The organism is Pseudomonas sp. PMCC200344 (assembly GCF_030053095.1).
In the GTDB taxonomy this organism is placed as follows: Bacteria; Pseudomonadota; Gammaproteobacteria; order Pseudomonadales; family Pseudomonadaceae; genus Aquipseudomonas; species Aquipseudomonas svalbardensis.
Genome location: NZ_CP125618.1, coordinates 6,411,363 through 6,468,289 on the forward strand (window position 1 = coordinate 6,411,363; position 56,927 = coordinate 6,468,289).

The 56,927-nt window shown below is 56.6% G+C and carries 55 protein-coding genes and 3 pseudogenes (2 of these 58 cut by a window edge); 16 read left to right on the plus strand and 42 right to left on the minus strand.

Going from position 1 to position 56,927, the window contains the following annotated elements; genetic code table 11:
- The 4 genes in view from QFW87_RS29480 to QFW87_RS29495 are tightly spaced (each overlapping or abutting the next) and all read right to left on the minus strand, a layout consistent with a single transcriptional unit that may run on beyond the window.
- On the minus strand, window positions 1–731 hold the 5' portion of the coding sequence (locus tag QFW87_RS29480; RefSeq protein ID WP_283189494.1) for a cation-translocating P-type ATPase. The gene continues 1,180 nt to the left of window position 1, outside the view; 731 of the gene's 1,911 nt are visible here — the first part of the coding sequence; it begins with the start codon at window positions 729–731; the stop codon falls past the left edge of the window.
- Window positions 728–1,786 (minus strand): protease modulator HflK, encoded by a 1,059-nt coding sequence (locus tag QFW87_RS29485; RefSeq protein WP_283182293.1) that lies wholly within the window; start codon window positions 1,784–1,786, stop codon window positions 728–730. Before QFW87_RS29485 ends, QFW87_RS29480 begins: the two co-directional genes overlap by 4 nt.
- On the minus strand, window positions 1,783–2,817 hold the full coding sequence (locus QFW87_RS29490; RefSeq protein WP_283182294.1) for a protease modulator HflC: 1,035 nt from the start codon (window positions 2,815–2,817) through the stop codon (window positions 1,783–1,785). The genes QFW87_RS29485 and QFW87_RS29490 overlap by 4 nt, the downstream gene beginning before the upstream one ends.
- The gene (locus QFW87_RS29495) at window positions 2,814–4,772 is read right to left on the minus strand and encodes a protease modulator HflK (protein WP_283190964.1); all 1,959 of its coding nucleotides are present in this window, start codon (window positions 4,770–4,772) and stop codon (window positions 2,814–2,816) included. Before QFW87_RS29495 ends, QFW87_RS29490 begins: the two co-directional genes overlap by 4 nt.
- A 217-nt stretch (window positions 4,773–4,989) precedes the next feature.
- Here QFW87_RS29495 and lpdA point away from each other — a divergent pair, with 217 nt between their 5' ends.
- The gene (gene lpdA, locus QFW87_RS29500; protein WP_283189495.1) at window positions 4,990–6,390 is read left to right on the plus strand and encodes a dihydrolipoyl dehydrogenase; all 1,401 of its coding nucleotides are present in this window, start codon (window positions 4,990–4,992) and stop codon (window positions 6,388–6,390) included.
- Window positions 6,391–6,503: 113 nt separating this feature from the next.
- On the opposite strand, the gene QFW87_RS29505 is transcribed toward lpdA, so the two are convergent.
- On the minus strand, window positions 6,504–6,977 hold the full coding sequence (locus tag QFW87_RS29505) for an Lrp/AsnC family transcriptional regulator (RefSeq protein WP_046044944.1): 474 nt from the start codon (window positions 6,975–6,977) through the stop codon (window positions 6,504–6,506).
- A 145-nt stretch (window positions 6,978–7,122) separates the two neighbouring features.
- On the opposite strand from QFW87_RS29505, the gene QFW87_RS29510 reads away from it, so the two are divergent.
- Entirely contained in the window at window positions 7,123–7,752 is a 630-nt protein-coding gene (locus tag QFW87_RS29510) for a LysE family translocator (protein ID WP_283189496.1), read from the plus strand.
- Here the strand turns inward: QFW87_RS29510 and QFW87_RS29515 are convergent, their stop codons facing one another.
- The 15 genes from QFW87_RS29515 to QFW87_RS29585 form a co-directional block, all read right to left on the minus strand.
- On the minus strand, window positions 7,753–9,873 hold the full coding sequence (locus QFW87_RS29515) for a hypothetical protein (RefSeq protein ID WP_283189497.1): 2,121 nt from the start codon (window positions 9,871–9,873) through the stop codon (window positions 7,753–7,755).
- Window positions 9,860–11,053 (minus strand): DUF3142 domain-containing protein, encoded by a 1,194-nt coding sequence (locus tag QFW87_RS29520; RefSeq protein ID WP_283189498.1) that lies wholly within the window; start codon window positions 11,051–11,053, stop codon window positions 9,860–9,862. The genes QFW87_RS29515 and QFW87_RS29520 overlap by 14 nt, the downstream gene beginning before the upstream one ends.
- Before the next feature lie 51 nt (window positions 11,054–11,104).
- The gene (locus tag QFW87_RS29525) at window positions 11,105–13,126 is read right to left on the minus strand and encodes a pyridoxamine 5'-phosphate oxidase family protein (protein ID WP_283189499.1); all 2,022 of its coding nucleotides are present in this window, start codon (window positions 13,124–13,126) and stop codon (window positions 11,105–11,107) included.
- A gap of 63 nt (window positions 13,127–13,189) precedes the next feature.
- Entirely contained in the window at window positions 13,190–13,816 is a 627-nt protein-coding gene (locus QFW87_RS29530; protein ID WP_283189500.1) for a glutathione S-transferase, read from the minus strand.
- Between the two features lie 130 nt (window positions 13,817–13,946).
- The gene (locus QFW87_RS29535; protein WP_283182301.1) at window positions 13,947–14,849 is read right to left on the minus strand and encodes a LysR family transcriptional regulator; all 903 of its coding nucleotides are present in this window, start codon (window positions 14,847–14,849) and stop codon (window positions 13,947–13,949) included.
- Window positions 14,850–15,221: 372 nt separating this feature from the next.
- A complete protein-coding gene (locus QFW87_RS29540) occupies window positions 15,222–15,575 on the minus strand; it encodes an antitoxin Xre/MbcA/ParS toxin-binding domain-containing protein (RefSeq protein WP_283189501.1) in 354 nt (117 codons plus the stop codon).
- Window positions 15,576–15,765: 190 nt separating this feature from the next.
- Window positions 15,766–16,116 carry a copper-binding protein gene (locus tag QFW87_RS29545; protein ID WP_283189502.1) on the minus strand — a complete coding sequence of 117 codons (351 nt, stop codon included), beginning with the start codon at window positions 16,114–16,116 and terminating at the stop codon, window positions 15,766–15,768.
- Window positions 16,113–19,271, minus strand: a complete 3,159-nt coding sequence (locus QFW87_RS29550) for an efflux RND transporter permease subunit (RefSeq protein WP_283182304.1) — start codon at window positions 19,269–19,271, stop codon at window positions 16,113–16,115. The genes QFW87_RS29545 and QFW87_RS29550 overlap by 4 nt, the downstream gene beginning before the upstream one ends.
- Window positions 19,268–20,752 (minus strand): efflux RND transporter periplasmic adaptor subunit, encoded by a 1,485-nt coding sequence (locus QFW87_RS29555; protein WP_283189503.1) that lies wholly within the window; start codon window positions 20,750–20,752, stop codon window positions 19,268–19,270. Before QFW87_RS29555 ends, QFW87_RS29550 begins: the two co-directional genes overlap by 4 nt.
- Window positions 20,749–22,005: a TolC family protein gene (locus tag QFW87_RS29560; RefSeq protein ID WP_283182306.1), complete on the minus strand. Its 1,257-nt coding sequence runs from the start codon at window positions 22,003–22,005 to the stop codon at window positions 20,749–20,751. Before QFW87_RS29560 ends, QFW87_RS29555 begins: the two co-directional genes overlap by 4 nt.
- A gap of 99 nt (window positions 22,006–22,104) precedes the next feature.
- A complete protein-coding gene (locus tag QFW87_RS29565; RefSeq protein ID WP_283182307.1) occupies window positions 22,105–22,446 on the minus strand; it encodes a hypothetical protein in 342 nt (113 codons plus the stop codon).
- Window positions 22,447–22,520: 74 nt separating this feature from the next.
- Window positions 22,521–23,459, minus strand: coding sequence for a copper homeostasis membrane protein CopD (gene copD / locus QFW87_RS29570; RefSeq protein ID WP_283189504.1), 939 nt, complete (start codon window positions 23,457–23,459; stop codon window positions 22,521–22,523).
- 3 nt (window positions 23,460–23,462) lie between these two features.
- Window positions 23,463–23,846: a copper homeostasis periplasmic binding protein CopC gene (gene copC, locus QFW87_RS29575; RefSeq protein WP_019821291.1), complete on the minus strand. Its 384-nt coding sequence runs from the start codon at window positions 23,844–23,846 to the stop codon at window positions 23,463–23,465.
- A 370-nt stretch (window positions 23,847–24,216) separates the two neighbouring features.
- A complete protein-coding gene (locus QFW87_RS29580) occupies window positions 24,217–25,605 on the minus strand; it encodes a heavy metal sensor histidine kinase (RefSeq protein ID WP_283182309.1) in 1,389 nt (462 codons plus the stop codon).
- Window positions 25,602–26,291, minus strand: a complete 690-nt coding sequence (locus tag QFW87_RS29585; protein ID WP_024078225.1) for a heavy metal response regulator transcription factor — start codon at window positions 26,289–26,291, stop codon at window positions 25,602–25,604. Before QFW87_RS29585 ends, QFW87_RS29580 begins: the two co-directional genes overlap by 4 nt.
- 205 nt (window positions 26,292–26,496) lie before the next feature.
- Here QFW87_RS29585 and QFW87_RS29590 point away from each other — a divergent pair, with 205 nt between their 5' ends.
- The 5 genes from QFW87_RS29590 (at window position 26,497) to QFW87_RS29610 (ending at window position 30,566) form a co-directional block, all read left to right on the plus strand.
- The gene (locus QFW87_RS29590; protein WP_048377465.1) at window positions 26,497–26,850 is read left to right on the plus strand and encodes a co-regulatory protein PtrA N-terminal domain-containing protein; all 354 of its coding nucleotides are present in this window, start codon (window positions 26,497–26,499) and stop codon (window positions 26,848–26,850) included.
- A gap of 162 nt (window positions 26,851–27,012) precedes the next feature.
- Window positions 27,013–27,549 (plus strand): plastocyanin/azurin family copper-binding protein, encoded by a 537-nt coding sequence (locus QFW87_RS29595; RefSeq protein ID WP_283189505.1) that lies wholly within the window; start codon window positions 27,013–27,015, stop codon window positions 27,547–27,549.
- A gap of 93 nt (window positions 27,550–27,642) precedes the next feature.
- Window positions 27,643–27,894 carry a DUF2933 domain-containing protein gene (locus QFW87_RS29600; RefSeq protein ID WP_102595275.1) on the plus strand — a complete coding sequence of 84 codons (252 nt, stop codon included), beginning with the start codon at window positions 27,643–27,645 and terminating at the stop codon, window positions 27,892–27,894.
- Between the two features lie 2 nt (window positions 27,895–27,896).
- Window positions 27,897–30,254, plus strand: coding sequence for a heavy metal translocating P-type ATPase (locus QFW87_RS29605; protein WP_283189506.1), 2,358 nt, complete (start codon window positions 27,897–27,899; stop codon window positions 30,252–30,254).
- A gap of 111 nt (window positions 30,255–30,365) precedes the next feature.
- On the plus strand, window positions 30,366–30,566 hold the full coding sequence (locus tag QFW87_RS29610; RefSeq protein ID WP_283182313.1) for a heavy metal-associated domain-containing protein: 201 nt from the start codon (window positions 30,366–30,368) through the stop codon (window positions 30,564–30,566).
- Between the two features lie 55 nt (window positions 30,567–30,621).
- Here QFW87_RS29610 and QFW87_RS29615 read toward each other — a convergent pair.
- The 8 genes and pseudogenes from QFW87_RS29615 to QFW87_RS29650 all read right to left on the minus strand — a co-directional run.
- Window positions 30,622–30,828: pseudogene (locus QFW87_RS29615) on the minus strand (metal/formaldehyde-sensitive transcriptional repressor); the annotation flags it as partial.
- Between the two features lie 15 nt (window positions 30,829–30,843).
- The gene (locus QFW87_RS29620; RefSeq protein WP_283182314.1) at window positions 30,844–31,233 is read right to left on the minus strand and encodes a DUF305 domain-containing protein; all 390 of its coding nucleotides are present in this window, start codon (window positions 31,231–31,233) and stop codon (window positions 30,844–30,846) included.
- A 239-nt stretch (window positions 31,234–31,472) separates the two neighbouring features.
- A pseudogene (locus QFW87_RS29625) lies at window positions 31,473–31,841 on the minus strand (hypothetical protein).
- Window positions 31,822–33,348 (minus strand): IS66 family transposase, encoded by a 1,527-nt coding sequence (locus QFW87_RS29630; RefSeq protein WP_010465918.1) that lies wholly within the window; start codon window positions 33,346–33,348, stop codon window positions 31,822–31,824. The pseudogene QFW87_RS29625 and the gene QFW87_RS29630 overlap by 20 nt, the downstream one beginning before the upstream one ends.
- Window positions 33,349–33,410: 62 nt before the next feature.
- Window positions 33,411–33,746, minus strand: coding sequence for an IS66 family insertion sequence element accessory protein TnpB (gene tnpB / locus QFW87_RS29635; protein WP_010465920.1), 336 nt, complete (start codon window positions 33,744–33,746; stop codon window positions 33,411–33,413).
- Window positions 33,743–34,060: a transposase gene (locus QFW87_RS29640; RefSeq protein ID WP_010465922.1), complete on the minus strand. Its 318-nt coding sequence runs from the start codon at window positions 34,058–34,060 to the stop codon at window positions 33,743–33,745. Before QFW87_RS29640 ends, tnpB begins: the two co-directional genes overlap by 4 nt.
- A gap of 206 nt (window positions 34,061–34,266) precedes the next feature.
- Entirely contained in the window at window positions 34,267–35,223 is a 957-nt protein-coding gene (gene dmeF, locus QFW87_RS29645; protein ID WP_283189507.1) for a CDF family Co(II)/Ni(II) efflux transporter DmeF, read from the minus strand.
- 10 nt (window positions 35,224–35,233) lie between these two features.
- The gene (locus QFW87_RS29650; RefSeq protein WP_283182316.1) at window positions 35,234–35,509 is read right to left on the minus strand and encodes a metal/formaldehyde-sensitive transcriptional repressor; all 276 of its coding nucleotides are present in this window, start codon (window positions 35,507–35,509) and stop codon (window positions 35,234–35,236) included.
- 359 nt (window positions 35,510–35,868) lie between these two features.
- On the opposite strand from QFW87_RS29650, the gene QFW87_RS29655 reads away from it, so the two are divergent.
- Window positions 35,869–37,179 carry an MFS transporter gene (locus tag QFW87_RS29655; RefSeq protein ID WP_283189508.1) on the plus strand — a complete coding sequence of 437 codons (1,311 nt, stop codon included), beginning with the start codon at window positions 35,869–35,871 and terminating at the stop codon, window positions 37,177–37,179.
- A 41-nt stretch (window positions 37,180–37,220) separates the two neighbouring features.
- Here QFW87_RS29655 and QFW87_RS29660 read toward each other — a convergent pair whose 3' ends face one another.
- Together QFW87_RS29660 and QFW87_RS29665 are read right to left on the minus strand one after the other, a co-directional pair.
- Window positions 37,221–37,964 (minus strand): TraX family protein, encoded by a 744-nt coding sequence (locus tag QFW87_RS29660; protein WP_283189509.1) that lies wholly within the window; start codon window positions 37,962–37,964, stop codon window positions 37,221–37,223.
- 58 nt (window positions 37,965–38,022) lie between these two features.
- Entirely contained in the window at window positions 38,023–38,322 is a 300-nt protein-coding gene (locus tag QFW87_RS29665; RefSeq protein ID WP_057387496.1) for a metal-sensing transcriptional repressor, read from the minus strand.
- Between the two features lie 511 nt (window positions 38,323–38,833).
- On the opposite strand from QFW87_RS29665, the gene QFW87_RS29670 reads away from it, so the two are divergent.
- Together QFW87_RS29670 and QFW87_RS29675 are read left to right on the plus strand one after the other, a co-directional pair.
- Window positions 38,834–39,571 carry a HupE/UreJ family protein gene (locus tag QFW87_RS29670; protein ID WP_283182319.1) on the plus strand — a complete coding sequence of 246 codons (738 nt, stop codon included), beginning with the start codon at window positions 38,834–38,836 and terminating at the stop codon, window positions 39,569–39,571.
- A 12-nt stretch (window positions 39,572–39,583) separates the two neighbouring features.
- Complete coding sequence (locus tag QFW87_RS29675; protein WP_283189510.1) at window positions 39,584–40,234, plus strand: transmembrane anchor protein; 651 nt, start codon at window positions 39,584–39,586, stop codon at window positions 40,232–40,234.
- Between the two features lie 325 nt (window positions 40,235–40,559).
- On the opposite strand, the pseudogene QFW87_RS29680 reads toward QFW87_RS29675, so the two are convergent.
- A pseudogene (locus QFW87_RS29680) lies at window positions 40,560–40,675 on the minus strand (flagellar basal body protein); the annotation flags it as partial.
- A gap of 388 nt (window positions 40,676–41,063) precedes the next feature.
- On the opposite strand from QFW87_RS29680, the gene QFW87_RS29685 reads away from it, so the two are divergent.
- The 6 genes from QFW87_RS29685 to QFW87_RS29710 all read left to right on the plus strand — a co-directional run bounded on the left by QFW87_RS29685 (window position 41,064) and on the right by QFW87_RS29710 (window position 45,839).
- Complete coding sequence (locus QFW87_RS29685; protein ID WP_283182321.1) at window positions 41,064–41,270, plus strand: co-regulatory protein PtrA N-terminal domain-containing protein; 207 nt, start codon at window positions 41,064–41,066, stop codon at window positions 41,268–41,270.
- A gap of 178 nt (window positions 41,271–41,448) precedes the next feature.
- Window positions 41,449–43,350, plus strand: a complete 1,902-nt coding sequence (locus QFW87_RS29690) for a copper resistance system multicopper oxidase (protein WP_283182322.1) — start codon at window positions 41,449–41,451, stop codon at window positions 43,348–43,350.
- 12 nt (window positions 43,351–43,362) lie between these two features.
- A complete protein-coding gene (locus QFW87_RS29695) occupies window positions 43,363–43,611 on the plus strand; it encodes a hypothetical protein (RefSeq protein ID WP_283182323.1) in 249 nt (82 codons plus the stop codon).
- A complete protein-coding gene (locus QFW87_RS29700; RefSeq protein WP_283184659.1) occupies window positions 43,583–44,557 on the plus strand; it encodes a copper resistance protein B in 975 nt (324 codons plus the stop codon). Before QFW87_RS29695 ends, QFW87_RS29700 begins: the two co-directional genes overlap by 29 nt.
- A 9-nt stretch (window positions 44,558–44,566) precedes the next feature.
- Window positions 44,567–45,382 (plus strand): cytochrome c, encoded by an 816-nt coding sequence (locus QFW87_RS29705; RefSeq protein WP_283189511.1) that lies wholly within the window; start codon window positions 44,567–44,569, stop codon window positions 45,380–45,382.
- A complete protein-coding gene (locus tag QFW87_RS29710; protein ID WP_283189512.1) occupies window positions 45,372–45,839 on the plus strand; it encodes a DUF411 domain-containing protein in 468 nt (155 codons plus the stop codon). Before QFW87_RS29705 ends, QFW87_RS29710 begins: the two co-directional genes overlap by 11 nt.
- 209 nt (window positions 45,840–46,048) lie before the next feature.
- On the opposite strand, the gene glmS is transcribed toward QFW87_RS29710, so the two are convergent.
- The 11 genes from glmS to atpB form a co-directional block, all read right to left on the minus strand.
- Complete coding sequence (glmS, locus tag QFW87_RS29715) at window positions 46,049–47,881, minus strand: glutamine--fructose-6-phosphate transaminase (isomerizing) (RefSeq protein ID WP_283182326.1); 1,833 nt, start codon at window positions 47,879–47,881, stop codon at window positions 46,049–46,051.
- A 1-nt stretch (window position 47,882) separates the two neighbouring features.
- The gene (locus QFW87_RS29720) at window positions 47,883–48,659 is read right to left on the minus strand and encodes a DeoR family transcriptional regulator (protein WP_056738517.1); all 777 of its coding nucleotides are present in this window, start codon (window positions 48,657–48,659) and stop codon (window positions 47,883–47,885) included.
- 219 nt (window positions 48,660–48,878) lie between these two features.
- Window positions 48,879–50,246: a bifunctional UDP-N-acetylglucosamine diphosphorylase/glucosamine-1-phosphate N-acetyltransferase GlmU gene (glmU, locus tag QFW87_RS29725; protein WP_283182327.1), complete on the minus strand. Its 1,368-nt coding sequence runs from the start codon at window positions 50,244–50,246 to the stop codon at window positions 48,879–48,881.
- A gap of 116 nt (window positions 50,247–50,362) precedes the next feature.
- Window positions 50,363–50,788, minus strand: a complete 426-nt coding sequence (locus tag QFW87_RS29730) for a F0F1 ATP synthase subunit epsilon (RefSeq protein ID WP_008155716.1) — start codon at window positions 50,786–50,788, stop codon at window positions 50,363–50,365.
- Window positions 50,789–50,833: 45 nt separating this feature from the next.
- Window positions 50,834–52,213: a F0F1 ATP synthase subunit beta gene (atpD, locus tag QFW87_RS29735; protein WP_283182328.1), complete on the minus strand. Its 1,380-nt coding sequence runs from the start codon at window positions 52,211–52,213 to the stop codon at window positions 50,834–50,836.
- Window positions 52,214–52,240: 27 nt separating this feature from the next.
- Window positions 52,241–53,101: a F0F1 ATP synthase subunit gamma gene (gene atpG / locus QFW87_RS29740; protein WP_283182329.1), complete on the minus strand. Its 861-nt coding sequence runs from the start codon at window positions 53,099–53,101 to the stop codon at window positions 52,241–52,243.
- 50 nt (window positions 53,102–53,151) lie between these two features.
- A complete protein-coding gene (atpA, locus tag QFW87_RS29745; protein ID WP_033059681.1) occupies window positions 53,152–54,696 on the minus strand; it encodes a F0F1 ATP synthase subunit alpha in 1,545 nt (514 codons plus the stop codon).
- A gap of 21 nt (window positions 54,697–54,717) precedes the next feature.
- The gene (locus QFW87_RS29750) at window positions 54,718–55,254 is read right to left on the minus strand and encodes a F0F1 ATP synthase subunit delta (RefSeq protein WP_008155712.1); all 537 of its coding nucleotides are present in this window, start codon (window positions 55,252–55,254) and stop codon (window positions 54,718–54,720) included.
- Window positions 55,255–55,266: 12 nt separating this feature from the next.
- A complete protein-coding gene (locus QFW87_RS29755) occupies window positions 55,267–55,737 on the minus strand; it encodes a F0F1 ATP synthase subunit B (RefSeq protein WP_008027535.1) in 471 nt (156 codons plus the stop codon).
- Between the two features lie 56 nt (window positions 55,738–55,793).
- On the minus strand, window positions 55,794–56,051 hold the full coding sequence (gene atpE, locus QFW87_RS29760; protein WP_002555987.1) for a F0F1 ATP synthase subunit C: 258 nt from the start codon (window positions 56,049–56,051) through the stop codon (window positions 55,794–55,796).
- A gap of 133 nt (window positions 56,052–56,184) precedes the next feature.
- Window positions 56,185–56,927 carry the 3' portion of a F0F1 ATP synthase subunit A gene (gene atpB / locus QFW87_RS29765; RefSeq protein ID WP_283182330.1) on the minus strand. It continues 127 nt past the right edge of the window, so 743 of the gene's 870 nt are visible here — the last part of the coding sequence; its start codon lies beyond the right edge, outside the window; it ends in the stop codon at window positions 56,185–56,187.

Sequence of the window (56,927 nt, forward strand, 5' to 3'; positions counted from 1 at the left end):
ATCGGTGGTTTGGAACGTTCGGCACTTTGCATCAGCGCAATGACTTTGCCGAGGGTCGACTCATTGCCGGTGCGAGTCACTTCAATACGCAGCAGACCGTCGAGGTTGATCGCGCCGCCAAAGACTTGCATGCCGACGCCCGCCTCCATCGGCACCGATTCGCCAGTAATCGAAGCGGTGTCCAGGCTCGCCTGTCCAGACAACACCCGACCATCCGCTGGCACCCGATCACCCGCGCGTACCTCGACGAGGTCGCCGGCCTTGAGTGTGCCGTTATCGACTTCGACGATGGAGCCGTCGGCCTGAACTTTACGCGCATGGCTGCGAGTCAGTTTGCCGAGGGCGCGAATCGCCTCCTGCGAGCCGATCACGCTGCGCTCTTCCAGTACGTGGCCGAAGATCATGATGATCGGCAGCAACGCCGCGGTCAGCAGATCTCCCGTGGCCCACGCCCCCAGCATGGCCAGGGCGATCAATTGATCAGTGATCCCGTGCAGGCTCGGATAACGCAGGCTGTACCAGGCGGAACGCATCACGGGCACGGCCACCAGTAACGAAGCAAAGCCCAGCAGCAATTGACTGACGCCCGTCTGCTCCGGCGACAACCAGCGCCAGGTCAGGCCGAGTGCGAGCAAGCCCAAAGCGAGCATGGCCAGGGTCAATTGCCGGGCGGCGCTACGTTGTTCAGCCGAGGACAACATGCTCGGTGCGGCGGCGGTTTGGGTGGTCATTGTGCAGCTCCCTGAATGATCAGGCGGGAATCGTCTTTCGGGTTGACCGTGGTCACCGAACCGGCTTGACCGAGAATTTTCGGCATCCGCTCGCGGTAGATGCGCAGCAACATTTGCGAGTCGGTCCCGTGTTGTTGCGCCTTGGCCAGGCTCAATACCGTGGCCGTGTCAGCCGAGGCTTTGGCCAAACGCTCGCTCGCTTGGGCGTGAGCGACTTGCAGCGTGCGATCGGCTTGTTCGTTGGCAGTCTGAGTCAGTTTCTCGGCTTCAGTGCGCGCATTGGCCACAGCTTTGTCGGCTTGTTGACTGGCGGTCAGAACGGCGTTGAAGGCGTTGACCGCTGGCCCGGGCAGACTCGATTGCACGTCGACCCGCGCCACTTCTATTCCTAATCCCTGCCCGGTTGCGGTCAGGTCAGCCAGCCGCTGATTGATGCCTTGCACCAGATCACCGCGTAGACGTTCGCGTCTTTCGGCAGCCTGTTTATCGGCGCCGATGAGTTCCGGTCGCGCCACTAGAATGGTGTCCAGATCTCGCGCTGCCGTGAGCGCCACCGCGCTGCGAGTCACCAATCGATCCAATGCTGGCAACACATGTTCGCCTTGAAGAACGAACGCATACGGCTCGGTGACTTTGTAGAAAACACGCACATCCAGTTGCACCACGCCCGCGTCACCGGTGAGCAAATAACCGGAGCCGGCGAGTGCATCGCTGATCGGTGTAGCGAAACTCGCGACTCGGTCTGCCTGCAACGCGGCATCGGTGCGCAGCAGGTTTTCCACCCGACGTTCAATCACCCGATCCGCCGCGGGCAACAAAATAACCTGCTCAAACGGACGGGGCCAAGCCAATAGCAGGCCAGCATTCTGGATGCGATCCAGCGCGCCGAAGTGCAAAACCACCGCGCGATTTTGCGGATCGATCTGCCGTACATTGGAAAATGCCCACACCAAAGCGGCCAGTACCGTCACGGCGTAAAGAGCCAAAAAAGCCAATCGCCCAGCCTGAATCCAGGGACTGCTTAACTCATTTGTTCCACGTGGAACTAATTTCATGGCTGCGACCCGGGCTTGCTATCAAGGCTCGGCGGACCGTCAACCAACACCCGGAAAGGCGCGGCGTCGGTGCGCAGAATCAGTTTGGTGCCGGGTGTGACGATTGTGCCTAGCGTGTCGAGCGAGCGCAGCAGGTTGTAGAGCTGTGGCGACCCGGCGTAAGCGCGGCCATAAATTTGCGCGGCTTCGACACGCGATTGTGCTTCGATGTCCGCTGCTTTTACCGTGGCGTCGGCCTGCACGATGCGCGCGTCACGCTCGGCAGCGGAACGGATTTGCGCCGCTTCGCGCTTACCGATGGCCGTGCGTTCGGTGGCAATTGTTTCACGCTCGGCACGCATGCGATCGACCGTAGCGGTGAGGGTTACCGACGGCAAGGTCAGACGCTCGATACCGACTTGCAGCACCCGCACGCCATAAGTGGTGAGCAGCTGCTGATCGATTTGCTGACGCAGTTGCGCTTCAAAATCAGCGATGTGTACTTTGTTGGCGTCGGTGTTAACCAGGTTAGCCAGATCAAAACTGCTGGCCGTGGTTTCCAGAGCAGAGCCAACAAACGTGCGAATCTGCCGCGCTGCTTCGTCCGGTTGATTTTGTACGGCACGCATGAAGCGTTGCACGTTGTCCGGATCGCCCTGAACCTGCCAGGCCACATAAGCCTGAACGATGATGCGCAAACCGTCCCGCGTCCCCACATCCTGCAAACCACTCGAGGTGGTACGCAGTCGCAGATCGACAGGAATCGCCGCTTCAAAAGGAGCAGGCCAACGCCAGCCAAGACCTGGTTCCAGCAACACCCGCGACGGATTACCGAAACGCGTGATCACCGTCGCCTCCCCCGAACGCACTTGCACCAGGCTGGCTGCCGCAATGGCGAACGCCACCAGCAACGCTGCCCAGCCCATTCGCCGCCAGGGGAAAGGGCCAGCTTCTTGGGGATCACCATGATGGTGATGTCCGTGATGATGTCCGCCATGACCGTGATCGTGGCCAGTGTGGTCATCGTGATCGTGAGTGTGCGACTGGCTCAATTGGCAGCTCCTGGCTGAGCGGTTTTACGCGCCGGCGCAGGGTCAGCCGGCAGCGTGAATGTACGGAGGTCGATGGTCGGCGCGTTACTGCTGCCGCCCAAGCGATGATCGAGCACCAGCAACTTGGCATTGGCCAGGCCTTGGGACAGTTGGCTGAAGTACTGCTCCAGCACGAAGGCTTGGCCGGCGCTGGCATAGGCCTTTTGTTCGGCGCTGAACCGCAGATCCGCTGCTTGGGCGGTGGCGTTGATTTCACGAGCGCTGGCCGTCGCTTGATCGCGTGCGATGCTGGCCTGCAATTGCGCCTGGTTGGTGGCCGCCGCCGCCGCCCCACGCTCGCGGGAAATCAATGCCTGGGCGCCAATCTGCGCAGCCTGGACGCCGTGATAGGCATTGGCGGCACCGGCCGGCGGATGAATCGCCTCGACCACGGTGGCGAGAATTTCCACGCCGCTGTCAAGTTTCTGCAGGTCAGCCTGCACCGCCCGACCAATCTCTTCGGCAAGCCCTACCCTGTCTTCACCGAGCAAACCGTCAAGGGTTCGCGAGGCGAAATCGTGGACCAGAATTCGGCTGGCGGTGCTGCGGATCAGCGTCGGGACATCAGCGCTGTTGTAGGTTGCGGCCAACGCCGCTTGATCACTCAGGCCGATGCGGTAGACGAAACGCACGTCCATGTTGACGATCTGGAAGCTCTGCTTGTCGGCTCGGCTGCTGGCAATGACTTGGGATTTGTCGTTCACATGGCTGGCGTCCCACAAGCGATTGGCAATCGCGGGCGCCGGACCTTCGGCGGGTTCGGCCACGACCGGCGCCGGTGTGTCGCCAACACTGGTGGCCAACTCGTGGACCACGCCGTTTTCGACGCTCAACACTCGGCCCAGAGGCCAGGGCAAACCTGCGTGCAAACCAGGACCGAATACCTCCACCGGTTTGCCGAATCGCTCGTAGATGCCTCGCCCTTGCAGCGGTATTTCGTGAATGCCGGTCAGTGACCAACCCACTATCGAGACCACGGCCAGCACCGGCAAAAATGCCCGACGCATGTAGGTGAAGGCCCAGATCTGTCGCAGGTCGATGCCGAAGCGGTTGTGCAATTCGTGCTGCAACGCCAACAAAGGTTGCGGCGGCCAGCGCAGCATGTCGGCGACGAAGCTGCGTGCCAGCAAGGCAGGTTCGAGTTGTTCGCGCTGCGGACTGAACAACGACAGCAGGGCGCGCAACAGCAGCTCGGCGGCGACCAACCCTGGCAGCAAGCCAATCAGTACCGCCAAACGCACCGGCCATACCGAGGTTTCGCTACCCAACAACAGGCACAAAGCGCTAAGCACCAGGCCAATGATCGCCACCCGTGTCAGCTGCGCCAACGACGCTGCTTCGGGCCATTGCGCGACGTTTTCCTGCGCCAGTTGACGCTCCAGCGCCAGCAAACCGAAGGCCAGCAACAACGACAGCGCCGCACCGACACTGGCCGACAATCCCAGTGCGGCCGGCGGCAGTGCAAGGTTCCAGACTTGTTCGATGCTCAACAACGTCAACAGCGACCAACCCGCGAGCCACAGTGTCGGGGCGCCGATCTGCACCAGCATTCGCAGCCATCGCTGGCTGAGCCGATCCAGCAGCCGTTCGTACCAGCCCACCGGGGCAACGACTTCGTCAGCAACGACGACCTGCACGACCGGGTTCAACGCCCGCACGCGCCACTGCGTCACCCACCAGGCCGATTGCAAACCGGCGACCAGCACCAGCAAACCGGCGCTCTGATTGACCAGCAATGCTGGCCAGAGCGACTGCGGCGCAAACAGCCCGACGAAAAACGCCAGCAACCAACCTGTCGCCGCAAGAGCGCCCAGACCGATTGCGAACTGACGCAATCGTCGCCCTTGAAAAACCGCCTGCTGGAAACGCGGCAGCCCGGCTACTTGCGTCCCATCGACATCGAGATCGACTTGCATACCACCCCAGTGTTTATCGTTGCTCATATCGCAGTTCGTTACGATATAACGAAAGCCGTGAAATTTCCGTTCTTAAATGCTGTATCTAAAGGCGCTCAACCTGTCGCTTGGCTGAAGCCTTGACCGAAATGCTGCGGAACGCACATATTACGTTCGTAATTTTACTCAAGAACTACGTTTACCCATTCCGACCCCCGTTCACTCCAGGAGTACAACCATGAGCATCTATGACGTCGTGATTCTGGGCGGAGGCCCCGGTGGTTATAACGCAGCGATCCGCGCCGGTCAGTTGGGCCTCAGAGCGGTTTGCGTAGAAGGACGCGCCACGCTCGGCGGTACCTGCCTGAACGTCGGTTGCATGCCGTCAAAAGCGCTGCTGCACGCCTCCGAACTCTACGACGCCGCCATGGGCGCGGAATTCGCCAACCTGGGGATTGAAGTCAAACCCACACTCAACCTCGCGCAAATGATGAAGCAAAAGGATGAAAGCGTTGCCGGGTTGACCAAGGGCATCGAGTTTCTGTTTCGCAAAAACAAAGTCCATTGGGTCAAGGGCTGGGGCCACATCGACGGGCCCGGCAAAGTGACGGTGACCGACAGCCAGGGCGGCAAGACCGAACTGAGCGCCAAGGACATCATCATCGCCACCGGTTCCGAGCCCACTCCCCTGCCCGGTGTGGACATCGACAACAAACGCATCCTCGATTCAACGGGCGCGCTGTCGCTGACTGAAGTGCCCAAGCATCTGGTGGTGATCGGCGCCGGGGTGATCGGTCTGGAGTTGGGTTCGGTGTGGCGGCGTTTGGGCGCGCAGGTGACGGTGATCGAGTTTCTCGACCGGATTTGCCCTGGTGTGGATGGTGAAGCCGGTAAAACCCTGCAACGTTCGTTGAGTAAACAGGGCATCAACTTCAAATTGAGCTCCAAAGTCACCAGCGCCACAACCTCGGCGACCGGCGTTCAGCTCAGCGTCGAGCCCGCGGCTGGTGGCACCGCCGAACTGCTTGAAGCGGATTACGTGCTGGTATCCATCGGACGCCGGCCTTACACCCAAGGCCTGGGGCTGGAAAACGTCGGTCTCGCCACGGACAAACGCGGCATGCTCGCCAACAAGGGTCATCGCACCGAAGCCGCTGGCATTTGGGTGATCGGCGACGTCACGTCCGGGCCGATGCTCGCCCACAAGGCCGAAGACGAGGCCATGGTCTGCATCGAGCAGATTGTCGGCAAGGCGGCCGAGGTCAACTACGACCTGATCCCCAACGTGATCTACACCAAGCCCGAACTGGCCAGCGTCGGCAAGACCGAAGAACAACTGAAGGCCGAAGGTCGTGCCTACAAGGTCGGCAAGTTTCCCTTCACCGCCAACAGCCGGGCAAAGATCAATCACGAAACCGAAGGCTTCGCCAAAGTGCTGGCCGATGAGCGCACCGACGAGATTCTCGGCGTGCACCTGGTGGGACCAAGCGTCAGTGAAATGATTGGCGAATATTGCGTGGCCATGGAGTTCAGCGCCTCTGCCGAAGACATTGCCCTGACCTGCCATCCACACCCGACCCGCTCCGAGGCTTTGCGTCAGGCGGCGATGAATGTGGAGGGGATGGCGACGCAGATGTAAGGCTGGAGATTGGCGGCGGCTGGTCTACCGCTATCGCGAGCAGGCTCGCTCCCACATTGGTTTTGTGAACGCCACAGATCAAGTGTGGGAGCGAGCTTGCTCGCGATTGGGTCTCAGACCGGTAAATGTTCCAACGGCAACGCCCCCGGCGTCTTCACCGTATGAATCGCAAAGTTGCTGCGAATGTCACTTACGCCCGGCAATTTCAGCAAACGCCCCGTGAGAAAACGGTCATAGGCGCGCAGGTCCGGCACCACTACTTGCAGCAAAAAATCCGATTCCCCTGACACCAGAAAGGCCGAAATCACTTCGGGCAACGCGGTCACGGCCAGGCGAAAGGATTCGGCCTGCTCATCGTTGTGCCGTTCGACCTTGACCCCGACAAACACCGTCAGCCCAAGCCCTACTTCGTCGCGATCCAGATTGGCCTGGTAACCGCGTATCACCCCGGCTTCTTCGAGCATCCGTACCCGGCGCAAACAAGGCGAGGCGGACAGGCCGATCTCGTCAGCCAGTTGCACATTGCTCAGGCGACCGTCCCGTTGCAGGGCTGCGAGAATCTTGCGGTCGTAGGCGTCCAGTTTCATGGTTTGGCAGATCCTGATGGTTTACATGCAATTGAGTGGCAGGTTATGCCAACCAGAAGTGTTTTAGAAGCGAACTACGCAACCACCTGCCCTGCCCTTCAGTCCTAGACTGACCGGACCGAATCGACAACGAATGGGGTGCAACGTGGCAGGACTCTGGGTGTTTTTCATGGCGCTGGCGGTGGTCTATCTGTTGCCGGGCCCGGACATGATCCTGTTGTTGCAGACCGGTGCTCGTCAGGGGAAAGGTGCGGCGCTGGCCACTGCGGTGGGTTTGGGTTTTGCCCGGGGTTGCCATGTAGCGTTGGCAGCGTTGGGGTTGGCGGCGCTGTTCAAGGCTGCGCCCTGGACGTTCGACGTGGTACGCCTGGCCGGGGCCGCGTATCTGCTATGGATCGGCATTCAATGCCTGCGAACCACAATGCTGCCGAACTTGAACGGAACAGACGCCACCACCGAGAAACCTCGCTGGCGCGCAGCGATCCAGCGCGGATTGCTGACCAACCTGCTCAACCCCAAGGCATTGCTGTTCTGCTCGGTGCTGCTGCCGCAGTTCATCGATCCACACGCCGGGCCAGTGCTCCCACAATTTGCGACCCTGGGCGTGGTATTGGTTGGCATTGGGTTGTTATTCGACAGTGCTTACGCACTGACCGGCGCAGCGCTTGGTCGTTGGCTGCAACGCAGTCCTTCGGCCCAGCGCCTGCAGCAATGGCTGTTTGGCAGCCTGTTGATCGGCTTCGCCGTGCGGCTGACCTTTGTGCAACAGGCATGATTACGTCAGCGCCTTGCGCTTGCGGCGATTGATCAGCACCAGCGCTATCGCTGTAAACACCACGACGCCGCCCACTTGCAGCCATTTTTTGTAAGGTCGCAAGGCCGAGCGAACAGGGTCCAATGCCTGGGTTACGTAACGTTTGTCCGCGTTCGGGAAATCCGGGTAAGGACATTGGCGACCGAAGTTCACCGCCCAATCCACGTACGGTCCATCTTTGACATAGCGTTGGTAGAAGGCGCTTTCTTCTTCCAGGCTGGTGTTCCAACCCGCCGCCGAACACAGCACTGCCGCAAAGGCCGCACTGGTATGCGGCAAATTGTCCGCTGCGCGACTGGCTAATGCGGTGGCGACAAAACGGTAGTGGTAGCGCTGATCGGGTTGGGCTGCGCTTGCTTGTTGACGTTTGACTTCACCTTCAGCCACCAATGAACCGACCTTGAGTTCGCTGCTTTCGAAGCTGTAGTTGCCACCGAAGGTCGCGTAATCCGGGGACATCTCGTAACCCAACAGCTCCATTCCATCGAAACGGGCCAGTGTCGCGGCATGGTAATAAGCAAATGCTCGTTTGGTCGGCCACCATTTTGATTCAGCGTCGTGGCGCAACTGCCCATACCACTTGGCCTTGGCCTGCAAGTCGGCGTTATCGAAATAGGCTGGCGCTTCGTCGTACCGCTCTTCGCGCAGCAAGCGCCGCCCGAGCACATTGCGCAGTTTCGCCGCCACCGGTAACTGCACGTAGTTATCCAGATCCTGCTGAGTCAAAGGTGGCGGTGCCGGTACTTGAGTGTCGACGTATTGCTTGAGTTCATCGACGGTCAACACCCGCTCGGCGACCGTGGCGGCGTCGAACCAGTAGATATCTTTACTGCGATAAAGCTGATCGAACGCTTGCAGATAATCCCCGCGTTGCAATGCCAGGATCGCGCTTTCACCCTCGACCCGGCATTTGGGCTGAAGCGTTTCGAAGTCCCAGTCCGGCGTGCGCCGCTCGCCCCACGACTCGTTCTGCGGGAATGCCTGGGCAGCCTTGGCATACGCTGCAGCAGCCGCGTTTTTATCACCATCGCGCACGGCCAGTTTGGCCCGCAGCCACCACGCCAGTCCGCCATCACCGGCGTGTTCGAGGAACGCCTTGGCGCTGGCGTAATCACCCTGTTGATAATTCACCGCCGCCAGCCGATCAGCGTTATCGAGGCTACCGCGGGTGCTGTTTTGCAGCAGTTTGATCAGTTTCAATTCGTTCGGCGGTTGATCGCCGAATGACCAGCCCAGTCGGCTGATCAACGAGGCCGTCACCAGTTGCTGTACCGGTTTGCCGTTGAGCAATACGGCCAGTTGATCGTCAGGCATCGCCGCGAGGTCGGCCACCAACAGTTTCAGCGAGGTGTAACCCACCGCCGAACCCTGAAGATTTTGCGTGGCGTAGAGTTCGATGGCGCGGTTCCAGTCGCCGGCAGTGCGGGCGACGCGGGCCTCTTCGCCAAGACTGGCGACACCCAGTTCCAGTGGATCGCTAAAACCGTCGATGCTCAGCTGACGGGTCTGCTCGAAAGCCTTTCGAGATTGAGCCAGCAGGTCAGGACCAGCGTCCGCTTCCGCGCTCATGGCAAACAGCGCCCGACCTAACGAGTAAGCCGCCCAAGTGCTGCGCAACGCCCGTTGATCCGTCGGCAATGCCAGCACCTTCTGGAAGTACTCGGCTGCCAGTCCATGATCACCGGCATTGAATGCCACAGCGCCGGCCAGATAAAGCTCGAGTTCAGCCGGCAGGCTCGCGCCCTGAATCTCGACCTCATGCGCATCAGTCAGGCTGCGTAACTGTTTCACCAGCCCCTGCTGCTCAGACGTCAAACCGGATTGCTCAGCCTTATCCCGCTGTTCTGCGTAGTCGGGCGCATCCATGCTATAGGCGGTTTCGGTGACGTTCTTCAGCCCGGCGACCGCATGCCCGAGGCGACTGATTTCAAATCTGAAGTTACCTTCCGGCAGTTCCGCTAGCGACTGGCCGCGGTTGTCGAGCAGACGCATCGGGAAATCCGGCCCACAGGCCAGCGCCGAACCCAGCGGCAGGCTGAGGCTCAGGCAAAGCAGATGGCGGGGCCAGTTACGGGTCAACATTCGAACCTCCTTGATCAATATGTGCGCAACGAGCCCAACCAATGGCGCGCTGCTCACCGGCCGGTATTCGACCGTCGCGCAGGCGGGTGAAAGTAAGCAGATCCGGACGCTGTTGCAACGCATAACCGGCCAGCGCATCGGCACCGTCACAGCCCTGCACCGCAAGTGTCAGGCGTTCGGGCCAGGCGCTGTCGAGGTTGCCCTGATTGCTGAGGCTGATGTCATAGAGGTCGTTCTGCACTGAGAGTTTCAGCGCCAGTCGACTATCGAGTGCATCGCCACGCGCCACGGCGATCAGGGTCGTCAGACTCCAGGCTCGGCGGTCGCTGGCCAGCGGCAAACGGAACCAGATCAGGCCCGCCAGATGCGCCGGTGGATCGTTGCGCAACTCGGTCCCAAGCCGGCTCAGTTGCTGCGGATCGGCGAGCAATTCTCGGCGTTTGCCGCCCCGTTCGATCGGCACTTCGCTTTCCACTACCGGCGCACCGCCGCCCGGCAACAACGCCACACCATAGGCCGGCAGCGCCAGATAGAAAGGTTTCGAAGTAATGCGGCTCCAGGCCTTGGTCCATTGTCGGGCCTGATCCGGGTCGAACAAACCAAGACGCGGATCGCTCACCGCGTGCACCTGCAACACGCTGCTATCGACTGTGGATAACAACGCCGGTAATTCGGGACTGTCGAGCCAGGCCGGCAATGCGGTGATGCTCAGCGCAATAGTGGCCGGCAGAACTGCGCGCAGTTGCGTAAGAAATTCGCGGTAGGCCGGTAGCCGAGCATTACCGGCGTCGTGGTCGATTTCCACACCGGAGAGCTTCAGGCCCTGCCCTTGCCAATCGCCGAGCACCTGCTGGATCTGCGCGGTGACTGCGTCCCGATCCAGCGACTTGAGCTGGCCATCGAGACGAATCACCGCGATCAGCGGCCGACCATCACGCTTGAGCAGCGCCGGATCAATCCGCGCCCGGCTCCAACCCGCCTCCGGGAATGCCTGCAAGGCCAGCACCCGCAGGGTGGAAAAGTCAGCGCGGCTGTCCCTCAGCGCCGCTTCGTGGGCTGGTGTCCATTGCCGTTGCCAGACGTAGAGTTGCTGATCGAGCGCTGGCGCGTCCTGTCGTTCACAACCGTTGAGTAATGCCACGGCAACAATCAACGCCGACAGACGAGCGAAAAAATACATAACCGAATCAGATCCTTTGTCGCAGCGGCCAGAAGCTGCGTTCGGCAGATGCTACAGGTCAAGAACCAAAGGCTGCGACCCCTGCGCCGGAATCGCACAACAAATCAGCACTTGTCCGTCATCCGGCACCTCGGCTGGTGGCTGTGGATAACTCACCTGGCCACTGATCAGGCGAGTCTTGCAGGTCCCGCAGGAACCGCCGCGACAACTGAATTCCGGGCGCAACCCTCGGCTTTCCGCCAACTCCAGCAAACTGCCGCCGTCCGGTTGCCAGCGAGCCTCCTTAGCCGAGCGCTGAAACACCACCGGCACCGAGGTCGTAGCCGCGGGCGGTTGCTCGATGACCACCGCGTCGGGGTCCGGCACCCGGCGCAAGGTCGAGGGGCCGAAGGTTTCGGCGTGAATCCTTGCATCACGGATGTCCAGTTCCCGCAGGCCGTCGTACAGTCCCTGGGTAAAACTGCCCGGACCGCAGAGGACAAAATCGAGCTGATCGTAGTCCTCCACTTCAAGGAGGGTCTTGAGCAGCGCGGTATCGATTCGTCCTGTCAGGTCGAAATCCTCACCCTCCAAGGCCCCGGCTTCCGGTTGACTCACCAGACGTAGCACCCTTACCGCGTCACCCGCACCGTCGAGCAAGCGATCCAGCTCAGGACGAAACACTTGATCGGCCAACGTGCGCGAACTCTGGAAAAACCAGGTCGGCCGGATGCGGCGGGTACGCAGGCCTTGATAAACCACTTCGCGCAGCATCGACAGCAGCGGCGTGATGCCGACACCGGCAGCCAGAAGCACCAACGGCCGACGTTCATTAGGTGCCACCGTGAAATGCCCTTGAGGCGCACGGGCCTCCAACAGATCACCGACGCGCACCTGTTCATGCAGGTGCGAAGACACCAAGCCTTCACGCTTCACGCTGATGCGGAAAAAATCATCGGACGGCGCACTCGACAGGCTGTAAGTGCGGATATGCACCTCGCCGGCAATATTGAAGCGCAGCGGCAAATGCTGCCCGGCCTGAAACACTGGCAACCCCGCGCCATCGGCAGGCTCCAGATAGATCGAGCGGATGTTGTGGCTTTCCTCTTTGATGCGCGCCACCCGCAGCGGCCGCCAACGATCGCCCAAAGCCTGGGCTTGCAGACGGGCGTTGGCCTGCTCCCAAGTGCCGGTCAGCAAACTGGTGGGTGACACGCCGTCGAAACGCCACCGCAGAGCAAGCGCGGCGGGCCGCCGCACCACGCTTTCCACCCCGACTGTCCACAAGCGCTCGGCTCCTTGAAACGCCTCGACCTGTGGGCCTTCAAGAATGACTTCGGTGCGGCCACTGAGGTGCAGCAGGTCTCCCGAATTGAAATCAATAAACAGCAAACCGGCCCGGGGATTGAGCAGTAGGTTGCCCAAGGTGTTGAAAAACAGGTTGCCGGCGAAATCCGGAATGGTCAGGCGATTGCCTTCTACTTGTACGAAACCAGCCTGGCCGCCGCGGTGAGAAACGTCCACCGAACGTTGGCCATCGACGTCCACGTAACTGGCGACAAAGAACGTATCGGCTCCCGCGATCAGGGTTTTGGCCGCTTCATCCAGCCCGTTGAGGTGTTGCGCGATGCGCGTCGACGGATCCGCCAACCGAAACTGCCGCAATTGAATGTATTGCGGGCAATTGCCGAAGGACTGCTCAACCGTCACATCGAAGCCGCTTGCCGTCATCGCGCCGACTCGGCCGTTGAGGCGGTTGCGGCGGCGGGTGTGCAGTTCGATCCCCAGCAGGCCGATCGCTGCGCCCTCCGTCAATTGCGCCGGATCATCAGCGCCCGGCAGGCTGCTAAATTGCAGCGCACCCGGCTCGGGCGAGTGAGCGAAACCCGGTGGCCCTTCAAGAATACTGGCCCAGGGATTACCGTCGGCATCCACCGCGCCGTACAGCATGAACGGCAGTTGCTCATAGAACGTGCGGTGCTGATCCGGCATTTCGCTGCGAATCACCTTACGACCGAGCACCTCCATTCGTTCCGCAATGCCCACATGAGCCTGCAATTTTTTCTCGCCGGCGTGCCAGGGTGAACGGTCCACAACGACTTCTCCCCTGCGCCATCGGCGCAGTGTGAACGACCCGGCAGTGTCGGGCCGCAAGCATCAGGCAGTTTTTTGCAGGCCGACGACGGTGCGCGGCATGCCGACAAACCCTGGCAAGGCTTCGACCCGCGCCAGCCAGGCCCGGATGTTGGCGTAGTCCTCCAGGGACACGTTGCCTTCCGGCGCATGGGCGATGTAGCTGTAGGCCGAAACGTCAGCAATGGTTGGCTCGGCGCCAGCCAGATACGGCGTTGCGGCCAGTTCCTGATCGATCACTTTGAGAACGGTGTGGGAGTAAGCGATCACCTCTTCAGCGTTGTAAGCCGCACCAAACACCGTGATCAACCTCGCTCTGGCGGGGCCAAAGGCAATCGGCCCCGCGGCAATCGACAGCCAGCGCTGAACCTTCGCCGCGCCGACCGGATCGGTTGGCAGCCAGCGGCCATTGCCATATTTCTGTGCCAGGTAGACCAGGATCGCATTGGAGTCAGACAACACCACACCTTGATCATCAAGGACCGGAACCTGACCAAACGCATTGAGCGCGAGGAAATCCGGCTGTTTGTGCGCGCCCTTGACAAGATCGACAAAGATCAGCTCGGTCGGTAGTTGCAGCAGAGACAGCATCAGCTCTACACGGTGAGCGTGGCCGGAACGAGGGAAGTTGTAGAGTTTGATGGCTTGCATGGTCGACTCCGCTGGGTGGTGGCGCTGTTGGACAGTGTTCAGCACCGATGGGGAGCTATCTTCCACCCGCAACCAAAACAACAGAATAACCAGCCAACGCAATCCATTATTTCACCCAGCGAAATAACCCTCACGCCTGCAAGGACGGGTGATCACGTAGCGCGCTCGCCGCAAAATCCACAAAACTGCGGATCCGCGCAGGGGCCTTGCGCCCCCCCTGATAGACCACATGGATAGGCAAGGGCGGCAGTTCGAAGTCAGCCAGAACGATTTCCAGCTCACCGGAGGCGACTTTGCTCGCGACCTGATAAGACAGAACCCGGGTCAGTCCCAAACCCAGGCATGCCGCCGTAATGGCCGCCTGATTGGCCGTCACCACCAGGCGCGGCGCTGGTCGAACACTCAGCGGCTCGCCCCCTTCGAGGAACGGCCAGGTTCTCGACTGACCGATAGAGGACGTCGCAATAACCGGCGCCTGAGCCAGATCCTGAGGATGTCGAGGTCGACCATGGGCCGTCAGGAATTCCGGCGAGCCGCATACCACACGCCGAACCTCACCCACGCGAATCGCGTGCTGATTACTGTCGGGCAACTCACCGATCCGCACGGCGACATCGATGCCCTCCTCGACCATGCTGACCACTCGATCGACCAGCAACCCATTGATGCTGACTTCTGGAAATTGCGTCAGATAATTCACCATCACTGGCGTGACAAACAGCTCACCAAACAACACCGGCGCAGTAATCGTCAATTGCCCACGCGGTTGGGTGTGGCTGCCCGCCGCCGAGTCCTCGGCTTCCTGCACCTCGGCGAGAATCCTCCGACAGTCTTCCAGGTAACGCTGACCCGCCTCGCTCAAATGCACACTGCGGGTAGTGCGCGTCAGCAGCAACGTACCGATGCGTTTCTCCAGCGCCGCCACTGCGCGGGTGACGCTGGCGGCCGACAGGCCCAAACGCCGCGCCGCCGCCGAGAAGCCTTGGTCTTGGGCGACGGCAGCGAAGACCTGCATTTCCTGGAATCGGTCCATGGGCGTGTCCTCAATTCAGATAAAAAAAATCGCAACCGTTGGCTGCGATTTTTAATGTTGGTGCCCAACAACATAGCTTGACACACGAACATCAATAAAATCAGTCATTTATAGGGCCTTCAGCGCTCCCCAGATGACACATAACTTGACACAACCCATGGTGATATTCGAATGACGGGATGAGTTTATAACAACATAGATTGACACTACCCGCAGGAGCCAATTTAAAGTCGAGACTGGTGCCGAACATAATATTTTGACACCAGCGGCTCATTGAATTCAGGGGGTAAGCGGCTTAACGGAGCACGCTAGCTGAATGAATAGTTGCGGTCGCGTACCCGCTTGTGATGGTTCTACTTAGCTGCAGTTGGATCAAAATGACATGCCCTCAGCTACCTGAATCAGCATTTCTTCGACCCGATGTGTGCCGTGGGTTGAAGTCAGCATTGCAGTTGGACTTTTGCCCGAAAAACGGGATTTGGGTTTGGAAAGCCATTGTTTGGCCTTCCCTGCTTCCCCGAAGATCACCTCGGCCATGGCGGTAATGTGTGCAAAGCGGAACAGTCGATCGCTCTCATCCCCCGTTAAGAGCTGATTGCTGACCAGTTTTATTTTGAGCGTTTTGAGTGGAATGATTCTGTCGCGTTCTTCCGGACTTATGGTTCCATCGCCGCAAAGCGACATGATCATGCTGGCCGAGAGTAACGCGAGTTGGTGACTTTCCATTGGATGGAATCACCATCCAACCTAGTCCGAACCTCGACTGCTAGCGACTCAAAACCGCTGTAGACGAAAGGCCGTAGTCGGCTAAGCAGCCAGTCAAGTACATCACAGGTGTACCGTTTTTTCTGACCTGCGGATTTAGTGATAATGGCCGGCACGACAAAGCGTGCCGGCCAACTTCACTACTGCTGTTTCACTTTTTAATAGACACAATAGTGGCTTTGCCGCCCTCTAGCCGAAAGGAAAACGATACGCGGTCTCCGATCGACAGCCCTGTCAGTTGATCTTCCGTAACGGAAAAAGCCATGGTCATTGGCGGCCATTGCACAGCTGGAACAGCGCCGTGAGCGATGGTCACCGTATGCTTCGTAGTATCGATAGACTTGATCGTTCCGTCGGCGTTGGCGACTGGAGCCTGCTTTGTTTCCTGCTTCATCTGCATGCCCTCCATACCGTCCATTTTCATGCCCGGCATGTCCTCTGCCAGGACAGAAAGAGACAGCGCAAATACGGTGCTTGCAACTGCAATCAGGGTCAGTTTCATACAACTTTTCCTTGAGGATTGGTGGATACAACCTGGAGGTGCCGGCGACGCATCAGGCGATAGGCTGCCGGAATGACAAACAGAGAAAGTAAGGGTGCCGTGACCATGCCGCCGACCATGGGCGCAGCGATGCGGCTCATTACTTCGCTGCCGGTACCACTACCCAACAGGATAGGTAACAGGCCAGCAATGATGACCGCCACGGTCATCGCCTTGGGTCGCACGCGCTGCACCGCGCCTTCACGAATCGCCGCCACCAGCCCATGCTCGGTGTTGTCGCCGAGGTCTTCACGTTCGGTCCAGGCGTTCTTCAGGTAAAGCAGCATGATCACGCCGAACTCGGCAGAAACCCCGGCCAGTGCGATAAAGCCGACACCGGTGGCGACCGACAGGTTGAACCCCAACAGGTAGAGGAACCATGCCCCGCCAGTCAGCGCGAATGGCAGAGTGGCCATGATCAGCAGGGCCTCATCGAAGCGGGCGAAAGTCAGATAGAGCAACACGAAGATGATCAACAGAGTGGCAGGTACCACCAGTTTGAGTCGTGCGTTGGCCCTTTCGAGAAATTCGAACTGTCCTGAGTAGCTCAGACTCATGCCGGGCTGCAATTTGACCTGCTCGTTGACTACCCGGCGTAGATCGGCGACCACGGAAGCAATGTCCCGACCACGCACATCGATGTACACCCAGCCAGAGGGCCGTGCGTTCTCGCTCTTGAGCATCGGCGGACCGTCACTGACCTTGACCTTCGCCACAGTGCCGAGGGTGATCTGGCTCCCTAGCGGGGTGTAGATCGGCAATTGCTCCAGGGCGCCGAGCGAGTCACGCCACTCCCGAGGGTAACGTACGTTGATCGGGAAACGTGCGAGCCCTTCAATGGTCTCCCCGACGTTCTCACCGCCGATAGCACCGGCCACGATGGATTGCACATCGGCGATATTCAGTCCATATCGGGCGGCGGCTTTGCGGTCGATATCCACGTCGATATAGCGGCCACCGGTCAGTCGCTCGGCCAGAGCCGAACTGACACCGGGTACGCCCTTGGCCACTCGCTCGACCGCCTGAGTCGCGGCATCAATCTCCGTCAGGTTGGTGCCAGCAACTTTCACCCCAATAGGACTCTTGATCCCCGTAGCCAGCATGTCGATTCGGTTGCGAATCGGTGGTATCCAGATATTGGTCAGCCCAGGAACTCGCACCACTCGATCCAGCTCTTCCACCAGTTTTTCCTGAGTCATGCCTGGGCGCCATTGCTCCTGTGGCTTGAACTGGATCGTGGTTTCGAACATCTCCAACGGCGCCGGGTCGGTGGCAGTTTCAGCACGACCGGCTTTACCAAAGACATGTTCGACCTCCGGCACGGTCTTGATCAGGCGGTCGGTCTGTTGCAGCAGTTGCGCCGCTTTCTGCGCCGACAATCCCGGCAGAGCCGAGGGCATATAGAGCAGGTCGCCCTCGTCCAAAGGCGGAAGAAACTCGCCACCCAAGCGCGACATTGGCCATAGTGCGCTGATAAAAACCAGCAACGCGACCAGCAGCGTGATCTTCGGTCGTCGCAAGACTGCATCCAGAGCCGGCTGGTAGATCCGGATCAGCCAGCGGTTCAACGGGTTCTGTTGTTCACTGGGAATTCGTCCCCGAATCCAGTAGCCCATCAACACCGGCACCAAGGTCACTGACAATCCCGCCGCTGCGGCCATGGCGTAGGTCTTGGTGAAAGCCAGCGGGCCGAATAGCCGGCCCTCTTGCGCTTGCAGGGTGAACACCGGAATGAACGATAGGGTAATGATCAACAAACAGAAGAACAGTGCTGGTCCTACCTCCGCTGCCGCTTCAGTCATCACGTGCCAATGACGTTCACCTTTCAGTTCCTCCCCAGGATTGGCCACGTGCCAGGCCTCAACCTTCTTGTGCGCGTTTTCAATCATCACCACGGCAGCGTCGACCATGGCACCGATGGCGATGGCAATTCCGCCCAGGGACATGATGTTGGCGTTGATCCCTTGATAGCGCATCACGATGAAGGCGATCAGCACCCCCACCGGCAGGGAGATGATTGCCACCAGAGATGAACGCAGGTGCCAGAGGAAGATGCCGCACACCAACGCGACGACGATGAACTCTTCGAGCAGTTTGTGGCTGAGATTTTCCACCGCGCGGTCGATTAGTTTGCTGCGGTCGTAGGTGGTGACGATTTCCACCCCCGCCGGCAAGCTGCTTTTCAACTCGTCGAGTTTGGTCTTGACCGCCGCAATGGTTTCGCGAGCGTTCTTGCCGCTGCGCAGAATTACCACGCCGCCAACAGTCTCGCCTTCGCCGTCGAGTTCGGTGATGCCACGCCGCATTTCCGGACCCAACTGGATCGCGGCAACATCGCCAAGGGTCACCGGCACACCGCCCGAACCCAGCTTGAGTGGGATCGCCCGAAAGTCATTGAGCGTCTTCAAGTAGCCGGAGGCCCGCACAATGAACTCGGTCTCTGCCATCTCCAGGACGGCGCCACCGGTTTCCTGATTAGCCTTGCCGATCGCTTCCGTCACCTCGGCCTGGGTGATACCGAGGCTGGCCAATTTGAGCGGATCAAGCTGCACTTGGTACTGCTTGACCATCCCTCCCACCGTAGCCACCTCGGCAACGTTGGGCAGAGTCTTGAGTTCGAACTTGAGGAACCAGTCCTGAAGTGCACGAAGTTGCGCCAGATCGTGTCCGCCACTGCGATCTACCAGCGCATATTGGAAAATCCAGCCAACGCCTGTCGCATCCGGCCCCAACGCTGGTTTGGCGCTGGCCGGCAAGCGACTTTGTATTTGGCTCAGGTACTCCAACACCCGCGAGCGAGCCCAATACAAGTCAGTGCCGTCTTCGAACAGCACGTAAACGAAGCTGTCACCAAAGAAGGAGTAGCCGCGCACGGTCTTGGCGCCAGGCACCGAAAGCATGGTGGTCGCCAATGGATAGGTCACTTGGTTCTCGACGATCTGCGGTGCCTGTCCCGGATACGGGGTGCGGATGATCACCTGAACATCGGAGAGATCAGGTAGCGCATCGATGGGCGTGCTCTGCACCGACCAGATGCCCCAAACCGTGACGAACAGTGTCGCCAGTAGCACCAGGAATCGGTTGGCCACCGACCAACGAATCAGGGCAGCAATCATGGCTGGCCCCCCGATTTGGCCAGGCGCTCGACACGCAAGCCATCGTCGGTCTGGCTCACTGCAATCCGGACCTTGTCGCCCGTTTTGAGGCCCTGCATCAGAGCCGGATTGGCGAGCGGGAAAGTCATCGTCATGCCAGGCATGCCCAGCGTTTTGAAGGGGCCATGGGCGAGTGTGACTTCTTTGTCGTTGATCTCAACGATCTGCCCATCCGCCTCATGAAAACTGGAGGCTGCTGCGTTGGTGGGTGACTGTTCCTCTAAGCTTGCAACGATGCCCTTAAGACTGGCCTCCGAGTCGAGCAGGAACTGGCCAGAGGTAACCACCTTCTGGCCCTCTTCCAGACCTTTCAATATCGCCGTCTTGCCATCGTTTTCTTGCCCGATCAACACTTCAACAGGACGATAGCGGCCAGCGTCTTCAGCGAGCATCACCAGGGCACGTCGACCGGTGCGAATGACGGCCTCGCTCGGCACCCACAACACGTTTTCCTCCGTTGAACGATTGAGGCTCACTCGTGCGGTCATACCCGGCCTGAGTCGGCCTTCTGGGTTGGGCAACTCGACGCGGACGCGAAGTGTGCGGCTATCCGGATTGGTTTCCGGAAGAATCGCGCTGACTACGCCCTTGAGCACAACCCCAGGGAACGCGGGTAAACGCGCCTCTGCCGCTTGCCCCATGAGGATCGATCCAGATTCAGTCTCCGGAACGGCCAGGGCCAGCCAGACGCTACTCAAACCATTAACGCGTGCCAGTGTCTCGCCGGCGGCCACCGTCATACCCTCGCGCACATTGAGCTCTTGCAGCACACCACTAATAGGGCTGGTGAGGGTCAGGTTTGGTTGGACTTTGCCACTGCGCTCTACTTGAGCAATTGATGCCGCCGGCATCCCGGTGAGCCGCAAGCGCTGGCGAGCCGCTGCCAGCAAGCCCGCATCGCCACTGCGCCTGAGTGCGAGGAACTCTTCCTGAGCGGCAGCCCACTCAGGTACAAGAATATCCGCCAAGGCGGCATTGGCTTTGATCACGTCGCCAGGAGCACGGGCATACACGCGCTCGACGAAACCCGCCGTACGGGCTTGGATTACGGCGACGTCCCGCTCGTTGAAGGTCAACACACCGACCACGTCCAGACTCGAAGCAAACACACCTCGACTGACGGTAGCCAGTCGCACACCGAGATTCTGAGTCAGGCTTGGATCAATGCGAACGGCTGCGCTGTCCCCTTTGATGTCGGCGTACTGAGGGACCAACTGCATGTCCATGTAGGGCGACTTACCCGGCTTATCGAACTTTTGCTGCGGGGACATAGGGTCGTACCAATACAGCACTTTGCGTTCGTCCAGAGAGGGGAGGCTCTGCTCCGGGGCTGCACCAGGTACTTCGCTCATTCCCTGCAGAGCGAACCAGTAACCACCGGCGACACCCAATACCAGCGAGAGGCCTACCAACAATGCCCCGTTCCACTTTTTAAGGTTCATTGGCTGGACTCCCCGTAAGCGAAATGCAGACGCGCACTGGTCAGCGCTCGCTGCTCTTCCACGTCGATCTGTTTGAGGCGGGCTTCGATGAGCTCGCGCCGAGCGGCCACGACGGAGCTCAAATCGCCTTTGCCGGCGCGGTAGCTGGCCATACTGAGCTCGACCTTTTCCTTGGCCAAGGGCAACAGACTGTCCTGGGTTCGATGTACGGCACGATTCAAGCGTTCATAGTCGGCCAGCTCGTCCTCCAGTTGCTGGGTGTGCTCGCGTGAAAGGGCTTCACGCTCAGCCTCAAGCTGGTTGAGTTCAGCGTGCTTGGCCGCAATTTTTGGGTTTTGCCGAGAGTCAGGAAACAGCGGTAGATCCCATGAAAATTGCACGCTGACCATGTCGCCGAACTGTCGGCCGCGATTCTGATAGTCGACTTCCCAGCTCCAATCCGACTGTTTTTCCGCTTCGGCTTCACGGACCTTGGCTTGCGCTTCGCGGGTCATTGGCGCAAACGCTGCCAATTCTGGGTGATGTTGCAGCTTATGAGAGTAGCCAGAGGCTTCGACAGGCCATTCAGGCAAGCTGCCCACAGGTTTGTCGTTGGCGGCCGGGCCAATCCAGCGCTTCAGAGCCGCTCGGGCCTGCGCTCTCTGGCGAATCAGATCGTCCTGCTGCTCTTCCAGTTGTGCCGCTTCCTGTTTGGGCGTTACTGCATCAGCAGGTTGAGCGCGGCCGCCGGCAATTTGTGCACGGACGGTATCGGCCAGCAGACGGTTTTCTTTGTAGAAGTCCTGGAACAGCGCATCTTTACGCTCAACGGAGTAGCTGTTGATCCAGGCCAACGCCGTGGCCTGACGAACCTTTAGACGTTCGACCCGGCGCTCAGCGGCGGCGCGGTCAATGGCCGCATCAGCGACCTCGATTCGGGCTTTGCGCTTGGCGCTGTTGGGCATCTCCTGACTGACTCCGACCATTCGCATAGTCATGAAGTCCTGGTCGATGCTCCAGCGATCCGGCCCCCCAATGGGGTAGTTCTGTACGCCTAGCAGCAACTTGGGATCGGGTAGTTCACCAGCGGGGATGGCCGCACTACTGGCGGCCTGAATTTTCGCGTCTTGTGCAGTCAGCGACGGCGCATTGTTTTCAGCCAGCTGCAAAGCTTCATCGAGTGTCAATGCAGCAGCGAGACTCGGCAATGCTAGTACGCTTGCCGCCAGGCCGGCCACGAGGGACCACCCTGTGCAATAGCACTTGGAGTTCATGTTCACGATTCCTGTAATGATCCACTGCGCGCGTCATAAGACATGCACGCAGATATGCCATCCCGCTAACGCGGAATGAGGCTCAGTGTGGTACAGGAATCAAGTGCGGGGCGGTCGCCATACCCCTGATGGGGTTTGTACTGGATGCGAATCTAGGGAGAAGGACAGTATGAGGGGGCTGGATAAGGTGATAGGAGGCTTGATGATCGAGACTTGCAGCATGCCACCAGTCTTGCACTCCTGGCCTGACTTACAGGGTTTGCCGTGCTCGGTGGGACTTTCCATGTCATGGCAGCAGTCTTGACCCATGCCGTCCATCATCGCCATGCCCATGGTTTTCATGGGGCAGGGCTCAGTCGGCGCCTGAACACCCGCCATCCCGCTGAGGGGGAGCGCCAGGCTAATCAGGAAAATCAGGCAAAACCGTAGGTAGCGTTTCATGGGCTGGAGTGTAGCCGGTGGAAATGGCCCTTACAATTCACCTTCTAGACTCCTTAGTCGGCTGTCACCAACCTCTATCCCGCGCTCATTTCCATTTCCGGACTTAAAGTGCCTAACCATGCGACAAGACAAATTATGATGACTGCCATTAAAAATTCGAGTGTCATGCTGCGGCGCAAGGCATTGACCGCGGCAGAGTATTCTCCATTTCGAACTGACCGCTCCAATACCGGACTTAGGTGAAAGCGGTTCAGCGTGGCTAACACGATCATCCCGGCAAAGAGCAGGATCTTCAAAAACAGCAGTACACCGTACGTACTGAGCATCACTTCATCGAGATTTGGACCGACGACAAACAGATAATTCACTACGCCTGTGATGCTTATGATCACTACGATCACAGCGCCGGCCGATTCAAAACCAGTTAGCACCCGTGCAAGAATTCGAGCTTCTTGTTCGCCCTTTAGCGATTTCAACCGCAGCAGTAGAGCGAATGCCAATAGAGCCCCCAACCAGCCACCTGCGGCTAAAAGATGGAATATATCGGCGATGAAATGCCAGTAGCGTCGGCTGCCTTCATCCATGGCACCGTGCCCTGTCCAAGCCAACGTCGCCAACGCAATCGCTCCGCATACGGTGACGATCCAGAGACTGGGTGTCGGAAATCGCTTATTCAGTGCGACGCCAATAATTGCCATCACCAAGGCAGCTATTCGGACCATCCAGGTCAACCCGACGTCAGTCCCCATGAGGACCATTTCAAAAATATGGTGATGTAGCTCCATAAGCTCCGACACACCGCTCATTGCTTTCGCAAGCAACAACATGGCGACAAGGGATAGAGCTACACCTGCAACAGAAGTACCGTAAAGAAGCGACTCAAAATTCAAGACCGTGCCCGATACTCTTTCCTTTCCCCTGAGGCTGTACAAGCCGAAAATTGCCAATCCGAATAACAACATCAGGTCGAAATAGAGAGCAAAGCGAACCACAATATTTATTGAGTCGCTCATAAATCATTTCACTTTAAATGAGAAGTTGCCGGTGATCGGGTGAGTGTCCGAGGAGACAGCACGCCATTCGACTTTGTAGGTACCGGTGGTCAAAGGTGCTGCCGGTGTAATCACCATCGTTTTCGGATCACCGCCACCAGCGACGGCGGCCTTAACACCCATTGGGGAGTTCGGCATGCCAGGCATATCGGTCATGATCAGTTTTGCACCGGAAAACTGAGTGGTGAGATTCTCAGAAAAGTGCAGTTCAATTTTCGAAGGGGCCGCCGCATTCGAGCCTTCTGCCGGAGTGGAAGAAAGGAGCTTTGGATGTGCTTGAGCAACTGCACTCAGAAGCAAACCGGCGGTAAGTGCAACAGCTACGGTCGTAGTTTTAAGGAATGACATGCAAGACTCCTCACAGCAAGAGCTGTTGATTCGAGGTTTGTTTGGGAATTTCTAATTTTTACTTTTCGATTCTTGTTATAACCACTGATGATTAGCTAGTAGCCTCCGTGTTCTAGGGCAGGTTGAACACGAAAAACTCACTAGACCCCAACGTCACAGTGCAAGAACACGATGCCACACGAACGCAAACTGTTCGATTACATTTCAGTCAGCTTGACGCGGGTGTTTGGCCTCGAATTGGCGGGCGTAGCTAGACTTAAAGACCAGACCGCGTGTCCGCAATACTAGGGTTCTCACTCATTCAAAAATAACAAAAGTGGACGCTGAGCGCTGGCTGAGAAATCGCCGTTGATCACAAATGCGCCGTTGCTCAGCTGACCGTCAAGTCAACACGAGGAAACTCTAGATGAAAGGCCGTTTTCCCGTCACATGACGTACACCAGATCTTGCCATCATGCGCTTCAATAATTGATCGAGTAATCGACAGACCTAGCCCTGCGTTGCTTGGACTCCCTTCTCGCCGCGCTGGGTCTACGCGATAAAAACGATCGAAAAGCTTTTCAAGATGTTCGGGGGCAATGGGTTCTCCGTGGTTCTCCACGACGACCAATACCGACATCTCCTTCTGGAGGATTTCGACACTGATCGTCTTCCCTTCAGAGGTGTAGCGAAGCGCGTTAGAGAGCAGATTAGAAATGGCTCTGTGGAGCATAAGGACATCGCCTCGGACGCTGCCCCTTCCTGAAACCGTGAGTTCAATCCCTCGCTCATCAGCCAACAGACGGTAGTATTCGAGCAGTTTTTCTACGACTTCCACGAGATCTATTGGTTTGTTCTCGTGTGTGATCAGACCATTGTCAGATTTGGCCAAAAAAAGCATGTCATCAATCATCCGACTCATACGCTTCAAGTCATCAAGATTTGAATACAGATTGTCTTCGTAGTCTTCAATATTCCTTTTTCTTGAAAGCACCACTTCCGTGTGGGTCATCAAATTGCTGACAGGGGTCCGTAGCTCGTGGGCAATGTCTGCGGAAAAGTTCGATAAACGGACAAATGCATCGTCCAGCCTGGACAACATTGCGTTAAAAGAAAGCACCATTTGCTGAAGCTCTTTGGGAACGGGTGCTAAGGGGATGCGATCTTTGAGTGATTTTGCTGACATTGACGCAGCGACCCGCGTGACCTGGTGAATAGGCCGCATGCCACTGCTTGCTACCATCCAGCCGAGTGCAGCGCTGACCAACGCGCTGATCACTAATCCTATCCAAAACCATCGTTCAAGCGTTTCGAAAAAGGACATATGCTGAGTAACATCAAAGATCAAAATAACGGTCAACGGTTTTTCTTGTCCCGTCACAACGGCTTGTGCCGTCACGCCACGGAACATCTGCCCTTGCTCCCGCCACTCCCAGACGGTGTTGTTTGTGGTTGTGCGGAACTCCTTCGGAATATCTACCGGACCGGGATCAGCAAACAATAGCTTGCCGTCACCATCGATTATCAGGGCAGTCAAATCAAGGTGAGCACCGAGCAGCGCTTCCAGTTCAGGCTTAAAATCGCTGAATTGATCGATGCTGTTCAACCCGGACAAAATTCTCTGGGTCGAGTGGAGCTTTTCGTTCAATGCCTGCTGATCCAGCATCTTAAAGTGATGCCGGCTGAGGTTATTGAAACTGAGTCCGGCGACCGTGAGCACGGCCGTTACCGCGAGCATGAACATCAGACTCATGCGGGTCGTCAGGGACATTCGGTTCATTCCGACTCCGAATCAGGCGCGTCGAGCATGTAACCCATCCCCCTGGAGGTATGTATCAACTTGACCTCGAAGTCGTCATCTATCTTGGCCCTCAACCTTCTCACTGCAACCTCGATAACGTTGGTATCGCTGTCGAAGTTCATATCCCAAACCTGGGAGGCGATAAGTGACTTTGGCAGCACCTCCCCTCGACGTCGTAGCAACAGCTCAAGCAACGCAAACTCTTTGGCCGTAAGGTCTATGCGCTTACCTCCACGAATTGCCCGACGCTTGAGCAGGTCCACCTCCAGATCAGCCAATTTCATGTAGGTTTGCGAGGGAGCGCCGTTACCCCGACGCAGCAACGTTCTGACACGGGCCAGCAACTCAGAAAATGCGAAGGGTTTAATCAGGTAATCATCTGCTCCGAGTTCAAGTCCTTTTACTCGGTCCTCAACACGGTCTCGCGCCGTGAGAAAGAGCACGGGAACGTCTTTCCCGGATGCACGAACCTTCTGAAGCACTTCCCAACCATCCAGCCCGGGCATCATGACGTCGAGAATCAGCAGGTCATAGGCCTCGCTCAAAGCGTGCTGAAGCGCCACTTTGCCATTGGTAAAGCGATCCACATTGAACCCCGCCTCCGTGAGTCCTTGCTGCAAATAGATACCTATTTTGGGTTCGTCTTCAGCAACCAGAAGTCTCATGAGGGTGGCTCTCGGATAATGATGAAGCGCAGTCTGCAACGAAACACGCCAGCCAACCAGCAACTGACAGAAAAGTAATATTGGCTTCAGGTAGATGTCAGCGAGCGCTGTCTAGGGTTCAAGCATGAGTACTTCCTGGTGCTCGACCGACTCTTCAGCATGAAACGTTTGGGAGCCGGAAAACAATTCCATAAGGAGTTGCCCCATGAATCGCCTGAAAATGCTGTTTTTTGTGAGCTCGATACTCGTCTCAGCTTCTGTATGGGCTGAAAGTGGCGGAGACCGGGTGATAGAGCGTATGGAAGGTCTGCGCGACAGGGCTGAAGCCGTACTGATTCAAGCTGAAAAAGCCCCTGAAGGACAGCGTCATGTCCACATGGCCGAGCATATGAAGATGCTCGGCGACATCATGAGCCAACTCCATAAAGATCATCCAGACGCATCAATGCCACCTCAGCAGCACCTCGCCTGGATGGAAAAGCACGACAAAATCGTCGATGACGTTTTGAGCCAAATGCAGCGCGAGCACAAATTGATGCTTTCAGAGTGCCATCAGTAATAAGTGCTCGACGCATTTCTTGGTTAGAGCTGATTAACACGGCGTCACCTGAACGCCGTGTTTTTTTTGAAAACTGACAGAAATGTAGTGTTCAGGTCAGTTAACTGGCAGCTCCGTGTCTTTAGCATAGCCAGTGCTCCCACTGTTACTCTCGAGGTCACTATGAAAGCTAAGCTCGTTACCCCTGTCATCGCAGCAATCACTCTACTCTTCGGTGCTACGGCTATGGCCAGCGCAGGGCATGGGAAAGAGGACATCGGCCAGCCTGGAGTTGCCTCTGAGGTTACCCGTACGGTAGAGGTCGAGATGGGCGATATTTTCTTCAAACCTGAAAGCATCGACGTAAAACCTGGTGAAACTATTCGATTTGTCCTTCGCAATGAGGGTTCGCTGCTGCACGAGTTCAACATCGGCAAAGCCGCTGCTCATGCAGCACACCAAAAAGAAATGGCAAGCATGTTCCAGAACGGGACGCTTAACCCCACCGGTACCGGGAAAACGATGAGCGGTATGGGCCACAGCATGGGTGGAATGAAGATGGTCGCAATGGAGCACAACGACCCGAACAGCGTCCTTATTGAGCCTGGCGCAACCCAGGAGCTGATCTGGACCTTCAACAACAGCACAGGCCTTCAGTTTGCCTGCAACGTGCCGGGGCATTACCAGTCAGGGATGGTTGGTCCGTTTGACCTGAAGTAAGCCGGAGCTGGCTGCTAACAACGCTTCGACGCACGAGTTGGCTACGCTCTGTCGCAGAGATCACAGCAACGCTCACACAGTGGGGTTTAGATCATGAATAACCATCAGCATCCGGATGGAAACACCACCGCACCATTTTGGAGGCGCAAAACAGGCGTTGTACTAATCATGCTCATTGCGATTGGTGCCTTCTACGTGTTGCGGGAGCATTTCAGCCACGTTTATCCATTTTGGCCTTATCTGATTCTGTTGATCTGTCCATTGATGCATTTTTTTGGACATGGACATGGCGGACATAGCCATGGCGATCAGGCAGCAACCCACAAGGACGAAAAAGGGAAATAGCCATGCCTACCATATCGAGCCACCACGACCACAGTCACGCCCATAGTGCTCCGCTCAATGACGATGATCTACGTGACCCGGTGTGCGCAATGGCAGTCACTTCATCAAGTAAGTTTGGTGAGTCTTATCAGGGACAGACATATCAATTTTGTAGCCTGAAATGCCAGGAGAAGTTTCGAGCTGATCCTGAACGCTACAGCGGTAATGTTTCGAGCGCCGAGTCCCGCGTCAGCACTCCAGAGTCTGCGGTACAGACAGGCACTGAGTTTACCTGTCCGATGCACCCGGAAATACGCCAGCCCGGACCCGGCAACTGCCCTAAATGTGGCATGACATTAGAGCCGGTCATGCCCACGCTCGATGAAGAAGAGAATCCTGAACTCCGGGATTTCGCCCGCCGCTTTTGGTGGTCGCTGCCATTAACCGTGATAGTGACAGTGCTCGCCATGGCGGGGCACTCGTTACAACTCCTCCATGGCTCGATCCAAAACTGGATCGAGCTCGCTCTGGCGACACCGGTGACCTTATGGGCAGGTTGGCCCTTTTTTGTAAGGGGCATAGCCTCTATTAGAAATCGCAGTCCAAACATGTGGACTCTGATCGGTTTGGGTACCGCCGCAGCCTACCTTTACAGCGTCATGGCAACGCTCTTACCCCAAAGCTTTCCCGCCACCTTCATGCAAGATGGACGTATCAGCGTCTACTTCGAAGCCGCCGCGGTCATCATCTCGCTCACCTTGCTTGGGCAGATTCTTGAGCTCAAAGCCCGATCGCAAACCTCCGCCGCCATTAAGTCCCTTCTCGGTCTATCGCCCAAGACCGCACGCCGGATCAATGCCGATGGACAGGAAGAAGACATTCCTCTCACCCATGTCCACCTTGGAGACCATCTGCGGGTCAGGCCTGGTGAAAAGGTGCCAGTTGATGGTTCAGTACTGGAGGGCGAAAGTGCGGTGGATGAGTCCATGCTCACTGGCGAGCCAGTGCCGGTAATGAAGAGAGCTGGAGATAGCCTGATCGGTGCCACGCTGAATACACATGGCAGCTTGGTAATGGAGGCGCAGAAGGTCGGCGCTGAGACCATGCTGTCACAAATCGTACAGATGGTCGCTCGGGCTCAGCGCTCCAAAGCACCCATGCAACGAATGGCCGACTCTATTGCTGGCTACTTTGTGATAGGTGTTATCGCGATTGCGATACTGACATTTGTCGGCTGGGGGCTTTTTGGCCCTGAGCCCAGTTGGGTGTTTGGTCTGATCAACGCTGTCGCCGTGCTGATCATCGCTTGTCCCTGTGCGTTGGGTCTTGCTACGCCCATGTCGATCATGGTTTCGACAGGTAAAGCAGCCAGCATGGGCGTGCTGTTCAGAGATGCCAGTGCCATCGAAAACCTTTGCAAAATCGACACGCTGATTGTCGATAAGACAGGCACCCTGACAGAGGGACGGCCAGTGTTTCACAGTGTGGAGGCCACACCCAGTTTCAATTCCTACGATGTTCTTCAGCTGGCTGCCAGCCTTGATCAGGGCAGCGAACATCCCTTGGCTCATGCAATCGTCGATCACGCCCGAACCGAGAACATTAAGCTCGCCAAGCCAGAATCCTTTGAGTCTGGTTCAGGTATCGGGGTCAGTGGCATCGTTGATGGCAAGAAGATCCAGCTGGGGAACACCGCGTTGATGGAAGCCGCAGGCGTGAACACCAAGCCCCTACAAGAGCGTGCAGAGTTGTTGCGACTTGACGGCATCAGCATCATCTACCTCGCAGTCGACGGGGTATTGGCAGGGTTGTTGGCAGTATCAGATCCAATTAAGCCGACCTCCAAAGAAGCAGTCACCAAGCTCAAGGCTGATGACATCAAAATCATCATGGCTACTGGCGATGGGCTCACCACCGCTCGGGCTGTCGCCAGGGAGATGGGGATTGAAGAAGTCCACGGTGAAGTGAAACCTCAGGACAAGGAGCGTCTGGTCGCAGACCTCCAGCAATACGGCCGGAAGGTCGCCATGGCTGGAGACGGTATCAACGATGCACCGGCCCTAGCACGAGCAGATGTGGGCATTGCCATGGGGACAGGGACTGACGTTGCGATGAATAGCGCGCAACTCACGCTGGTAAAAGGCGACTTGATGGGGATTTTACGAGCACGGGCTCTTTCGGTTGCAACGGTAAAAAACATGCGGCAAAACTTGGGTTTCGCCTTTCTTTATAACGCGATGGGTATCCCCCTAGCCGCAGGCCTTCTCTATCCACTGACGGGACACCTCCTGTCGCCAATGATCGCGGCCATAGCCATGAGCGTCAGTTCTGCATCTGTAGTTTTCAATGCGTTGAGACTTAGGAATACCCGAATTGACTGAGCTTAACTGATGCTCGCAGCCCGATACTGATAACTCTTGACCTTGCCGTCGTGTCAACGTTGATGCTGTCGTTGCGGTGAAATGAGACCGCTCAGAAAGAGAGGAATAATCATGTTCGTCTTAGATGTTTCAGGCATTGGTTGCGGCAGTTGCGTCAGTAAAATCACCAAAGCGATTCAGTCACTGGACAACGAAGCTATGGTTTCCGTGGATCGGGCAACGGGGAAGGTGAGCGTTGAAAGTAACAAAAGCCCAGAGCAGGTTCGTAAAACTGTAGAGGCGTTAGGTTTTCCTTCCCAGATCAGCGCCTGAGGGCGCTGATTCGTTCCTAAGGTAAGAGCCACGCATGTCCGGGCTCCCCTTGGGTTCATTTCAAATACGAGCGCAGAGCCGAGACAACCTGGTCCAGGTCCTCTTGACGTTGCTCTGGAGTAACAGCTTCAGCACCTAAATGCTCACGGATGCGCCCTTCGAGCACCTCTGCCATCAATCCATTCACCGCGCCCACCACCGCTGCAATTTGTTGCAAAACAGCAGAACACTCCACCTCCTGCTTCAGCGCGCGTTCCAGCGCTTGCCATCACCATCGTCAGGGTTTTTTATTCTCTTTAATCCACTGATCGAAAACGGCGATTTCCTTTTCCTGTGCGGCAATTATGTCTTTGGCCATTCGGAGCATCTCTGGATTTTTTCCGTTCTTGAGTTCGGCTTGTGACATCTTGACTGCCATCTGGTGATGCATGCGCATGTTGGCCGCGAAGTCATAATCCACATCGCCGGTCTTGGACATACCACCCATCATGCTGTCCATCTTCGAGTGATCCATCTGCTCGGAAGGCATCGGCATTGTTCCGCTTTTTGCGGGTTCTGCGGCACTGGTCCACGTCGGTGCTGCCGCCATGACAGCGGCAGCCATCACTACCGCTCTCACCGACAAAGTGAATCGGCTAGAGCTGCTGTGTTTGATATGCTGTGACATTGTGAATCTCCTGGTTAAAAGGCGGAGGATCGGCATATACATACGGCGGCGACATTTTCGATTGAAAACAGCTGATCATTTTCGACAGAAATGCCAGACGTGATGTCAGCAGGAAAATGCTTCATGGCTAGAGATCAATAAGTGCTCAAGAGCTCATATTTCACCCTAGACCACGCTGGGCGCACAGTCGATAGAAATGAAAATTACATTCCTGTCAGGTTCCAGTTGGTTAGCATGGTTTAAGTCCGCGTAGATCGTGCACAGGCTAAGCGCTGCTGCCAGTCACCGGCATTCGACCGCTGACATTGCTCTTCACTATCGAAATGTAGGTTGGCCAACACCTGGCTGGCGTGAACATCCGCTTCGCTTAACGCCTGGGTAGTCAGTTCAAGCATTCGCTTATCTTGCCCATTGGCAAAAACCTGATCTCTGTTGGCATCGGTGTCGAAGACCTAAACAACCATCAGGCTGGAGGGGAACCGCGCGTAAACCACGTCGTGAGTCAACCAAGAGAAGCCCACGATTTCCGCTTTGGCGGTCTCGCAGGCCTTTGTTAGGTAAGCGTCCGCCGAAGTCACCTTGCATGACTCAGGCAGATACCCACTGATGCGGCAGCAGTTGGTCGATCTCACTCGCCCGCTGCGTCGGCAGCCGCGTCAGCACATCTTTGAGATAGGCATACGGATCGTGCCCATTCATACGTGCCGACTGGATCAAACTCATAATCGCCGCTGCCCGTTTGCCGCTGCGAAGCGATCCAGCAAACAACCAGTTCGAGCGTCCAAGTGCCCACGGCCTGATCTGGTTTTCGACTGGATTGTTGTCTATGGGCACCGCCCCATCGACCAGGTAGCGCGTCAGCGCTACCCAGCGTTTAAGGCTGTAATCCAAGGCTTTGGCCGTTGCTGATCCATTGGGCACAAGATCGCGCTGGGCCAACATCCAGTCGTGCAGTGCTTTGGCCAGCGGCGCCGCTTTTTCTTGCCGTATTCGACAGCGATCTCCATCACTCATGTCTCGCACTTGCCGCTCAACTTCGTACAAACCGCCAATCGAGTGCAGCGCCTGTTCTGCCAACTGACTTTTATTCGCGACATGCAGATCGAAAAACTTGCGGCGGGCGTGAGCCATGCAGCCGATTTCGATCATGCCTTTCTCAAACCCAGCTTTGTAACCAGCAAAGTCGTCGCACACCAGCTTGCCATTCCACGCGCCGAGGAAGTTACGCGCATGCTCACCGGCGCGGCTCGGGCTGAAGTCATAAACCACTGCCTTAAGCGCCGAAAACGGCGTGGTGCAGTAAGCCCAGACATAAGCGCGGTGAGTTTTCTTCTCTCCGGGCGCAAGCATCTGCACCGGCGTCTCATCGGCGTGGACAACTTGCTGCGCCAGGACGGCTTCTCGCAAGGCATCAACTAATGGCTGAAGCTGTACACCTGTTTGTCCAACCCATTGAGCTAGTGTGGAGCGCGGGATCGCTAAACCAGCGCGTCCGAAGATTTTCTCCTGCCGATACAGCGGCAAGTGGTCAGCGAACTTCGCCACCAACACATGCGCGATCAGGCCCGCAGTTGGGATGCCCTTGTCGATCACTTGGGCCGGTACCGGTGCCTGGATCAGTGTTTCGCACTGACGGCAGGCCCACTTCCCACGCACATGCTGTTCAACAGTGAACACGCCCGGCGTGTAATCGAGCTTCTCGCTGATGTCCTCGCCGATGCGCTGGAGTTGGCAGCCGCAAGTGCACTGAGTGCTTTCTGGTTCGTGATGAATGACGGTGCGTGGAAACTGCGGCGGCAGTGGCGCGCGCTTTGGTTTTTGGCGCGCCTCTTCTGGAGCAGGAGCCGGAAGCAGTGCCGTCAGCTCGGCGTCGATAGCCTCAAGGTCGGTGTTGAGCAGATCGTCGAGCAAGCTGCCTTGTTCAGGACTGATCTGCTCGCTGCGTTTGGCAAACCGGTGCCGCTTGAGGATCGCGATCTCGTGGGTCAGCTGTTCGATGATGGTTTGATCGCGGTGGATCTTTCTGCCCATGGTGTCGACCTTCGACATCAACTGCGCAGCGAGGGCGCGCAGTTGGTCGGGGGTCATTTGGTCGAGGTTGGGCAAGGAAGTCATGCCGTGGATTTTACCAAAGCAGACCGCCTACGGCAGTAGGCCAAGAAGCAAAATTAAAACTTTTAAAGCAGTGTAATTACGCCGCCAACGCCAACACGTTGCCAAGGTAGACCGAGCACCAACGCCCGAAGTTGCTCGGCATCCAGCTCCATCTCGCAACCTTGGCGAATGCCTGGCCAGTGGAATTTGCCTTGGTTCAACCGCCGTGCCGCCAGCCAAACACCAATTCCGTCATGAACCAGGACTTTCATTCGGTTAGCCCTGCGATTGGCAAACAGATAAGCACAGTGCGGCTTCGCCGCACCGAATACTGCGATCACTCTGGCCAGCGCAGTCTCGGTACCCGCGCGCATATCCATGGGCTCGGTGGCGAGCCAGATGGCGTCTATGCGGATCACTTGGCAAGCTCTCGAATAAATCGAGCGCACCCATCAGGATCGGAAACTGGCCACTTCACTGCGATGGCTTGTTCGCCAACGGGTATCTCGATGATCGCCGATGCCTCCGACGGCCGCTTAGGCGGAGCCTTCAACGGGACAAACGCAGGCAACGCGGCAACTGAGGTATGCCGGTAAAGCGGCAGCCATTTACGAATGACGTTGGCGTTGATGCCGTGAGCGATGGCAACGCTTGAAACGGTGGCCCCGGGCTGAAGGCATTCCTGAACGACCTGGGCTTTGAACGGTTTGGGATAAGAGCTTCGTTGGCGCATGGAAATCCTGGCGATTAAGGGTGATCGCGTCCGCTTAAAAATACGCGGACACCATCGCCCTTAATGCTGGAGTTTTGAAGGTGACATGGCCGGACGCTTACTTTGTTAGGGCGGCAATCAGACGACGCTCGATGTGCGCTTGATCGCGTTTGCTCAACAGCCTCTCTCGATCCTTATTTTCCGATCAGTTAACTTTGCGTTCATTTCTAAGCCGGAGCCGAAACTTGAACCGATGAATCAGCTCCCAGTTTTGTGCGGTACTCAACCGTCAGATGAGTGACCTCATGAACCGTAGCGAGGCGTTCTCGTATGTTTTCGGCATTTGTTGCTGGGCTGCCCAGAACACTCACAATCGCGGCTCGGGCCTGAGGCCCCACCTGCCAGACATGAAGATCAATGATCGAAGCATCCCCCGGTCGTTCAACCAGTTCACGAATCTCTTCGGCAACATGATCATCTGTCTGGTCGAGCAATACACCCGCAGTCACCCGCATCAACGACCAAGCCCAGCGCGCAATGACAACTGCACCCACAATCCCCATTACAGGGTCAAGCCATACCCAACCAAGGTATCGACCAGCAAGCAGTGCAGCGATGGCCAGAACCGAGGTCAGGGCATCTGCAACGACGTGCACGTAAGCAGATCGCAAATTATTGTCGTGACCATGCACATGGTGAGATTCGTGGTCATGCCCATGGTGATGATCATGACCGCCTGATAGCAAAAGCGCGCTCACGACATTCACTGCTAATCCGACAACTGCGATAAGTGTCGCTGTCCCGAATTGCACTTGAGTCGGTTGAAAGAGACGGAATAGCGATTCTCCAGCAATACCCAAGGAGACCAGTCCCAAAATCAGAGCAGAGGCGAAGCCACCCAAGTCTCCCACCTTGCCAGTTCCAAAACTGTAGCGAGCACTTGAGGCATGCCTTTTTGCGTAACCGTAAGCAGCTGCGGCTATGCCGAGTGCTCCTGCGTGCGTTGCCATGTGAAATCCATCGGCAAGCAACGCCATGGATCCTGTGACATAACCCGCGGTGATCTCAGCGACCATCATTACGACGGTCAGAGCCACCACCCACAAGGTTCGCTTGGCGTTTTCTTCATGCGATGTCCCCAGGAACATATGGTCGTGGGAATAGTCGGTGTGCGAATTACTCATCTGGGTAATCCTATTTGGAATAGCGGCGAATGGCTTCGAGGAGCTCGTCAACGCCTTTCGCTCTTTCTTCGTTGCTGAGTGTCGGATTCGCGACGTGTTCACGAGCGTGGTCTTCGATGATTTCATCCATCAGCCCATTGATCGCGCCACGGGTCGAAGCGACCAAAAGCAAGGTTTTCGAGCAGTCATCGTCAGAGTCGAGTGCTCGCTCAATTGCCTGGATTTGCCCAGCGATTCGCTTTACTCGCTTAAGAAGATTGTCTTTGCTCGAACTTACATGGCTCATACCATACCCCCCCTACCTATATTGACAGCATGATCACACGTTCCAATTGGCCATTCAAGCCAGGGAAAGAAGACATCCGACCGGCAGCGTGCAGCGTTTGAATGCCGTAATCGAAACATTGAGCACGTCGCCTCTCTGTGCAAAACCAATACAAGCCGATGGGCGGGCCCGCACTTCAATCATTCGATAGATGGCGTAGCGCCTATTTCTTGAGCTGCCATGGTCTATGGTTTAGGATCGAGCCATATCCCCCCAGGGGGGATATCCGCACACAACAGAGACAAAACCAGCTACTTGCGTCTCTTTGTGAAAAGTTCGGTAACCGCCTGGTCACCGCACTTCGCCACTTGAGATATTACATGCTGAAAATCCTAGCCAACCGAACCTACCGTCATCTCTTTCTCGCCCAAGTAATCGCGCTCGTAGGGACAGGACTCGCCACTGTCGCGCTGGGCCTTCTGGCGTTCGACCTTGCGGGCGCCCAAGCAGGTGCTGTCCTCGGTACAGCGCTGGCGATCAAAATGACGGCCTACATTGGCGTTGCACCAATCGCAGCGGCTTTTGCTGAACGTCTACCCCGTCGAGCGATGCTGGTCTCGCTGGACTTGGTGCGAGCACTGGTCGCACTCGCTCTACCGTTTGTGACGGAAGTCTGGCAGATCTACGTGTTAATTTTTGTTCTCCAGTCAGCCTCGGCGGCGTTCACCCCGACGTTCCAGGCGACCATTCCAGACATCCTGCCGGATGAGGACGATTACACCCGCGCCTTGTCGCTATCACGTCTCGCCTATGATCTTGAAAGTGTCGCCAGCCCTATGCTCGCTGCCGCGTTGCTGACCGTGATCAGCTTCCATAACCTTTTCGCCGGCACTGTCATCGGTTTTCTCGGCTCAGCGGTCCTGGTCGCCACAGTGTTACTGCCAAAGGCGAAGCCGACACCACGACGCAGCATTTACGAGCGAACTACCCGAGGCATACGCATATTTCTGGCCACCCCTCGTCTACGGGGACTGCTAGCTCTCAATCTCTCCGTAGCGGCCGCCAGTGCCATGGTCATCGTCAATACGGTGGTGCTGGTGCAGTCGCGCTTCGCTCTACCTCAGAGTTCGACGGCATTGGCGCTGGCTGCGTTTGGTGGCGGCTCGATGGTCGCCGCCCTGGTCTTGCCTCGGCTGTTGAAAAACATCAAAGACCGAACAGCCATGCTGTTTGGCGGAGGAGTATTGGTCGCTGGCTTAGCGATTGGCATCAACCTGACCACCTATAACTTCCTGCTGCCGCTGTGGATGGTGCTCGGGGTGGGCTATTCCCTAGCGCAGACCCCCAGCGGTCGGCTGTTGCGTCGCTCGGCACATGCCGAAGATCGCCCGGCGTTGTTTGCCGCCCAATTTGCGCTATCCCATGCCTGCTGGTTGATTACCTACCCAATGGCGGGATGGCTGGGTGCCAACATTAGCCTCACCGCATCGTTTGTTGGGCTCGCTGTCGTGGCAGGTAGCGCACTGGTGGCCAGCATCGTGATATGGCGTCCAGCTCATGACCAAGAGTCGATCAAGCACACCCATGAGAATCTGCCGGGCAATCACACGCACTTCGACGGCCAGGAGGGTGTGGATCACGAGCATCCATACGTGATCGATGATCAGCATCGCCGATGGCCAAACAGATGATCGTAAGTTCCTAAGATGTGCTAAAGCTGGTTGGTCAGCCTTCAAATCAGAAACCGTAGCGCTTGCAGAGCGACAAGGTGCCCCGGATAGAACCAGTAGCCCCATTGCCGCACCGGCCAAACCTTAAAGGTGAAGGTCTGGCGCAGTAGCCAGAGTCCGATTAGGGGCGCAGCAAACGCGGTACTCAAGACCAGCAATGAATAGATTTCCAAGTCCAACGCCCTGGTCACGATGCTGCTGCGGGTGTTGCTCAATAGGCACAAAGCCGCTGGCAGCAGCCAAAGAGCACTAAGCCTCTTGATTGCCAACAAAACCGCGGCAGGTACGAGTGCCCCGTAGAAGCCATACATCAACGGATCATCCAGCACGTAGGCAACCGCGCCGGCAATCAACGCCATGGTTCCGCTCAACAAAGTGCGATGCTGCCATCCCCAGGCAATTACCAGCCCCAATGCCAGGGTCACCAACACGTTGAATGATCCCGAGGTGCTGATGTAGCGATAAGGCACTTCTGAAATGGCGGCGAACACCAAGATCAACGCGACGTAGCGACCGTTCGCGGCAGTCAGTAATTCGCCCGGTTTCGAGCGTGCCACATTGGCCGCAATGGCGACACAGAACAACGGAAAAGAGAGTCGACCCGGAATGAACAGATTGCTCATCTCCGGCCACACCAACCGCAAGTGATCGATGACCATGGTTAACAACGCCATCCACTTGATCAGATCCAGGCTGCCGCTCCGGCGCTTGAGCGAGGAATCCTCGGTGGTATGAGCAGTCGTCATGCCTAGGCGTGAGCCCCACCTTGTTGCAGCAGTCCACCGAAGTTGGGCATTTTCAGACCTAGAGGTACTTGGTGATTTGTTTGAAGGCTTCCAGTGGTGCACGCTCACCATTGTTCAGCGCCGATACGGTGTCCTCCAGGCAGTGATCGATGTGATCCTGGATGAGCGTGCGCTTGGCTTGGCACACTGCTTTTTCGACAGCATGCAGCTGCTGAGCAATGTCCACGCACTGACGACCCTCTTCGATCATGGTGATGATGCCGCGTAAATGGCCGTCCGCCCGCTTGAGCCGCTTGATGATCGCCTCGTGACTTTGGTGGGTGTGGGGATGGTTATGTTCGTGTTCGTGCTCACTCATGACTTGAGCCTCTGGCCTCGATGAATTACGCTGGCATCCTATCCCCCCTAGGAGGATGGGTCAAACGCATCAAAGCCCTACAAAACGAGTGAAACCCGAACGCTATGTTCAGCAGAACACTGACAACGACGGTGGTAATCGCGCTTGCTCTCGCCATGTTTGTGGCCTGGGCCGGGCATACCTATACCCTGTCAGTGATGTCGAAACAGCCAGCCTGGGAGATTGCGCAAGACGCACATCACTCCCATGAAGAGCGAGCCGAGATGTCGTGTGCGAGCTGTTCGGATCACTATCACTCCCCGCTGACCCCTGAGCACCATCACGAAACGCCACAGCTCAGTTCTGAGTTGACTTTGTCTGCGCAGCCGAAGCTGTCCATGCGACTCGAAGCCCCATCCTATTCCGTGCCTCGTCCGCCGATTTTCTTGATCGAGCGGCCACCCCGTCCTTCGTTCGCATCCTGACCATGGCCGTACTGCGGCCTTTGATCCCTGCAACGTAGGATTGATCTATGCATACGCACTCGATGAGCGGCGTTGACGCATTTACTGCGCCTTCGCGTCGCCTGCTACTGCTGTTGTTTTTATTTGTCGCGGCACTTTTCCTCGCAATGCCCGAGGCAATGGCTCATGCCGTCGCCGAAGGTGACAAGGGGTTCATCCAGGAAAGCTCCGGCGTCATGTTGTTGCCCTTCATCTACATGGGCGCCAAGCACATGATGACGGGCTACGACCACCTGCTGTTTTTGTTCGGGGTGATCTTCTTCCTCTATCGCCTGAAAGAGGTTGGGCTTTACGTCACGCTATTCGCGGTAGGCCACTCGGTCACGCTGCTGCTTGGCGTGCTGACCGAGGTCAGCATCAGCTCTTACATCATCGACGCCATCATCGGTTTCTCGGTGGTGTACAAGGCGCTCGATAACTTGGGCGCATTCCAGCGCTGGTTCGGTTTCCAACCCGATACCAAGGTGGCCACGCTGATCTTCGGCCTACTCCATGGTTTCGGTCTGGCCACCAAGATTCAGGAGTACGAGATCTCGCCTGATGGCCTGATTCCGAACCTGATCGCCTTTAACGTTGGTGTCGAGATCGGCCAATTGCTGGCCCTTAGCGCGATTCTCATTTTAATGGGGTATTGGCGGCGAACCGGCAGTTTCTGGCGCCACGCCTATACCGCCAACGTCGCCATGATGAGTGCCGGTTTCCTGCTGATGGGTTACCAGATCACCGGCCTGTTTGTCTCTGCGTAAGGAATTCTGACCATGTTCAATACTCCGCTTCCAACTGTTAATGAATTACCCAGCACTCGCAAACTGGTGCGTTCGACTGTCATTGCACTGCTGACAGCGGTCGGCCTGCTGGTGACCGTTGTCATGCCATCGGAATACGCTATTGATCCAACGGGCGTGGGGCGCGCACTGGGCCTGACGCAGATGGGTGAACTGAAAATCATCCTTGCCCAGGAAGCCTTGGCGGATGCCGCGCAACCGCAACCCGCAGCTCCAGCTCCAGCTCCGCAAGTTGCGCAAGTTGCGCAAGTCCAACCTATTGCGAAACCTGTAGCTCAACCAGTGGCGACACCTGCCCCAGCTTTGAAAACCAATCAAATGACCGTCACGCTCAAGCCAGGCGAAGGGACAGAAATCAAACTGGAAGTGCTGAAGAACAAGACTGTCAGCTATGAATGGACAGCGGCTGGCGGACCTGTGAACTATGACACCCATGGCGAACCCTACAACGGTGAAAAGGGTTACTTCCACAGCTACAACAAGGGCAAGCAGGTCAAAAGTGATAAAGGTGAATTCACCGCCATTTTTGACGGCACCCACGGTTGGTTTTGGCGTAATCGCAGCAGCAACGACGTGACCATCTCTCTGAGTACGACCGGTGATTACCTGAGCGTCAAACAGTAATCGCAGAAGCTCGCGCTCCTACCGAGGGGGGAGGAGCGCTTTAATCGAATACACACCTCCATAATCTCTTGGAAAATACACGCATGAAAACTTCAGCAACGGTGTTCCGTTCAGTTCTTCTAATCTGCTTTCTGGGTCTGATGACCGCATGTAGCGGTAGTGAGAAAGAGGCGGGATCGGAAAGTGCAGGTCATGGCCACTCGCACGAGTGAAGCGTTGAAAACAAGCGAGGCAGCCAATGCCGCCTCGCTTTTCACAACATCACCAGTACCACAGAAGCGCTCTCTAAATGGAGCATTCTCCTTAGATCGCCGTCAATCGCTATCTTGAAGTTAGGCGTATCGGCGTTAGCGATATTGTTGCTCAGCACCTCAGCTCTTTGGCTGCGATAAATTAACACTCTTTCTGGGAGCCAAGTGCTTTTTCAAAATTAATACTCACATTCGATCACCTTTAGTCACGTTACTATTTCTCACGCATATCAAGCTCTAGTTTTGAGCTCAGCGCGCTCAAGTCGACGCATTCAATTCAAATGTAGGTGCAAAAAAACGTAAAGCCTCCGCCAAAGTTACCGGCAGCTTACAAAACCACACCGCTAAAACTTTCAATCGGTAAATATCGGCTATGTGTTGCTGGATGATCGAGACATTAAGAATTAAGTAGTGTGTTCCTCAAGAGAAATATCGCAACCTGACACAACTGTAATATTGGCCTAAGCTTCCTGACAGGGGGTAAGTCTTATAGTCCAACTGAGCCTTAAGCTCACCCCTAAGAATCAGCGCTTGATGTGGATTCAGGGGTTACCGAATACTCATCCGAGGAAACCCAAATGAACCCTATCAAATCCTTGTTCGTCATTGCTGCTCTGACCATCTCTTCTTTGGCTATGGCTGAAGGCGGTGGTGACCGGGCTTTCGCACGCATGGAAGCGGCCAGGAGTAACTCGATGGAATCGTACCAAGTAGCTCAAACGCAAAGCTCTCAACCTCCCGTCGCAGAAAGCAAAGCCAAAGTGATGGACCACAAGAATTGCTAAATAGCTGGGTACATTCCCAAGCTGACAGAAATGTAATCACTGTGGTGGTTTAAATGTGGCAATTTCTGAGCTCGCTTGCCGTAAGAGTTCGTTTTTTGTGACGGTGGGCGAAGCTCATCCGGGCAACCCATTGGTTGTTTCGCACGGCTTCCCTTTTGACTGATTGGACATAAACGGCATGCATTCCAAAACCTCTAGGCGGACATTCGTTAAAGGCCTGGCCGCTGGTGGCATTCTCGGCGGCCTTGGTCTGTGGCGCACTCCTGTATGGGCAGTGACCAGCCCTGGTCTACCGAGCGTTCTCACCGGTAACGAATTTGATCTGTTTATTGGTGAAACCCCTGTAAACATCACCGGCTCACCACGCACAGCCATGACCATCAATGGTTCGTTGCCCGGACCTTTGCTGCGCTGGCGCGAAGGCGAGACGGTCACACTGCGTGTGAAAAATCGCCTAGACCAAGACACGTCCATTCATTGGCACGGGATCATTCTGCCCGCCAACATGGACGGTGTACCGGGTTTGAGTTTCCATGGCATCGCGCCCGATGGCATGTACGAGTACAAATTCAAGGTGCATCAGAACGGCACGTACTGGTACCACAGCCACTCTGGTTTGCAGGAGCAGGCAGGCGTTTACGGTCCAATCGTCATCGACTCGAAAGAGCCTGAACCTTTTCAATACAACCGCGACTATGTAGTGATGTTGACTGACTGGACCGATGAAGATTCTAGTCGCGTCATGGCCAAGCTCAAGAAGCAATCGGACTATTACAACCACCACAAACGTACCGTAGGCGACTTTATCGACGACGTCAGCAAGCAAGGTTGGTCTGCTGCCGTGGCCGACCGGAAGATGTGGGCTGAAATGAAAATGAACCCCACTGATCTCGCAGACGTCAGTGGGGATACTTACACCTATCTCATGAATGGCCAGGCGCCTAACGGTAACTGGACCGGTATTTTCAAGCCGGGCGAGAAGCTGCGCCTACGCTTTATCAACGGCTCAGCTATGAGCTATTTCGACGTCCGCATCCCTGGTTTGAAAATGACCGTTGTGGCGGCTGACGGCCAACATGTCAAACCAGTCAGCGTCGATGAATTCCGCATCGCCGTGGCAGAAACGTATGACGTGATCGTAGAACCTACCAGCGAAGAAGCTTACACAATCTTCGCCCAGTCCATGGATAGAACAGGTTATGCACGTGGAACCTTGGCAGTTCGCGAAGGATTAAAGGCACACGTACCTGCGATCGATCCTCGGCCACTTTTGACCATGGATGACATGGGAATGGGCGGTATGGCGGGCATGGACCATGGCAGCATGGCTGGTATGGGCGACGGCGATATGAAACAAGGTGACATGTCAGGCATGGACCACAGCAAGATGTCGGGCATGGACCAAAGTGACATGACCGGCATGGACAGCGGTGACATGACTAACATGGCCGGTATGGACCACAGCAAGATGGCGGGAATGGACAAAGGCGACATGTCCAACATGGCCGGGATGGATCACAGCAAGATGGCCGGGATGGGCGGTAGGGGTGGCGAAATGCAGACTCACCCAGCCTCCGAATCCAACAACCCCTTGGTTGATATGCAAGCCATGAACCCAACGCCCAAGCTAAACGATCCAGGCATCGGTTTGCGGAACAATGGTCGTCGGGTGCTCACCTACTCTGATCTGAAAAGCACGTTCCAAGACCCTGACGGCCGCGAGCCCAATCGCACCATTGAGCTTCATCTGACCGGACACATGGAGAAGTTTTCGTGGTCCTTCAACGGCATCAAATTTTCTGACGCCGAGCCGCTTCGTCTGAAATATGGGGAGCGTCTTCGCATCACCCTGGTGAACGACACCATGATGACCCATCCCATCCACCTTCACGGCATGTGGAGCGATCTTGAAGATGAGAACGGCAAGTTCATGGTGCGCAAACACACAATCGACATGCCACCAGGTACCAAGCGCAGCTATCGAGTCACCGCTGATGCCTTAGGTCGCTGGGCTTATCACTGCCACCTGCTTTTCCATATGGAAATGGGCATGTTCCGTGAAGTACGGGTTGATGAGTAAAGGAGACGATCTGTGAGCACATACCTAAATCGTAAATCGCTGGTTGGTTGCCTCTTTGCCGTCGGCTTGATGGGTGGACTCTCGTCCGTGGCGCTGGCAGTCGAAGATAGTAGTGATCATTCACCTGCTACTCCTGTGAAAGCAACGAGCAAGCCTGCAACTGCGACAAACGAGTCAAAGCCCGATCACGGGTCAATGGACCACAGCAAGATGAGCCATGAATCGATGGATCATGACCAAAAAACCAAAAAGGCAGATTGAGATCATGACCAGTAAGTTTTTACGCCCAACGTTGATGGCACTGGCAGTCTCTACCAGTCCTGCTTTCTTTGTCGTGGCTCACGCCGCTGAAGAGATGGATCACTCCAAGATGGACCATGGCTCAATGGGAGCTATGGACCATAGCAAGATGGGGGCTATGGATCACAGCAAGATGAGTATGGATGACGGGCAAATGGACGGAATGGAAAGTATGGATGGAGGGGCGACTACCACCAGTCGGCCCCCAGTCCCCGTACTTACCGACGCTGACCGTGCAGCCGCCTTTCCAGATGTTGCTGGTCATGGTGTCCACGACAAAAAACTCAACTCCTTCATGCTGCTGGATAAATTTGAGTACCAGGATGCTGACAACGGTAGTGCATTGGCCTGGGATGCAAAAGGATGGATCGGCGGTGACGTTGACCGACTGTGGTTGCGGTCGGAAGGCGAACGTACCAATGGCGTAACGGAAAACGCTGAACTCTCAGCACTTTGGGGGCACTCCATCGGTCCATGGTGGGATGTCGTCACCGGCGTACGACAAGACTTCAAGCCCGGGTCACCACAAACTTGGGGAGCGCTCGGTATTCAGGGTATGGCCCTCTATAACTTTGAAGCCGAAGCGACTGCCTACATCGGTGAGAACGGTCAAACCGCTGCTCGATTGGAAGGCGACTACGACATTCTGCTGACCAATCGCCTGATTTTGCAGCCGACGGCCGAAGCCAATTTTTACGGAAAAAATGATCCTCAGCGAGGCATTGGGTCTGGATTGGCAAATACCGAAGTAGGGCTCCGATTGCGTTATGAGATTGTTCGCCAATTTGCCCCTTATATTGGGGTTAGCTGGAGCCGCTCCTACGGCAATACGGCAGACCTGGCCAGCGATGAAGGAGAGGATGCGAACGAGGCGCGATTTGTCGCTGGTATTCGGATGTGGTTTTGAGAGCCTGATATGAAAAGAACATTGAAAACATTGACTGCTGCCGGGGTGGTCGCCGCAATAGTAGGTGCCGGCGTGGTGTATTTTGGTGTGTTCAATGTTGGGGCGGATGATCCGCACTCCGAACCCGTTTACTCACTGCTGTCCATTGCTCGGGATCGCTCGATAGCAGTGCGCTCACGCGACATTGAAGTTCCCGACCTGAGCGATGAAACTCTCATTCGTGCAGGTGCTGGCAACTACAACTCAATGTGCATTGGCTGCCATCTGGCTCCGGGTATTGCAGGAACCGAGTTAAGTAATAGCCTTTATCCTGCCCCCCCAAATCTTTCAAAACTGGGCGTTGATGGAAACCCTGCCGCAGCTTTCTGGATCATCAAGCATGGAATCAAATCCACAGGCATGCCCGCTTGGGGTAAAAGCATGGCCGATCCCTATATCTGGGGAATGGTCGCTTTTCTTAAGCAACTTCCTACCCTGAATGCAGAGCAATACACCGCTCTAGCAGTCAGCAGTGGTGGTCATCAACACGGCGGCGGCGAGAGCAAAATGCATAACCATGAAGGTGAGCATGAGGGTCAAAAGGGGGCAGCCTCTGCACATCATAATGCGGGGGCAGCCGAAGAAGTAGCCGACGCAGGCGACCATCATGGCGAGAGGAACAATAGCCACCCTCATGAGGCGGCCGCAGCACCTACTCAGAATGAAAATACCGAACACGCCCACCCTAAGGGTGCCGAGGCTTCACATGCTGCTCCAGCAACTCCGGTCGTTCAGCCCAAAACTCATACCCATGCCGATGGGAAGGAACATACCCATGCGAAGTAACTTTCTTCTTCCCGGTCGGGCACTTCGCCTCGCTGCATTCGCGGCTCTGTTTATCAGTTCAGTTGGTCATGCAGCAGAGTCGCTGACGATCGACGTCCATCGTGACGCTAACTGTGGATGCTGCAAGAAGTGGATCCAGCACCTTGAAGCTAACGGCTTCACCGTCGTTGATCATGTAGAAACCAACATGAGCGCGGTCAAGCAGAATCTCGGTGTTGCTCCACGACTCTCGTCCTGCCACACAGCAATGATCAATGGAAAGTTTGTTGAAGGTCACGTGCCCGCCGAGCAAATAATTGCGATGAACGAGCGTGACGACCTTCTTGGGATCGCTGTTCCTGGTATGCCAGCAGGCTCTCCAGGAATGGAAGTCGACGGAAAACATGTTGCTTATCAGGTAATCGGCCTGACCAAAACAGGCACAGATCTGGTCATTGCTGAATACCCTGGAAACTAATCTGATCCCCTCCATCCATTCCCGGCATGGCCTGCGTCACTGGCCATGCCGCAGGCACGTGCTGTCCATTTCGTATTCAAGTAACACGCCCAGGACAACCAGCTACAGTTGTTCTGCCCCTCTCTAGATGTCTTGGAGATCCTTGGGGACCTCCAAGCTGCGACAGTTTTTATTGTGTGAAACCAATGTTTCCATCACCTGTGGATAACTTATTCCACCGTCACCGACTTCGCCAGATTTCGCGGTTGGTCAACGTCAGTGCCTTTCAACACAGCAACGTAATACGAGAGCAACTGCAACGGAATGGTGTAGAGGATCGGCGACAGGATGTCGTGGATGTGCGGCATTTGCACAACATGAGTGCCTTCGCCATTGGTCATGCCAGCTTGTTCGTCTGCGAAGACGATCAGCTCGCCGCCACGGGCGCGGACTTCCTGGAGGTTGGATTTCAACTTCTCCAGCAGCTCGTTGTTCGGTGCCACGGTGACCACTGGCATGTCATTATCCACAAGCGCCAACGGACCGTGTTTCAGCTCGCCGGCCGGATAGGCTTCGGCGTGGATGTAGGAGATTTCCTTGAGCTTGAGAGCTCCTTCCATCGCCACCGGGAATTGCGCACCACGACCGAGGAACAGGGTGTGGTTTTTCTCGGCGAACAGTTCGGCGATTTTTTCGACGGTACCGTCCATGGCCAGGGCTTCGCCGAGGCGGGTTGGCAGGCGACGCAGCTCCTCAACCAATGTGGCTTCGACGCCTTTGGCCAACGTGCCGTGAACCTGACCCAAGGACAGAGTCAGCAGCAGCAGACCGACCAACTGAGTGGTAAAGGCTTTGGTCGAGGCCACGCCGATTTCGCGACCGGCCTGGGTCAGCAGAGTCAGATCGGACTCACGCACCAATGAGCTGATGCCGACGTTGCAAATCGCCAGGCTCGCGAGGTAACCCAACTCTTTGGCGTTACGCAGAGCGGCCAAGGTGTCGGCAGTTTCACCGGACTGGGAGATGGTCACGAATAGCGTGTCTGCCTGCACCACCACCTTGCGGTAGCGGAATTCGCTGGCGACTTCGACCTGGCACGGGATGCCGGCCAGTTCTTCGAGCCAGTAACGGGCAACCATGCCGGCGTGATAACTGGTGCCGCACGCGACGATCTGCACGTTACGCACTTTGGCGAACAGCTCGGCCGCCTGTGGACCGAACGCTTGCACCAGCACTTGATTCTGGCTAATGCGACCTTCCAGGGTGCGCTGCACCACAGCTGGTTGCTCGTGAATTTCCTTGAGCATGAAGTGGCGGAATTCGCCCTTGTCGGCGGCTTCGGCGCCATCGCGGTACTGCACCGACTCACGTTCGACGACTTGGCCGCTAACGTCCCAGATCTGCACGCTGTCGCGGCGAATTTCGGCGATATCGCCTTCTTCCAGGTACATGAAGCGGTCAGTGACCTGGCGCAGGGCCAGCTGATCGGAAGCCAGGAAGTTTTCACCCATGCCCAAACCGATGACCAGCGGGCTGCCGCTACGGGCGGCGACCAGACGATCCGGTTGCTGAGCGCTGATCACCGCCAGACCGTAAGCACCGTGCAGCTCTTTGACAGTAGCCTTCAGGGCCACGGTCAGATCAGGCAGATCCTTGAGTTTGTGGTTCAACAGGTGAGCAATGACTTCGGTGTCGGTGTCCGAGGTGAACACATAACCCAATGCTTTCAGTTGCTCGCGCAGGGCTTCGTGGTTCTCGATGATGCCGTTGTGCACCACCGCCAGATCACCGGAGAAATGCGGGTGAGCGTTGCGCTCGCACGGCGCGCCGTGAGTGGCCCAGCGGGTGTGGGCGATACCCAGGCGGCCGACCAGCGGTTCTTCGGCCAGCGCCAGTTCCAATTCACTGACCTTGCCCGGACGTCGCAGACGCTCGAGCTTTTGGTCATGGGTGTAGACCGCTACACCGGCACTGTCATAGCCACGGTATTCGAGGCGTTTCAGGCCTTCGAGCAAAATGGCGGTGATATTACGTTCTGCGACTGCGCCGACAATTCCACACATGCTATTTCTCCTGACTGACAGCCGCGAGGATCAAGTTGATTCCGCGAGCCTGAATCTGATCCCGTGCCTCAAGCGGCAGGCGATCATCGGTAATAAGGGTATGGACGCTGCTCCAGGGCAGCTCCAAGTTGGGAATCTTGCGGCCGATCTTGTCGGCCTCCACCATGACAACCACTTCCCGGGCGACTTCAGCCATGACCCGGCTCAGCCCCAGCAGTTCGTTGAAGGTGGTGGTACCGCGAACCAGGTCGATGCCGTCGGCCCCGATGAACAACTGGTCGAAATCGTAAGAGCGTAGTACCTGCTCGGCCACCTGCCCCTGAAAGGACTCGGAATGCGGGTCCCAGGTGCCGCCGGTCATCAACAGCACCGGCTCATGCTCAAGTTCGCTCAAGGCATTGGCGACATGCAGGGAGTTGGTCATCACGACCAAGCCCGGCTGCTGGCCGAGTTCCGGAATCATCGCTGCCGTGGTGCTGCCGCTGTCGATGATGATCCGCGCATGCTCGCGAATTCGTGTCACGGCAGCGCGGGCGATGGCCTGCTTGTATTTGGACACCGGTTGACCAAGGTCGGCCACCAGCTCTTGAGGCAGGGTGATCGCCCCGCCATAGCGGCGCAGCAGCAAGCCGTTGCTCTCAAGCGCCGCGAGATCCTTGCGGATCGTAACTTCCGACGTTTCGAAGCGCTTGGCCAGCTCATCCACACTGACTTCGCCCTGCTCATTGAGCAAGGCGAGGATGTTGTGACGCCGTTGAGGTGTATTGCGTTTCGACATGGCTTGGTAAGTTTCGATTCGAAAGATAACGGAAGCAATCAAAACCTATTGGCGAAACTTCGTCAAGCGTGGGGCGATAAAAAAGACCTGTGGATAAAAGCATCGAGGGCAAGCCTTGCTCCTACAGGTCCGCGTCGTTCACACATTGCGCTAAAACCTGTAGGAGCAAGGCTTGTCCGCGATTGCTATCTCAAGGACGCCAAATTAACTGTGGATAACTTAGCCCTTCTTGATTTTCTCAGGCCGCTTCCAACCATCGATATTCTTCTGCCGCGCACGGCCCACAGCCAACTGCGCGTTATCCACATTCTGCGTAATGGTCGAACCCGCCGCCGTGGTCGCACCTGAAGAGATATCCACAGGGGCAACCAACGAGTTGTTGGAACCGATGAACACATCTTCACCCAGCACGGTTTTCCACTTATTGGCACCGTCGTAGTTGCAGGTGATGGTGCCCGCGCCGATGTTGGTACGCGCGCCGATCTCGGCGTCACCCAGATAGGTCAGATGACCGGCCTTGGCGCCTTCGCCCAAGTGAGCGTTTTTCAACTCAACAAAGTTACCCACATGCGCTCGTGCTTCCAGCACGGTACCTGGACGCAAACGGGCGAACGGGCCGGCATCGCTGTCTTCGCCGAGAATCGCGCCTTCGATGTGGCTGTTGGCCTTGATCACCACACCTTTGCGCAGGGTGCTGTCCTTGATCACGCAGTTCGGACCGATCACCACGTCGTCCTCGATAACGACATTGCCTTCGAGGATCACGTTGATGTCGATCAGCACGTCGCGGCCGACGGTGATTTCACCGCGCACATCAAAACGAGCCGGGTCACGCAGGGTCACGCCCTGAGCCATCAACCGACGACCAGCGCGCAGCTGATAGTGACGCTCAAGCTCGGAAAGCTGCTTGCGGTCGTTAGCGCCCTGCACTTCCATGGCGTCATGCGGTTGCTCGGTGGCCACCACCAGACCGTCGCTGACTGCCATCGCGATCACGTCGGTCAGGTAGTACTCGCCCTGGGCGTTGTTGTTCGAAAGACGGCTCATCCAGCCACCCAATTGCGCGAACGGCAGCGCCAGAATGCCGGTGTTGCCTTCAGTGATCGCTCGTTCGGCTTCGTTGGCGTCTTTCTGCTCGACGATGGCAGTCACTTTGCCGTCAGTATTGCGGACGATGCGGCCATAGCCGGTCGGGTCGTCCAGTTCTACTGTCAACAAACCCAGTTGCTGCGGCGCTACTTGCTTGAGCAGACGCTGCAGGGTCTCGACTTCGATCAATGGCACGTCACCATAAAGAATCAGGACGGTGTCGGACTTAATGAAAGGCACCGCTTGAGCAACGGCGTGGCCAGTCCCAAGCTGTTTGTCCTGCAGGACGAAATTCAGATCATCAGCCGCCAGACGCTCGCGCACTGCATCGGCGCCATGGCCAATCACTACATGGATGCGCTGTGGATCAAGTTGCCGGGCGCTGTGGATAACATGGCCGAGCATCGAGTTGCCGGCAATCGGATGCAGAACCTTCGGCAAAGCCGATCGCATGCGAGTGCCCTGACCAGCAGCGAGGATAACAATTTCTAAAGACATGACTGGCTACCAATCCTGGGTGGTCAGCGGCTGCGACCAGGTTATGAATATCTAAAAAGAAAAAAGGGTAGCCGAGGCTACCCTTTTTAATCAATCGCACAACAAGCAGTGGCCTATTAGTGGCCGAACTTCTTGCGGATCTGCTGGACGGTGCGCAGCTGAGCTGCAGCCTCGGCCAGACGTGCGGCAGCAGAACCGTAATCGAATTCTGCGCCACGGTCATGCAAGGCCTTCTCGGCAGCCTTAACGGCTTCCTGAGCGGAGGCTTCGTCCAGGTCGGCGGCACGTTGCACAGTGTCGGCAAGTACCTTGACCATGTTCGGCTGAACCTCGAGGAAACCGCCAGAGATGTAATACACCTCCTCTTCCCCGCCCTGCTTGATCAGGCGGATCGGGCCCGGCTTGAGATTAGTGATCAGCGGCGCGTGACCCAGGGCGATACCAAGATCACCCAGTGCACCGTGCGCAACCACCATCTCGACCAGGCCGGAGAAGATTTCCCCTTCCGCGCTGACGATATCGCAATGGACTGTCATAGCCATCTGATTGCCTCAACCTAAATTAGCGCCCGTTGCCGGGCGCCGGGATTACAGTTTCTTGGCTTTCTCGATCGCTTCTTCGATGCCGCCGACCATGTAGAACGCTTGTTCTGGCAGGTGGTCGTAGTCACCGTTGAGGATGCCTTTGAAGCCAGCAATGGTGTCTTTCAGGGAAACGTATTTACCCGAAGCACCGGTGAAGACTTCAGCCACGAAGAACGGCTGCGACAAGAAACGCTGGATCTTACGAGCACGGTTTACCAACTGCTTGTCGGCTTCCGACAGCTCGTCCATACCCAGGATCGCAATGATGTCCTTCAGTTCTTTGTAACGTTGCAGAACATACTGTACGCCGCGAGCGGTGTCGTAGTGGTCCTGGCCGATTACGTTCGGGTCCAGCTGGCGCGAAGTCGAGTCGAGTGGATCGACCGCTGGGTAGATACCCAGGGAAGCGATGTCACGGGACAGAACGACGGTGGCGTCCAAGTGGGCGAAAGTGGTCGCTGGCGACGGGTCAGTCAAGTCATCCGCCGGTACGTATACCGCTTGGATCGAAGTGATCGAACCGTTTTTGGTCGAAGTGATACGCTCTTGCAGAGTGCCCATCTCTTCGGCCAGGGTCGGCTGGTAACCTACTGCGGAAGGCATACGGCCCAGCAGTGCGGATACTTCAGTACCGGCCAGGGTGTAACGATAGATGTTGTCGACGAACAGCAGTACGTCGTTACCTTCGTCACGGAACTTCTCGGCCATGGTCAGGCCGGTCAGTGCTACGCGCAGACGGTTACCCGGCGGCTCGTTCATCTGACCGTAAACCAGTGCCACTTTGTCCAGAACGTTGGAATCCTTCATCTCGTGGTAGAAGTCGTTACCCTCACGAGTACGCTCACCCACACCGGCGAACACGGAATAACCGGCGTGCTCGATGGCGATGTTACGGATCAGTTCCATCATGTTTACGGTTTTGCCTACACCGGCACCACCGAACAGACCGACTTTACCACCCTTGGCGAACGGGCAAACCAGGTCGATAACCTTGATGCCGGTTTCCAGCAGGTCGTTGCCGCCAGCTTGTTCAGCGAAGGTTGGCGCAGGACGGTGAATGCCCCAGCGCTCTTCGGTGTCGATCGGGCCAGCTTCGTCGATCGGGTTGCCCAGAACGTCCATGATCCGGCCCAGGGTCGCTTTACCGACCGGTACGGAGATGGCTGCGCCGGAGTCCTTGACTTCCAGACCGCGCTTCAAGCCTTCGGTGGAACCCATCGCAATGGTACGAACCACGCCGTCGCCCAGCTGTTGCTGAACTTCGAGAGTAGTCCCGGCCGCGCTTTGTACTTCCAGCGCGTTGTAAATGCTCGGTACGCTGTCGCGTGGAAATTCCACGTCGATAACGGCGCCGATGATTTGAACGATACGTCCGCTACTCATAGCTGGATCCTCTGAATATTTGAACCGTTAAACCGCGGCAGCGCCGCCGACGATTTCCGAGATCTCTTGGGTGATCGCAGCCTGACGCGCCTTGTTGTAGACCAGCTGCAAATCGCTGATCAAATCACCGGCGTTGTCGGTAGCGTTCTTCATCGCGATCATCCGCGCAGCTTGTTCAGCCGCGTTGTTCTCGACCACCGCCTGGTAGACCTGCGACTCAACGTAACGGACCATCAAGCCGTCAAGCAGCTCTTTAGCGTCCGGTTCGTAGAGATAGTCCCAGTGGTGCTTGAGTGATTGATCCGCGGTTGCCTCCAGTGGAATCAACTGCTCCACAGTAGGCTGTTGCGTCATGGTGTTGATGAACTTGTTGGACACCACGGACAGGCGATCAATACGGCCGTCCAGGTAGGCATCCAGCATCACCTTGACGCTGCCAATCAGATCATTGATCGACGGCTCTTCACCCAAGTGGCTGATAGCTGCAACGACGTTACCGCCGAAGTTGCGGAAGAAAGCCGCACCCTTGCTACCAACAACACACAGATCGATCTCGACGCCGTTATCGCGGTTTACCGCCATGTCCTTGACCAGGGCCTTGAACAGGTTGGTGTTCAAGCCACCACACAGACCACGGTCACTGCTCACTACGACATAACCGACGCGCTTGATTTCACGCTCGATCATGAAGGGGTGGCGATATTCCGGGTTAGCGTTGGCCAAATGACCAATAACCTGGCGGATGCGCTCCGCGTAAGGACGGCTAGCAGCCATGCGCATTTGTGCCTTGCGCATTTTACTGACCGCCACTTTTTCCATGGCGCTGGTAATCTTTTGCGTGCTTTTGATGCTCGCAATCTTACTGCGAATCTCTTTTGCGCCTGCCATGTAACACCTATCAGGTTAGCAAGCGGGAGCCTTGCGGCTCCCGCTGCGGCTTACCAGGTTTGGGTGGCCTTGAACTTCTCGATACCGGCTTTCATGCCAGCGTCGATTTCGTCATTGAAGTCACCCTTCACGTTGATCTTCGCCATCAATTCGGCGTGATCGCGGTTGAAGAAAGCAATCAGCGCTTGTTCGAAGCTGCCGATCTTGGCGATTTCAACGTCAGTCAGGAACCCACGCTCAGCGGCATACAGCGACAGCGCCATGTCAGCGATCGACATTGGTGCGTATTGCTTCTGCTTCATCAGCTCGGTAACGCGCTGACCATGCTCAAGTTGCTTACGGGTCGCTTCGTCCAGGTCAGAAGCGAACTGGGCGAATGCCGCCAGTTCACGGTACTGAGCCAGAGCGGTACGGATACCACCGGAGAGCTTCTTGATGATCTTGGTCTGAGCGGCACCACCCACACGGGATACCGAAACACCGGCGTTCACAGCAGGACGGATCCCGGAGTTGAACATGGCCGATTCCAGGAAGATCTGACCGTCGGTGATGGAAATCACGTTGGTCGGAACGAACGCGGAAACGTCGCCAGCCTGGGTTTCGATGATCGGCAGTGCGGTCAGGGAACCGGTTTTGCCGGTCACTGCGCCGTTGGTGAACTTCTCTACGTACTCTTCCGAAACGCGGGATGCGCGCTCCAGCAGACGGGAGTGGAGATAGAACACGTCGCCTGGGTAAGCTTCACGGCCTGGTGGACGGCGCAGCAGCAGGGAAATCTGGCGGTAAGCCACTGCTTGCTTGGACAGATCGTCATAAACGATCAGCGCGTCTTCACCGCGGTCGCGGAAGAATTCACCCATGGTGCAACCGGAGTACGGTGCCAGGAACTGCAGTGCTGCAGATTCCGAAGCGCTCGCGGCAACGACGATGGTGTTAGCCAGTGCGCCGTTTTCTTCCAGTTTGCGAACCACGTTAGCGATGGTCGATTGTTTCTGACCGATAGCTACGTAGACGCAGAAAATACCGCTGTTTTTCTGGTTGATGATCGCGTCGATCGCCAGAGCGGTTTTACCGATCTGACGGTCACCGATGATCAGCTCACGCTGGCCACGGCCGACAGGAATCATGGCATCGACAGCCTTGTAGCCAGTCTGTACAGGCTGGTCTACCGACTTACGCCAGATCACGCCTGGAGCAACTTTCTCGACCGCATCGGTCTCGGTGTTGTTCAGCGGACCTTTGCCGTCAACTGGGTTACCCAGTGCGTCGACTACGCGACCCAGCAGTTCCTTACCAACCGGAACTTCGAGGATGCGGCCAGTGCACTTGGCGCTCATGCCTTCAGCCAGAGACTGGTAAGAGCCCAATACAACGGCACCTACAGAGTCTTGCTCAAGGTTGAGAGCCATACCGAAGACGCCGCCCGGAAACTCGATCATCTCGCCGTACATTACGTCGGCCAGACCGTGAATCCGCACGATACCGTCAGATACGCTGACGACAGTGCCTTCGTTACGGGCTTGGGAGGTCACATCGAGCTTGTCGATGCGGCCCTTGATAATTTCACTTATTTCGGAAGGATTGAGTTGCTGCATTGCTCTGCTGCCCCTTCAAACTCAAGATTTCAATGCTTCGGCAAGGTTCGCGAGTTTGCCGCGAACCGAGCCATCGATTACCAGGTCGCCGGCGCGGATGACAATGCCCCCAATAAGGGATTTGTCTTCCTCGACTTGCAGGCGCACTTCCCGGTTGAGTCGTGCACTGAGAACCTTGGCGAGTTTGTCTTGCTGTTCTTGGTTCAATGCAAAAGCACTGGTGACTTCAACGTCTACCGATTTCTCTTGTTCGGCCTTGTACAGGTCAAACAGAGCGGCGATCTCCGGCAACAGCGGGAGACGGTCGTTTTCGGCAACGACGTTAATGAAGTTCTGTGCCTTCACATCAAACTTGTCGCCGCACACGTCTATAAACGTGGCGGCCTTGTCTGCGCTCGTCAGTCGCGGGGCCTTGAGCACGCGCTGCATGGTGTCGTCTTGCGACACTGCTGCAGCCAGGCCGAGCATGGCTGACCAAGAGGCCAGTTGCTGGTGGGCCTGGGCGTGCTCGAAGGCTGCCTTAGCGTAAGGTCGGGCCAACGTGGTCAATTCTGCCATGATCGCCCTCGCTTAAATTTCAGCAGCCAGTTTGTTTACCAGCTCCGCGTGCGCGTTTTGATCGATTGTGGCACCCAGGATCTTCTCGGCGCCGCCAACGGCCAGAGCACCCAATTGGGCACGCAGCGCGTCTTTGACACTGTTCAGTTCCTGCTCGATCTCGGCCTGAGCCTGAACCTTCACACGGTCAGCGTCGATACGGGCTTTTTCAACAGCCTCTTCGACGATCTGGTTACCGCGTTTCTTGGCTTGCTCAATAATTTCGGCTGCCTGAGCTTTTGCTTCGCGCAGTTGTTGACCCGCTTTATCTTGGGCCAACTCCAGGTCGCGAGCTGCTCGGGCGGCAGCGTCCAGTCCATCCGCGATCTTCTTCTGACGTTCGTGCAAAGCCGCGATGACCGGAGGCCACACGAACTTCATGCAAAACAGTACAAAAATGAAGAACGCAACGGACTGGCCAATCAGGGTTGCATTAATGTTCACGCCAACACCTCGCTCGTTCGTTGCACATCACACCAATTACTCGAAGGTTCGAGTAATTAGCCAGCGAGTTGACCAACGAATGGGTTCGCGAAGGTGAAGAACAGAGCGATACCAACACCGATCATGGTTACGGCGTCGAGCAGACCGGCAACGATGAACATTTTGACTTGCAGCATTGGAACCATCTCTGGCTGACGCGCTGCGCCTTCCAGGAACTTGCCACCCAACAGGCCGAAACCAATTGCGGTACCCAGTGCGCCCAGGCCGATCAACAGTGCAACAGCGATAGCGGTTAGACCAACTACAGTTTCCATCTTTCCTCCCGACTTTTACGTCGTATGGTTTAGGTTTTTTAGATTTTAAAGCGGTAAAACAAATCGTTTCATAGCCCTGTTCGGGCACCCACTCGTTTGACCGAGTGGGACATCAGACTAGTCGAGACTGGTCTTAATGGTTCTCTTCGTGCGCCATCGACAAGTAAACGATGGTCAGCATCATGAAGATAAACGCCTGCAGGGTGATGATCAGGATGTGGAACACAGCCCACGCCCACTGCAGAACTATGCCCAGGCCGCTAAGCCAGAGCAGACCACTGCCGAACATCACAGCGATCAGAATGAAGACCAGTTCGCCGGCGTACATGTTGCCGAACAGACGTAGTGCCAGAGAGATTGGCTTGGCGATCAGTGTCACGAACTCCAGCAGGAAGTTCACCGGAATCAGCAGGGCTTGAAGAAAGATGTTCTTGCTGCCAAAAGGGTGCAGGGTCAGTTCGCCGATAAAGCCGCCGATGCCCTTGACCTTGATGCTGTAGAAAATGATCAACGCGAACACCGACAGGGCCATGCCCAGGGTAGCGTTCGGGTCAGTGGTCGATACCGCACGGAACGGAATGTGCGAATCGCCAGTGATCAGGATGGCCAACTGAGGAATCCAGTCGACCGGGATCAGGTCGACGGCGTTCATCAGGAAGACCCAGACGAAGATGGTCAGTGCCAGCGGTGCAATCACCGGGCTACGGCCATGGAAGCTGTCTTTCACGCTGCCATCGACGAATTCGACCAATACTTCAACGAAGTTCTGCAAAGCACCAGGCTGACCGGAAGTCGCCTTCTTTGCCGCCATGCGGAAAAGAAGAACGAAGATCAGACCCAACGCGACCGACCAGCCGAGAGTATCGACGTGGAAGG

Coding starts and splice junctions, on each gene's coding strand:
- QFW87_RS29585 (WP_024078225.1), bottom strand. CDS start 26,291: ATGAGACTTCTGGTTGCTGAAGACGAACCCAAAATAGGTATCTATTTG.
- QFW87_RS29530 (WP_283189500.1), bottom strand. CDS start 13,816: ATGCAAGCCATCAAACTCTACAACTTCCCTCGTTCCGGCCACGCTCAC.
- QFW87_RS29505 (WP_046044944.1), bottom strand. CDS start 6,977: ATGAAACTGGACGCCTACGACCGCAAGATTCTCGCAGCCCTGCAACGG.
- dmeF (WP_283189507.1), bottom strand. CDS start 35,223: ATGAGTAATTCGCACACCGACTATTCCCACGACCATATGTTCCTGGGG.
- QFW87_RS29710 (WP_283189512.1), top strand. CDS start 45,372: ATGCGAAGTAACTTTCTTCTTCCCGGTCGGGCACTTCGCCTCGCTGCA.
- QFW87_RS29540 (WP_283189501.1), bottom strand. CDS start 15,575: ATGGAAAGTCACCAACTCGCGTTACTCTCGGCCAGCATGATCATGTCG.
- QFW87_RS29565 (WP_283182307.1), bottom strand. CDS start 22,446: ATGAAACGCTACCTACGGTTTTGCCTGATTTTCCTGATTAGCCTGGCG.
- atpA (WP_033059681.1), bottom strand. CDS start 54,696: ATGCAGCAACTCAATCCTTCCGAAATAAGTGAAATTATCAAGGGCCGC.
- QFW87_RS29515 (WP_283189497.1), bottom strand. CDS start 9,873: ATGTTGACCCGTAACTGGCCCCGCCATCTGCTTTGCCTGAGCCTCAGC.
- glmS (WP_283182326.1), bottom strand. CDS start 47,881: ATGTGTGGAATTGTCGGCGCAGTCGCAGAACGTAATATCACCGCCATT.
- QFW87_RS29590 (WP_048377465.1), top strand. CDS start 26,497: ATGAATCGCCTGAAAATGCTGTTTTTTGTGAGCTCGATACTCGTCTCA.
- QFW87_RS29750 (WP_008155712.1), bottom strand. CDS start 55,254: ATGGCAGAATTGACCACGTTGGCCCGACCTTACGCTAAGGCAGCCTTC.
- QFW87_RS29630 (WP_010465918.1), bottom strand. CDS start 33,348: ATGACTTCCTTGCCCAACCTCGACCAAATGACCCCCGACCAACTGCGC.
- QFW87_RS29545 (WP_283189502.1), bottom strand. CDS start 16,116: ATGAAACTGACCCTGATTGCAGTTGCAAGCACCGTATTTGCGCTGTCT.
- QFW87_RS29650 (WP_283182316.1), bottom strand. CDS start 35,509: ATGAGCCATGTAAGTTCGAGCAAAGACAATCTTCTTAAGCGAGTAAAG.
- QFW87_RS29560 (WP_283182306.1), bottom strand. CDS start 22,005: ATGAACTCCAAGTGCTATTGCACAGGGTGGTCCCTCGTGGCCGGCCTG.
- QFW87_RS29605 (WP_283189506.1), top strand. CDS start 27,897: ATGCCTACCATATCGAGCCACCACGACCACAGTCACGCCCATAGTGCT.
- QFW87_RS29640 (WP_010465922.1), bottom strand. CDS start 34,060: ATGCGCCAACGAAGCTCTTATCCCAAACCGTTCAAAGCCCAGGTCGTT.
- QFW87_RS29730 (WP_008155716.1), bottom strand. CDS start 50,788: ATGGCTATGACAGTCCATTGCGATATCGTCAGCGCGGAAGGGGAAATC.
- QFW87_RS29660 (WP_283189509.1), bottom strand. CDS start 37,964: ATGACGACTGCTCATACCACCGAGGATTCCTCGCTCAAGCGCCGGAGC.
- atpD (WP_283182328.1), bottom strand. CDS start 52,213: ATGAGTAGCGGACGTATCGTTCAAATCATCGGCGCCGTTATCGACGTG.
- QFW87_RS29535 (WP_283182301.1), bottom strand. CDS start 14,849: ATGGACCGATTCCAGGAAATGCAGGTCTTCGCTGCCGTCGCCCAAGAC.
- QFW87_RS29485 (WP_283182293.1), bottom strand. CDS start 1,786: ATGAAATTAGTTCCACGTGGAACAAATGAGTTAAGCAGTCCCTGGATT.
- glmU (WP_283182327.1), bottom strand. CDS start 50,246: ATGTCTTTAGAAATTGTTATCCTCGCTGCTGGTCAGGGCACTCGCATG.
- QFW87_RS29655 (WP_283189508.1), top strand. CDS start 35,869: ATGCTGAAAATCCTAGCCAACCGAACCTACCGTCATCTCTTTCTCGCC.
- QFW87_RS29520 (WP_283189498.1), bottom strand. CDS start 11,053: ATGTATTTTTTCGCTCGTCTGTCGGCGTTGATTGTTGCCGTGGCATTA.
- QFW87_RS29495 (WP_283190964.1), bottom strand. CDS start 4,772: ATGCAAGTCGATCTCGATGTCGATGGGACGCAAGTAGCCGGGCTGCCG.
- atpE (WP_002555987.1), bottom strand. CDS start 56,051: ATGGAAACTGTAGTTGGTCTAACCGCTATCGCTGTTGCACTGTTGATC.
- QFW87_RS29675 (WP_283189510.1), top strand. CDS start 39,584: ATGTTCAATACTCCGCTTCCAACTGTTAATGAATTACCCAGCACTCGC.
- QFW87_RS29670 (WP_283182319.1), top strand. CDS start 38,834: ATGCATACGCACTCGATGAGCGGCGTTGACGCATTTACTGCGCCTTCG.
- QFW87_RS29720 (WP_056738517.1), bottom strand. CDS start 48,659: ATGTCGAAACGCAATACACCTCAACGGCGTCACAACATCCTCGCCTTG.
- QFW87_RS29620 (WP_283182314.1), bottom strand. CDS start 31,233: ATGTCACAGCATATCAAACACAGCAGCTCTAGCCGATTCACTTTGTCG.
- atpG (WP_283182329.1), bottom strand. CDS start 53,101: ATGGCAGGCGCAAAAGAGATTCGCAGTAAGATTGCGAGCATCAAAAGC.
- QFW87_RS29690 (WP_283182322.1), top strand. CDS start 41,449: ATGCATTCCAAAACCTCTAGGCGGACATTCGTTAAAGGCCTGGCCGCT.
- QFW87_RS29580 (WP_283182309.1), bottom strand. CDS start 25,605: ATGAACCGAATGTCCCTGACGACCCGCATGAGTCTGATGTTCATGCTC.
- QFW87_RS29600 (WP_102595275.1), top strand. CDS start 27,643: ATGAATAACCATCAGCATCCGGATGGAAACACCACCGCACCATTTTGG.
- QFW87_RS29550 (WP_283182304.1), bottom strand. CDS start 19,271: ATGATTGCTGCCCTGATTCGTTGGTCGGTGGCCAACCGATTCCTGGTG.
- QFW87_RS29700 (WP_283184659.1), top strand. CDS start 43,583: ATGACCAAAAAACCAAAAAGGCAGATTGAGATCATGACCAGTAAGTTT.
- QFW87_RS29665 (WP_057387496.1), bottom strand. CDS start 38,322: ATGAGTGAGCACGAACACGAACATAACCATCCCCACACCCACCAAAGT.
- copC (WP_019821291.1), bottom strand. CDS start 23,846: ATGTCATTCCTTAAAACTACGACCGTAGCTGTTGCACTTACCGCCGGT.
- QFW87_RS29685 (WP_283182321.1), top strand. CDS start 41,064: ATGAACCCTATCAAATCCTTGTTCGTCATTGCTGCTCTGACCATCTCT.
- lpdA (WP_283189495.1), top strand. CDS start 4,990: ATGAGCATCTATGACGTCGTGATTCTGGGCGGAGGCCCCGGTGGTTAT.
- copD (WP_283189504.1), bottom strand. CDS start 23,459: ATGAGCGACTCAATAAATATTGTGGTTCGCTTTGCTCTCTATTTCGAC.
- QFW87_RS29595 (WP_283189505.1), top strand. CDS start 27,013: ATGAAAGCTAAGCTCGTTACCCCTGTCATCGCAGCAATCACTCTACTC.
- QFW87_RS29555 (WP_283189503.1), bottom strand. CDS start 20,752: ATGAACCTTAAAAAGTGGAACGGGGCATTGTTGGTAGGCCTCTCGCTG.
- QFW87_RS29610 (WP_283182313.1), top strand. CDS start 30,366: ATGTTCGTCTTAGATGTTTCAGGCATTGGTTGCGGCAGTTGCGTCAGT.
- QFW87_RS29705 (WP_283189511.1), top strand. CDS start 44,567: ATGAAAAGAACATTGAAAACATTGACTGCTGCCGGGGTGGTCGCCGCA.